Here is a 57,671-nt window from a genome sequence, read left to right as displayed (position 1 = left end):
ACCACCGGCGTTTCCGCCGCTGACCGCCTGACTACCGTTCGTGCAGCAATCGCCGACAACGCCAAGCCGTCAGACCTGAACCGTCCGGGCCACGTTTTCCCGCTGCGCGCGCAGCCGGGCGGCGTGCTCACCCGTGGCGGCCATACTGAAGCCACTATCGACCTGGTGAGCCTGGCTGGCTTTAAACCGGCAGGCGTCCTGTGTGAACTGACCAACGATGACGGCACCATGGCGCGCGCGCCTGAGTGCATCAAGTTTGCGAAGGAACACAATATGGCGCTGGTAACCATCGAAGATCTGGTGGCCTACCGTCGTGAGCACGAGCGCAAAGCAAGTTAATCGCGCTCCCTGACGAAAAAGCCCGGCTCACTGTGCCGGGCTTTTTTATGGCGGCTAACCAATCCCCATCGACTGTAACGCCACCAAACTTAATCCCATCACCGACATCCCACACAGCACGCCGTAGCTTGGGTTGTTGTTCGGATCGATCTCTTTGGCCAGCGGCATCAGTTCATCAACCGATAGCGCGACCATAATGCCGGCGACGGCTGCCATAATCGATGCCATCAATACCGGTGAGACCATACTACCGAGAATTGCCCATGCCAGCACGCCGCCGAGAATTTCCGCCATACCGGAGATCCCGGCCCAAAATACGGCTTTGCGTTTCGATCCCGTAGCCGCATACACCGGCCCGGCTACCGCCAGTCCTTCCGGAATATTGTGCAGCGCCACGGCAAGTGCGATCCCGAACCCCAGCTCCAGATTGTTGCTGGCGGTGACAAAGGTGGCGATGCCTTCCGGGAAGTTGTGCAGGCTGATCCCCAGGGTCAACAATACTGCGGTGCGGCGAATATTGCGCGGCAGCGGTTGAGTGGTTTCCTGCATCAGATCCTGCGGATGAGCATGTGGCAGCGCGCGATCCAGTGCGAAATAGCCGATGAGACCCACCACGAACATGCCGTAACCTAACACCGGCGACATACCTTCGGTGCCAAGCGCAGCGGGCAGCATCTCCATCAGTGAGATAAGTAGCATAATCCCGGCGGCAAAACCGAGGGAAAAGGCCAAAACCCGGTTTGATGGTTTTTGTCCAATCACGCCAAGAATGGCGCCGATAAACGTGGCAGCTCCTGCCAGTAATGTCAGAATTAGCGGGACCGACATCGCTTACTCCTTATGATAATGATTATCATTCATGATATTGAAATTTGTCACCCCTGGCGAGAGGCGAATAGATTCTTTACCTCATCCTTACATTCAAATTTTCTGAAGATCATCATCACGCTTATCTGAGTTTATCCTCACGGAAAACAGGTTAATGTGGTGTTATTCAAATATGCCTCTGGAAGGATAACATCATGTCTCGTAGCCGAATGCCAGCACTGTTTTTAGGTCACGGTAGCCCGATGAACGTACTGGAAGATAACCTGTATACCCGCACCTGGCAGCATCTCGGTGAGACATTGCCGCGGCCAAAAGCGATCGTTGTGGTCTCTGCGCACTGGTTTACTCGAGGTACGGGAGTGACGGCCATGGAAGCGCCTAAAACGATCCATGATTTTGGCGGCTTCCCGCAGGCATTGTACGACACGCATTACCCGGCTCCCGGCTCACCGGAGCTGGCACAGAAACTGGTTGAGCTACTGTCGCCGGTTCCCGTGGCGCTGGATACAGAAGCATGGGGTTTTGACCATGGTTCGTGGGGCGTGCTGATTAAAATGTACCCGGATGCGGATATCCCAATGGTGCAGTTGAGTATCGATAGCACCAAACCGGCAGCCTGGCATCTTGAGATGGGGCGTAAGCTGGCTAGCCTGCGCGATGAAGGCATTATGCTGGTGGCGAGCGGTAACGTGGTGCATAACCTGCGTACGGCAAAATGGCACGGTGATTCCGCGCCGTATCCATGGGCGTCTTCATTTAACGACTATGTTAAAGCGAATCTGCAATGGAAGGGGCCGGTTGAGCAGCATCCGCTGGTGAACTATCTGCAGCACGAAGGCGGCTCGCTCTCTAACCCGACGGCGGAGCACTTCCTGCCACTGCTGTATGTTTTAGGAGCCTGGGATGGAGAAGAACCCATCACGATCCCGGTAGACGGTATCGAAATGGGCTCCTTAAGCATGCTGTCGGTGCAGGTGGGCTAACGACTACTCAACAAAAATGTGAGGATAGAAACGTGACAAATCTTGCGTGATCAACGCTCTGTCCTCACGGATGCCAATCCCGGCTGGCTGATCGTTGATGAGCCAGCTACCAATCAGCATGTAGCTATCGCCATATTTCGGTAACGGATAGAATTGCTGCACGATCATTCCCTCTTCGCCGTAAGGACCTTCCACCTGTTCGATGGTTTTGCCGTTTTCGACGATCGAGATATTCGCGCCTTCGCGGGAGAAGATCGGTTTCACCACAAATTTATCCATCTCTGGGTGATCGTCTTCGGCAAAGTAGGCTGGCAGCAGATTCGGGTGATCCGGGAACATTTCCCACAGCATAGGCAGCAGCGCTTTATTGGAGATAATGCTCTTCCACGCAGGCTCCAGCCAGCGCACGCCGGCGTCTTCCAGCTTGGTAGAGAACATCTCACGCAGCATGTATTCCCATGGGTAGAGCTTAAACAGATTGCCGATCACCTGATCCTGCAGATCGGTAAACTGGCCTTTTTCGCCCAGACCAATTTCATCGATATACAGAAACTCGGTGGCCACTCCTGCTTCGGCTGCACAATCCTGTAGGTATTGCACCGTACCGCGATCTTCCACGGTATCCTGGCAGCAGGTGAGGTGCAGCAGCTGGAAGCCGTGCTGTTCGCGCAGTTCGGTAAAGCGCTCGATGATCTTTTCCTGCAAGCTGTTGAACTGATCGCTGCCTTCCGGCAGGTTACCTGCGTTCAACTGATCTTCCAGCCAAATCCATTGGAAGAATGCCGCTTCATACAGCGAAGTTGGCGTATCGGCGTTGTTTTCCAGCAGCTTCGGCTCGCCGGTACCGTCCCACGCCAGATCGAGGCGAGAATAGAGCGAGGGCTGATGGGTCTGCCATGATTGGCGTACGAAGCTCCAGGTATGTTTTGGAATGCGGAACTTAGCCATCAGCTCATCGCTGGCGATCACGCGCTCAACCACTTTCAGGCATAGCTGATGCAGTTCAGCGGTGACGTCTTCCAGCTTTTCTACCTGCGCAAGCGTCAGCTTGTAATAGGCCTCTTCGCTCCAGTACGGTTCGCCGTACATGGTGTGGAAGTTAAAACCATACTCAGTCGCTTTCTCACGCCAGTCCGGGCGTTCAACAATACTGACTCTTTCCATGATAATCAGCCGCCCATCGAACGGGAGGTACTGCCCGTTGCGCTACGCTGCATGGTGGACTGTTTCGCCACGGACTCGCCAAAGCCGCCGCGAGTGACGGTGCTGGTGGTCGCTGGTTTAGGTGCCATCGCGGTTTTCGGCACGTTCATTGAACGACCCGGTTGTGCTGCACCGTAGTTTTTGCCGCCTGCATCGGTGTATTTACCGTAGGCCGGGCTGGATGGGTTCTTCGAGGTGAAGACCGGTTGTTGCTGATAACCGCCCATGCCACCGCTCATCATACGACCCATCATGTAACCGGCCATCAGCGGCATCCAGAAGCTGCCGCTGCTTTGGTTTTGCGCCTGAGCCTGGCCTTCGCCAGTTGGCGCCATGCCTGCCTGCGCAGGGGCCTGTTGACACTGGCCTTCACCAAATTCTGCTACGCAGTCTTCACGGCTCGCGTATTTCGGTGCGGTGCGTTCAGCTTCTTTCAGCGCATTGTTGTAAGTTGTGGTGCATTCTGCACTTTTGCTTGGGTTCGCGGCGGAGCAGTCGTCCGCATTCTGATACAGCGTGACGGTTTCGTCGCTTTTCTCACAGCCAGCCAGCATGAATACCGCGGTAACGGCGAGCGCGACCGGCGTTAAGTGGCGCGCACCCCAGCTCTTACGAAAAGCGGCGTGCTGAATATTGTTTGTCCGTTTCATTTTAATCTTCCTGGACCCAGTAGAGTGGTATTGCAATAGCGCTCAGGATAGTGGATGAGTGGTTGAAAATGAAGCTAAGAAGGGGATAAAGCAGGGGATCTTTACGTTGCCTTACGTTGGAAGGGCTGAAAAAAAGGGTTCGCATGATGCGAACCCTTTTTACAGCAATGCAGATGTTAGCGAATACGTGCTTTGCTGGTCGCAGCAGAAGTGTAGCCGTCAGCGGCGGCGTCCTGCTGTGAGTTCTCCGGTGCGATGCTCGCGTTGGAGGTTGAAACCGGTTTGCCCAGCGTATTGTTCAGCGCCAGCAGATCCTGCTCGTTGAGCGTACCGAGAGCGGATTTGATGTTCAACTGGTTGATCAGGTAGTTATAACGTGCGCTGGAGAGCTGTTGTTTGGCGTTGTACAGCGTCGTGGTCGCATCTAATACGTCAACGATTGTACGCGTACCGACCGAGTAACCGGCTTCCATTGCATCCAAGGAACTCTGCGCAGAAACAACGGCCTGTTTGTAGGCGTTGATGCTGCTGATAGAGGCGTTCACGTTGTTAAAGGAAGAACGTACGGTCTGTACAACAGAACGGTGCGCGCTTTCTAGCTGCTCACTAGCGCCCACGAAGTTGTACTGCGCCTGCTTGACCTGGGAGTTCACCATCCCGCCCTGATACAGCGGCAGGGAGAAGCTCAGACCAATTTTGTTCTGGCCAGCGTCGTTGTCGTTGTAGTTGCCCGTGCCGTTAGTTTTAGAACCGCTGTAGGAGGTGTTAGATACCCCGGTAGACGCGGTTAAATCCAGCGTTGGCAAATGGCCATCCTGGGCAAGACGAATTTGCTCACGCGCCAGATCCTGGCTCAGACGAGCCTGCAGCAGCGAGAGGTTGCGGTTTTCGGCCTCTTTCAGCAGCGCATTCACGCCCTGTGGTTTATCCGTTTTAAAGCCGTCAACGTTCAGTGAAGCCAGCTCCGGATAGTAGTTACCGGTGACCTGACGCAGCGATTCAACCGCGTTGTCGAGGTTGTTACGCGCGGTGACTTCGTTCGCCAGTACGGTATCGTACTGTGAACGGGCGTTCTGCACGTCGGTAATTGCCACAAGGCCAACGTTAAAGCGTTGGGTTGTTTGATCCAACTGGCGGTAGATTGCCTGTTTCTGTGCTTCAGTGTAGGAAAGCGAGTCGATAGCGCTCAGCACGTTAAAATATGCCGTAGCGGTATTCAGGATCAGGGTTTGCTGATCGGTCTGATACGTCACGTCCTGGATGCCCGCAGATTTCTCCTGCAGGGTCAGAGCGCGCCACTTGGACATATCAAACAGGCTTTGCGTTAACTGCAGCGAGCCACTGGTGACATTCGAGTTCACGCCGTTGCTGTCGCGGAAGCCATTGGTATAGGTATAATCTGCACCCAAACCTAATTGCGGTAAAAGAGGGCTGCGTGCTTCGTTGATTTTCTCGAACGCAGCATCACGATCTGCGGCAGACTTGCGGAGATCTGGGTTACTGGTACGTGCCTGCTGATACACCTGTAACAGGTTCTCTGCCTGGCTCATTGTACTGAAACCCGTAAGGCTCAGACCAATAAGGATGGGGAGCAATTTCTTCATTTGCATTTGCATTCCTTGTTGTGAAGCTTAGCGCTGATCTAATTCACAGAAAAAATATTCACCGATTGTACCAGAGTCTGCCACGTTAAAAAGTTGTCGTAATGTGCCATCTGGCGTTAATTTGCACCAATCTACCATAGAGTTAGTGGATTCTTTGACCCACCAACTTTAAATCCATAATTTCAACACAATCACTGCATAGGTCGGTCCATGAAAAAAGCAGCCAATCCTGTGGCAACGCTCTCGAAAAATGATGTAGAAATTATTGCACGAGAAACGGTATATCGCGGTTTTTTTTCACTTGATTTGTATCGTTTTCGCCATCGTTTGTTCAATGGCGAGATGAGCGGTGAAGTCAGACGCGAAATTTTTGAGCGCGGTCACGCCGCAGTCTTGCTACCCTTTGACCCAGTGCGTGATGAAGTGGTGCTTATTGAGCAAGTTCGAATTGCCGCGTATGACACCAGTGAAACACCTTATCTGCTGGAGATGGTTGCTGGCATGATAGAAGAAGGGGAAACCGTCGAGGACGTTGCCCGCCGCGAAGCCCAGGAAGAAGCCGGGCTAAACGTCGGGCGTGTGAAAGAGTGCCTCAGCTATCTGGCTAGCCCGGGTGGCACCAGCGAGCGCCTCACCATCATGGTAGGTGAGGTCGATGCGACAACGGCCACAGGTATACATGGCCTGGCGGAAGAACACGAAGACATTCGGGTTCATGTGGTAAGCCGGGAGTTCGCTTATCAATGCGTAGAGGATGGAAAAATTGACAACGCGGCGTCTGTCATCGCTTTGCAATGGCTACAGCTGCATTATCAGGACTTACGAAAAGAGTGGAACAAATGAAGCGATATACACCTGACTTCCCAGAAATGATGCGCCTGTGCGAGACCAACTTCACACAATTGCGTCGCTTACTGCCGCGCGTCGATGAAGCCGGTGAAACGGTGAACTATCAGGTGGCCAATGCGCAATATCGCTTAACGATAGTCGAATCAACTCGTTACACTACGCTGGTCACGATTGAACAAACGCTACCCGCAGTGAGCTATTGGAGCCTGCCGTCGATGACGGTTCGACTGTATCATGATGCGATGGTGGCTGAAGTGTGTTCAAGTCAGCAGATCTTTCGCTTCAAAGCGCGGTATGATTATCCAAATAAAAAGTTGCATCAACGCGACGAAAAGCATCAAATTAATCAGTTTCTGGCCGATTGGCTGCGATTCTGTTTAGCACATGGAGCGATGGCGATTCCGGTTTGTACATAGCACCCTTCAGGTGGCATCAATGACGCTGCCAGCGAAAAGCCGCCTGAGAGGATGATGTGTATGTTTGCATCGTGAAACCTAAGGACACCATTTGGAAAGCCTTTTAAACCTTCCTCTGGCTGGTGGGGCCAGTGTCAGGGTACTGCAAATTACTGATACTCACCTGTTTGCCCAGAAGGATGAAACGCTGTTAGGGGTGAATACCTGGGAAAGCTATCATGCTGTCCTGCAGGCCATCCATGCCTCTGCGCGTGATGTAGACCTGGTGGTTGCAACCGGTGATTTAGCGCAGGATCACTCATCCGCGGCCTATCAGCACTTTGCTGATGGCATCGCGAGTTTTTCTGCACCCTGCGTTTGGTTACCGGGGAATCACGATTTTCAGCCTTCGATGTACAGCACGCTACAAGAGGCGGGGATCTCGCCGGCGAAGCGCGTGATGATCGGTGAACGCTGGCAGATTTTACTGTTGGACAGCCAGGTTTTCGGCGTGCCCCACGGTGAACTGAGTGACTTTCAGCTGGAATGGTTGGAGAAACGGCTGGCCGAAGCGCCAGAACGGCATACGCTGCTGTTGCTGCATCATCATCCGCTGCCTTCGGGCTGTAGCTGGCTCGATCAGCACAGCTTACGTAACGCCGGGGCGCTGGATGGCGTGCTGGCGCGTTACCCTCGAGTGAAAAATCTGCTCTGTGGTCATATCCATCAGGAGATGGACGTGGACTGGAACGGTCGCCGTATTATGGCGACGCCGTCGACCTGCGTGCAGTTTAAACCACACTGTTCGAACTTTACTCTGGATACTGTTTCACCCGGATGGCGCTGGCTGGAGCTGCATGATGATGGCTCACTGACGACCGAAGTCTGTCGTTTGGCCGGGGTGAAGTTCCATCCTGATACCGCATCTGAAGGCTATTGATGTCAACGCTTCTCTATCTGCATGGATTCAACAGCTCTCCGTGGTCAGCGAAAGCCACTGCGCTTAAGCAGTGGCTGGCAGAACACTATCCTGATGTGAATATGCTGATCCCGCAGCTACCCGCTTACCCAGCTCAGGCGGCCGAGCTGCTTGAGGCGTTGGTGTTGAAGAACGGCGGTGAACCGCTGGGGATTGTCGGGTCGTCGCTTGGCGGCTATTACGCCACCTGGCTATCGCAATGTTTCATGCTGCCTGCGGTGGTCGTGAACCCGGCAATGAGGCCGTTTGAGCTGTTGGCGAATTTTCTTGGCCCGAACGAGAATCCCTACACCGGGCAACAATATGTGCTAGAGTCTCGCCATATTTACGATCTCAAAGTGATGCAAATTGATCCCCTTGAGGCGCCGGATCTTATCTGGCTGCTTCAGCAAACCGGCGATGAAGTGCTTGATTATCGCCAGGCCGTGGACTATTTCGCCTCTTGCCGTCAAACGGTAGAGGAGGGCGGTAATCATGCATTTACCGGCTTCGAAGATCACTTCACACAGATTATCGATTTTCTGGGGTTGCATTAAGCAGCGCCAACTACCTACGAATAGATCATGACGCAATCTTCTTATAACGCTGATGCCATTGAGGTACTCACCGGGCTTGAGCCGGTTCGCCGCCGCCCGGGGATGTATACAGATACCACACGCCCTAACCATATGGGTCAGGAAGTTATTGATAACAGTGTGGATGAAGCGCTGGCCGGACACGCAAAACGCGTCGAGGTTATCCTTCATGCCGATCAGTCATTGGAAGTTATCGATGACGGCCGCGGCATGCCCGTCGACATCCATCCGGAAGAAGGGGTACCGGCTATTGAGCTGATCCTCTGTCGTTTGCATGCGGGCGGTAAATTTTCCAACAAAAACTACCAGTTCTCTGGCGGCTTGCATGGCGTGGGGATCTCGGTGGTTAACGCCTTGTCAAAGCGCGTTGAGGTGAACGTCCGTCGCGACGGACAGATTTACAGCATCGCCTTTGAACACGGTGAAAAAGTGGAAGATCTGCACGTTTCCGGCACCTGCGGTAAACGTAATACCGGGACCAGCGTGCACTTCTGGCCGGATGAAAGCTTCTTTGACAGCCCGCGCTTTTCCGCTTCCCGCTTAAGCCACCTGCTGAAAGCCAAAGCGGTACTTTGCCCCGGCGTCGAAATCGTCTTTAAAGACAAAGTTAACGATACAGAACAGACCTGGCGCTACGCCGACGGCCTGACCGATTACCTGAGCGAAGCGGTAAACGGCCTGCCGCTGCTGCCGGAAAAACCTTTTGTGGGTAATTTCTCCGGTGAAACCGAAGCGGTGGATTGGGCGCTGCTGTGGCTGCCGGAAGGCGGTGAACTGCTCACCGAAAGCTACGTTAACCTTATCCCTACCATGCAGGGCGGTACCCACGTCAATGGGCTGCGCCAGGGCCTGCTGGACGCTATGCGCGAATTCTGCGAGTACCGCAATATTCTGCCGCGCGGCGTGAAGCTGTCGGCGGAAGATATCTGGGATCGCTGCGCTTACGTGCTTTCCGTGAAGATGCAGGATCCGCAGTTTGCCGGTCAGACGAAAGAACGTCTTTCTTCACGCCAGTGCGCGGCGTTTGTTTCCGGCGTGGTAAAAGATGCCTTTAGCCTGTGGCTGAACCAGAACGTTCAGTCGGCAGAGCTGCTGGCTGAAATGGCCATTTCCAGCGCCCAGCGACGTCTGCGTGCGGCGAAAAAAGTGGTGCGTAAAAAGCTGACCAGCGGCCCTGCGCTGCCGGGTAAGCTGGCTGATTGCACCGCGCAGGATCTTAACCGTACCGAACTGTTCCTTGTCGAAGGTGATTCTGCGGGCGGTTCTGCGAAACAGGCTCGAGATCGTGAATATCAGGCGATCATGCCGCTGAAGGGGAAAATCCTTAACACCTGGGAAGTCTCTTCGGATGAGGTCCTGGCATCGCAGGAAGTGCACGACATTTCCGTGGCAATTGGTATCGATCCGGACAGCTCCGATCTTAGCCAGCTGCGCTATGGCAAGATCTGTATCCTTGCGGATGCGGACTCCGATGGTCTGCACATCGCGACGTTGCTGTGCGCACTGTTTGTGAAGCACTTCCGTGCGCTGGTGAAAGAAGGCCACGTCTACGTTGCACTGCCGCCGCTGTACCGTATCGATTTGGGCAAAGAGGTTTACTACGCCCTGACCGAAGAAGAGAAAGCGGGCGTGCTGGAACAGCTCAAGCGTAAAAAAGGCAAGCCTAACGTGCAGCGCTTTAAAGGTCTGGGCGAAATGAACCCAATGCAGCTGCGTGAAACCACGCTTGATCCCAATACCCGTCGTCTGGTGCAGCTTTTCATTACCGATGAAGATGAGCAGCAGACCGATGCCACCATGGATATGCTGTTGGCCAAGAAGCGTTCAGAAGATCGTCGTAACTGGCTGCAGGAAAAAGGTGATATGGCGGATATCGAAGCCTAATCCCTTGCAAAGTAAAGGCCATTACCTATAAGGAGACGCTTGCGTCTCCTTTTTTATTGCCGGAACGCGGCGACCACTTCTCATCATCGCCTTTTGCATAGGCAAATTAATCGATTCAATTCTAACTTCTGTGATTTATGAAATGCCATTTTAAAATTTGGTATGACAGGTCACACTTTAGTTGTATGACTTCTACCATATTCATCCGCTGGATATAAAACATACTTCTGAACATGGACGTCAATCTGTGCTGGCAATTGATTCGCATGGTGAAATTTATCTTTAATCAAAAGAGAATCGTCTATGTTAAGAAGAAAACTGGCAGTAAGCGTTTTATCTTTCTCGTTACTGATGGGCTCTGCGGTGGCAATGGCAAAAACGGTGTTCATCGCGTCTGATGTGCATCCGGCCGACTATCCGACCACCGCGGCGGTGATCCACATGGGGGAAAAGCTCAGCGCGCAAACCGATGGCCGGCTTTCCATCCGGATGTTCCCGAGTGGGCAGATGGGGGATGAAAGTACCACGTTGGAAAAAACGCGCGCTGGCGCTATCGATATTCTGCGTGTCTCTATGTCACCGGTGGGTGGCATCCTTCCTCAGGTGAGCGTCTTTAATATGCCGTTCGTTTTCCGCGATATGGACCATCAGCATAAGGTGCTGGATGGCGATGTGGGAACGAAGCTGGCGCAGGAGATTTCCGACAGTAATCTTGGGCTGGTTTTTCTCGGCTGGATGGATGCGGGCTCACGTAGCCTGATAACCAAAAAGCCGGTGACCACGCTGGATGACCTGAAAGGGGTAAAAATCCGCCTGCAAAATAACCCAATCGGTCTCGATACTTTCAAAGCTTTAGGTGCCAACCCGATCGTTTTGCCGGTGGGGGATGTTTTTGCCAGCCTGCAAACCGGGGTGATCGATGCGGCGGAAAACAACGAACCGACCTTTGATACTGAAAACTACGTGGTGGCAGGTACCAAGTATTTCGACCTCACCGAGCACTTTATGATCCCGGAAGTGCTGGCTTTCTCGAAGCGTAAATGGAGCAAACTCTCTCCGGAAGATCAGACGCTTATCATGAAGCTGGCGAAAGAAGCCCAGGCCGAAGAGCGCGTGCTGTGGGCGGACTATGTCGAGAAATCGAAGCAGCGACTGCAAAGCCAGGGGGTGAAATTCCTTCCGGTAGATAAAAAGCCGTTTATCGAGGCTACCGCGCCGGTGCGTGAGAAGTACGGTAAGCAGTTCAGCACGCTGATGCAGGAAATTCAGAACACCAAATAATGCACGTGGCGGCAGGCCGGCGAACGCCGGTCTGCCCGTTTTGATCTGGAGATAACAATGAAAAATATCTATGTCCTGGTCATGGATGGCGTGTATCGGATCTGTATTTGGCTGTCAGGGATCAGCCTCTTATTTATGACGTTTATCTATCTGGTGGGGATCTACGCGCGTTTTCGACCTGATTTTCCCGAATGGCTGGGCTTTTTACCGCATGCCTCAACCAGTTGGCCGGAGCCGCTTTCTCAGATCTGTATGATCACTTTCTCATTTGTGGGGGCTGCTGCGGCCTATCGCGCGGGCAGCCATATCGCCATCACGATGCTGGTCGATCATATTAATCCGGGGATGAAAAAAACGCTGTCGGTGTTTGTCGATCTGGCCATGCTGGCAACATGCCTGTTTATCATTCACTGGGGAATTATTGGTTGTATGGATGCCTGGCAGGATGTGGTGCCGTCGTTACCGTTCCTGACTTCCGGCATTACGCACCTGCCCATCCCGGTGGGATCGTTCTTTACGCTGCTGTTCGTGGTTGAAAAACTGCTGTGCGGCTCGCAATCGCACCGCGAACTGGTGCAGTACGGCTCGCCGAAAGTCGGCCACTAAGGAGCGCACCCATGGACTTAACGCTGATTATATTTGTGGTGACCTTCGTCGTGCTGATGGCGGTGGGAATGCCGGTGGCATATGCCGTTGGGTTGACTGCTGTCGTGGTCACGGCATTTGCTGATTTCTCACTGGATGGTCTGATTATCACCATTTTCCACAGCACCGATAACGTCAATCTCCTGACCATTCCCTTTTTCGTCTTTGCGGGGGCGATTATGGCCGAAGGGGGAATGGCGCGAAGGCTGGTGGATTTTGCCGGGCTGTTCGTCGGCTGGATCCGCGGCGGACTTTCGCTGGTGAATATTCTGGCCTCAACGCTGTTTGGTGCGATTTCAGGATCGTCAGTTGCCGATACGGCCTCGATAGGATCGGTACTGATCCCTGAGATGGAGCGTAAGGGCTATCCGCGCTCATTCGGCGCGGTGCTGACCGCCAGCGCGTCAGTGCAGGCGATTTTAGTTCCACCAAGCCATAACTCGGTGCTGTTTGCCATCGTCGCGAATACGGCGGCGGTGACCATCCCGGCGATGTTCCTGGCCGGCATCATCCCCACGCTGGTGCTCTGCTTTACGCTTATCATCATGTGTATGATTGCCGCACGCAGAAATAACTATCCGAAGGAAGAGAGCGTTGAGCTGAGACGAAAGTTGAAAATTGCCTCTGATGCTATCTGGGGGCTTATCACCATCGTCATTATTTCCGGCGGGATCCTTTCCGGCTTTTTCACGCCGACCGAATCCGGTGCCATCGCCTGTATCTGGGCCATGTTTGTGACGTTCTTTATCTACCGGGAATACAAGTTTAGAGACTTCCCGAAACTGATCCACCGTACGATCAAAACGGTGACCATGGTAATGGTGTTGATTGCCTTTGCCGCCGCCTTTGGTTCGGTGATGACGCTGGTGGGGTTGCCGCAGGAGATCTCCGCTGCGTTACTATCTCTGTCGGATAATAAGTACGTTATCTTGCTGATTATCAACATCATGCTACTGCTCTTAGGCTGCCTGATGGACATGGCACCGCTGATCCTGATCCTGACGCCGATCCTGCTACCGGTGGTGGTCCAATTGGGTATTGATCCGGTGCACTTCGGCATCATCATGATGATGAACCTGGGGATTGGGCTTATCACGCCGCCGGTGGGGTCAGTGCTGTTTGTCGCCAGCGCGGTAAGCGGGCAGAAAATTGAAACCGTCGTGAAGGCGATGATTCCGTTCTACTGCGTGCTGTTCCTGGTGCTGATTATTATCACCTATATCCCGATGATTTCGTTGTGGTTACCGGGGCATTTCCGTTAGTTAGAGCCTGAGTTGTCCGATAAATAAAAAGAGGGACTTGTCCCTCTTTTTATTTATTATGAAAATGATTTTATATTAATTAATATAAATTAATTATTTCAAACGCATTTTTTATTAATTTGAAATCCTTTTTCTTTTTGGTTATCTATCACAGAATCATTTCGTCTTTTTGCATAGTTTTACTGGCGAATATATGGGGTGCTGATTAATACAACCCATTTTTTATAAATATATTTGATAGGACAATTATGAAAAATAGAAATGTAATTTCAGGGATTATTTCGCTTGCTCTTTTAATGGCATCTTCAGTGTCGATGGCCAAAACGGTATTTATCGCTTCCGACGTGCATCCGGCCGATTATCCCACGACGGCGGCGGTGATTCATATGGGAGACAAGCTTAGCGCACAAACCGACGGACGCCTGTCGATAAAGATGTTCCCCAGCGGGCAAATGGGGGATGAAGGGGCTACGCTGGAGAAAGCGAGGGCCGGAGCCATTGATATTCTACGAGTCTCAATGGCGCCGGTTGGCGGCATTCTTCCCGAAGTCAGCGTCTTCAATATGCCATTCGTATTTCGCGATATGGATCATCTCCATCATGTACTGGACGGTGATGTTGGTACGCAGTTGGGACAAAAAATTACGGATAGCAACCTTGGGCTGATATTTCTGGGATGGATGGATGCCGGTTCGATAAGCCTGATTACCAAAAAGCCGGTGAAAACGCTGGCTGATTTGAAGGGGGTGAAAATTCGTCTGCAAAATAACCCGATTGGCCTTGATGCTTTCAAAGCCATGGGGGCTAACCCTGTCGTGCTGGCCGTCGGTGATGTTTTTGCGAGCCTGCAAACCGGTGTGATTGATGCTGCGGAGAATAACGAGCCGACCTTTGATACGGAAAACTATGTGGTTGCCGGCACCCAATATTTCGACAGAACCGAGCACTTTATGATTCCCGAAGTGTTGGTGTTTTCAAAAAAGAAATGGGCAAAGCTGTCGTCTGATGACCAGGCGTTAATTGCCAAACTGGCTAAAGAGGCCCAGGCCGAAGAGCGCGTCCTGTGGGCCCAGTATGTGGAAAAATCCACGAATAAACTGCAGCAGCAGGGCGTCCAGTTTATTGATGTCGATAAACAACCGTTTGTGGATGCCACCGCGCCGGTACGCGAAAAATATAGCCAGCAGTTCAGCTCGTTAATGCAGGCCATTCAGAATACCCGGTAGTTTTCTAAGGCAGGCCAGGGGCGTTGGTCTGCCTTTATTTATTTTTACGGAGAGACAATGAAGAATTTATACATTCTACTCATGGATGGGGTTTACCGCGTCTGCATTTGGCTGTCAGGAATGAGTCTGCTATTTATGACATTTATTTATCTGGTCGGTATTTATGCTCGCTTTCGGCCGGATTTTCCCGGTTGGCTCGATTTTTTACCGTATGCCTCTACCAGTTGGCCGGAACCGCTGTCGCAAATCTGCATGATCACTTTCTCCTTCGTCGGCGCGGCGGCGGCCTATCGCGCAGGCGGACATATTGCCATCACGATGTTGGTTGACCATATTCCCGATAGTGCCAAAAAAGGGCTGCGGCTTTTCGTCGACCTGGCCATGCTGGTGACTTGCCTGTTTATTATCCGATGGGGCATTTTAGGTTGTATCGATGCCTGGCAAGATATTGTGCCATCACTGCCGCTGCTGACGTCGGGCATTACGCATCTGCCAATTCCATTAGGGTCGTTTTTCACACTGCTATTCGTGATTGAAAAGTTACTCTGTGGGCCGCAAACGCGCCGAGAGCTGGTGCAGTACGGTTCACCAACGGTGGGTCATTAAGGAGCGTGCGTGATGGATATGACGTTGCTGGTGTTTGTTGGAACCTTTGTTGTGCTGATGGCGGTAGGGATGCCGGTGGCATATGCCGTTGGCCTGACGGCGGCGGTTGTGACGGTATTTGCCGATTTCTCTCTTGATGGCCTGATTATTACCATTTTTCACAGTACGGATAACGTAAATTTGCTGACCGTACCGTTCTTTGTTTTTGCGGGGGCGATTATGGCGGAAGGGGGAATGGCGCGAAGGCTGGTGGATTTTGCCGGGCTGTTTGTCGGTTGGATCCGCGGTGGCTTAGCGTTGGTCAATATTCTCGCTTCAACGCTGTTTGGCGCGATCTCTGGATCATCGGTTGCTGATACGGCATCGATCGGTTCGGTACTGATCCCTGAAATGGAACGTAAAGGCTATCCGCGGACTTTTGGTGCTGTGCTAACGGCAAGCGCCTCGGTACAGGCAATTCTGGTACCGCCTAGCCATAACTCGGTGCTGTTTGCCATTGTGGCTAACACCGCGGCAGTGACGATCCCCGCGATGTTCCTCGCCGGGATTATTCCGACGTTTGTACTTTGCGGTACCTTGATTGTGCTGTGCCTTTTTTCTGCCCGCAAGAATAACTACCCCAAAGAGCCAAAGGTGGAATGTCGCCGCAAAGTTAAAATTGCGTTAGATGCGATTTGGGGACTGATCACCATCGTCATCATTTCCGGCGGTATTCTCTCGGGCTTCTTTACGCCGACGGAATCGGGCGCAATCGCCTGTATTTGGGCCATGTTTGTCACCTTCTTTGTCTATCGTGAATACAAGTTCAGGGACTTTCCTAAGCTGATTCACCGTACGATTAAAACGGTGACGATGGTGATGGTGCTGATTGCCTTTGCTGCGGCCTTTGGTTCCGTAATGATGCTGGTGGATTTGCCGCAGCAAATATCCGCCGCGCTGCTGACGTTATCGGATAACAAATACATCATTCTGTTGATTATCAATGTCATGCTGCTGCTTTTAGGTTGCCTGATGGATATGGCGCCGCTGATCCTTATTCTGACGCCTATTTTGCTACCGGTGGTTGTTCAGTTGGGAATCAACCCGGTCCATTTTGGCATCATCATGATGACCAATTTGGGGATTGGCCTGATTACGCCACCGGTTGGATCGGTGCTGTTTGTTGCCAGCGCGGTGAGCGGGGTCAAAATTGAACAGGTGGTGAAATCGATGCTGCCATTCTATCTGGCGCTGTTTGCTGTGCTGGTGGCGATTACCTATATCCCGATTATCTCGCTATGGCTACCGTCGGTTTTTCGCTAACGAATTGATGTGGAGATGATTTTTTCGGTACTGCAAGGGGGTCTCGCCGATCCCCTTCTTAAAGGAACTGATAAAGTAGGTCACTTCGGAAAACCCCACCTGTAAGGCAATTTCGTTGACTGGTATCGCGCTGTGTAGCAGAAGTTCACAGGCGCGGCGCAGGCGTAGGGTATTGAGATAATCGTGAATATGCTCTCCGGTTTCGGCATGGAATCGGCGCGACAGATAGCTGCGTGATTTCCCTAACTCTGTCGCCAGCGCATCAAGGCTGAACTTCAGCCGATAATTCTCCTCAATCCAGAACATCACCGGTGTGGCGATACCCTGCTCGGGTTCGGCCATTTTTTCCTGCACCGGCGGTAGCATACTGAACAGCGTCATCAGCATCGTAGCTATCTGCTCGGTGCTCAACCCAGAAGTGTTGGCCGTGCGGGCATAAAGACTGAATAGATTATCGATATGAGAATGAACGTCGGCCAAATCAGCAACAAATGCCGGGCGTCCGCGTGCGGATAGCGCTTGCAGACGGTGGTGATTATTGGGGAAATGCTGAAGAAGTTTAGCAATTGCGTGCTGATCGACATGAATAATGGTGCGCCGATAGCAGTGCTGAGCCTTCTCATCGACCATAATTTTATGCAGCGTAAACGGCGGGAAGAAAAAGAGCCGGCCGGGGCGCATGGTGTACTGACGATTATCCACGATCACCACGCCAAACCCCTCTTCAACGTAGAGAATTTCCAGACATTGATGCCAGTGATGGTAGCGCACGGTATTAGCAAAAAGGCGACTGAATGACGCGACGGTGTCATTCAGTGTGATCAGCTCCAGATGCTCAGCATTCAAGGATGAAGTCATGTGCAATATTTTTAAACTTTTCCGACATTAATCTCACTACTAAACCACTGTTTTAAATTTTATCAAGCGGCGGTTCAGACATTACTATCAGTTGTGACCGGGTTAACATTTCTTCAACGCCTGGATTCTCTATGCTTGAGCCACTTTCGAGGATGGTTACATAGAGGGGCAGGACAGTGATGGAAATATCAAAAATATTGTCATCCAGAGAAGAGGTTACGCAGGCGCTGATGACGATGCTAAGCGCTCTCGATAAGCAATTTCCCGCAGGCGTCGCGCAGTTCTCACTGGGAAAAACCTGTGCGCATTACAGTACCGGGATTGCCGAAATGGAGGGCTTATCGAGAGCGCTTTGGGGGCTGTTTCCTCTCATGGCCGGTGGTGCTGATGTGCCGTTTAGCGAGAAATACATCAACGCGATTAAGCTGGGTACCGATCCACAAAGCCCCTCTTACTGGGGGGAGAGCGGGCCGTACGATCAGCGTCTGGTCGAAATGGCGGCTTATGGGCTGGGGCTGGCGCTGCTGCAGGATACACTCACCGATCGCTTTAGCGAAACCGAGCTGAAGAACCTGCACCGCTGGCTCAATCAAATTACCGATGCCCAGATGCCAGATAGCAACTGGAATTACTTTGCCATCATCGTTCAGCTCGGTTTTAAACGCGCCGGTATGCCGTATGACCAAGCGGCGATTGACCGCCGCTTTAACATGATGGAAGCCTACTACCTGGGGGGCGGCTGGTACTCCGACGGTCCTGGCCGACCAAAGGATTACTACATCTCCATGGCATTCCATTTCTATGGGCTGATCTACGCCACCCTGAATGCCCAGGATGATCCCGTTCGTGCGGCGACGCTGCGCGAACGCGCCGGCCTGTTCGCGAAAGATTTTATCTATCTCAGCGCCGCAGATGGCGCTTCGGTGCCGTTCGGTCGCAGCCTGACCTACCGTTTCGCTATGGTCGCGTTCTGGAGCGGCGTGGCTTTTGCCGGGCTGGACGTTTTCTCTCCGGGCGTGGTGAAAGGTCTTATTCTGCGTCACTTACGCTGGTGGCTGGAACAGCCGATTTTCGACCGTGATGGCATCTTAACGCTTGGTTTTGCCTACCCTAATCTGGCGATGTGCGAAGACTATAACTCGCCGGGATCGCCATACTGGGCGCTGAAGGTGTTTCTGATTATGGCATTGCCGGCGGACAGCGACTTCTGGCAGGCGCAAGAACTGCCGTTGCCAGAACTGGCACCGGTTCACGCAATTGTCCCCGCCCAGCAAATTCTGCAGCACCATGAAAATTCACAGCATGTGGTGATGCTGACTTCCGGTCAGTTGGAGCTGAACAACTACGTTAACACCGAGGCGAAATACACCAAATTTGCCTATTCCACCCGCTTTGGTTTCACCATTGAGCGGGGGCGCTACGGCATCAAGCATGCGGCCTGCGACTCAATGCTGCTGCTATCGGATAACGACAACTACTGGCGCGGTCGCCGGGAGTGCGACAGCGTGGAAATGCAGGATGGTGCCATCTACTCCCGCTGGCTGCCGTGGCACGATGTACAGATTGATACCTGGCTCATTCCGTGCGGCGACTGGCACGTACGCGTTCACCATGTGACCTCGGCACGGCGTCTGCAAACGGTAGAAGGTGGCTTTGCGGTGATAAAGGCTGATGCTGAAACCGGCGGGTAGTGGAGCCGAGTGCGCGCCGTCAACGGTATGAGCGTGATTGCGGATATTGCTCCGCAAGCGCCGTTCCGTCGGGGCGACAGCGTCGTCACCCCGCCGAACAGCAGCGTGATGTTCGCTGAGTGCGCGGTTATTCCGACCCTAACCGGTGAGATTGACGCGGGTGAACACTGGCTGTGCTGTGCTGTCAACGCCAGCGGCGATAGCGACGCGCGACAGCCGATATTACCAACGTTACGTATACAAAATAATACGCTGGAAGTTACGGATAACGCCTGCGGGAAAACCCTTTCTCTGCATATTTAAAAATAGTTTTAATAAAAAACCTCTGGCGCGCTCTGAAATAAATATTCAGAGCGTGCACCCTACAACGTTTTGTCGAGGGCTGTATGGAAAAAATATCATCTCAAAACAGGCTGGAATATTACAAAATAAGTTCTTTTATCTTTTTATACTTTTTTACCTGGTCAGCCAGTATTGGCCTGTTTGCCATTTGGTTGGGGCAGAAGGCAGAATTAAGCGGTGCAGTGATCGGTACCGTATTTGCTGTGAACGGTATATTTTCGGTGATCCTTAAACCGATTTATGGCTACATTCTCGATAAAATAGGCATGAGTAAATATCTGCTTTATTTTGTAGTGGTCATGTCGGCCTTAATGGCGCCGTTCTTTATTTATGTTTACCAGCCGCTGCTGCTCACCCATACCATGGTGGGGATCGTCGTCGGGGCCATTTATCTTAGCTTTGCATGGTATGCGGGCGTCGCTGCCTGTGAATCCTACGCCGATCGCTACAGTCGCCTTAACAGCATGGAGTTTGGTCAGATCCGTATGTGGGGTTCGCTCGGTTGGGCGGTCGCATCATCATTCTCCGGTCTGTTATTCAATATCTCACCAGCCTATAACTTCATTATGGGCAGCGTGACATCGCTAGTGATGCTGGCCGTGTTGATGAGTCTGAAGGTCGATACTCAGACCAGTAATGCTGACGCGGTGATCTCAAAAGATAAGATTGTCCTGAAGGACGTTTTTGACCTGCTGAAAAGCGGTAAATTCTGGGCTTTCTGTCTGTACGTTGCGGGCGTTGCGTGGATGATGTTTGTCGCTGAACAGCAGTTCTCACGCTACTTCGTGACCTTCTTCAGCGATGTTCACGAAGGCAATACCGTATTCGGCCTACTTGGAACGGTACAGTCTGGCACTGAATTCGTCATGTATATCTTTATGCCAATGTTTGTGAACTATATTGGCGCCAAACGCGGGCTACTGATAGTGGGAGCATTAGTAGGGGCACGTCTGATTATTTCAGGGATGTGCGATTCCCACCTGCTTATTTCTGTCATCAAACCGCTGTACGGTTTAGAAATTTGTTTGCTGCTGGTTTCGGTCTTTAAATATATCGCTGAACACTTCGATAAACGCGTCAATGCCACCATGTATTTACTGGGTTATCAGGCCATGTTGTATATCGGTAACGTGGTGGTCTCTTCACCTGCAGGTTTATTATACGACCGTATCGGGTTTGAGAAGACATATATGATTATGGGCGGCATTGCGCTGTTATTCACGCTGGTCTCTGCTTTTACCTTATCCGCTTGTAAACGCCAGAATCACCGCCGGCCGGCGCTGGATATGGCTGAAAACGGTATTTCTAAATAAGCACTACTGAATAAAGGAACCGAAAATGTTAAACCATATCGCTCTGGAAAAACTGCGTGAATATCCGGGGGCTCCCGTGAATCTTCAGGCGTTTAATGATGAACTGTGCTCGGCGCGCAGCCACGTCCTTAAGCTGATTAGCCGTCATTTAACGGATTTCGGTGATAAATTCCCGGCTGAAGCCTGTGTGAAGGGTTACTACCCATTAACGGAAAACGTGGAATGGACCACCAGTTTCTGGACCGGCCAGCTTTGGCTGGCGTGGGAAATGACCGGGGATGAGAAATACCGTGCGCTGGCCGAAAAACACGTCCGTTCATTTGGCCTGCGTATTGCCGGACGGCAGGACACCAATACTCACGATTTGGGCTTCCTGTATACGCTCTCCTGCGTTGCAGCGTGGCGTCTGACCGGTAATCGCGATGCGCGAGGATTTTCGCTTCAGGCGGCGGAAGCGCTGTTAGAACGCTTCCATCGTAAAGCGAAAATTATCCAGGCATGGGGCGTGCTGACTGATCCGGAGCAGGCGGGGCGCATGATTATCGACTGCACCATGAATCTGCCGCTGCTCTATTGGGCGAGCGAGCAGACCGGCGATCCACGATTTGCTGACGCTGCGCGGGCGCACGTTCGCCAGTCGGCAAAATACCTGGTACGCGACGATGCATCGACCTATCACACCTACTATATGGATGTGCAGACCGGTGCGCCGCGCTTTGGTAAAACTCAGCAGGGCTATGCGGACGACTCGTGCTGGTCGCGCGGGCAGGCGTGGGGCATTTATGGCTTTATGCTGAGCTTCCTCTACACCGGTGATAAGGAGTTGATTGAGCTGTCGAAAAAGCTGGCTAACTACTTCCTTAACCGCCTACCGGAAGATGCGATTTGCCATTGGGATCTGGCGCTGGTGGGAACCGACGCGCTGCGCGATTCGTCGTCGGCTGCAATTGCGGTCTGCGGTTTGCTGGAACTGGTGAAATACCTGCCGACGACCGATCCAGACCGCGAACGCTATCAGCAGTGGGCGATGGGCATGATGTCATCGCTGTCGAAACACTATCTGATGGGCGTGGACGAGCCGGGCACCGGCGTGCTCAAGCATTCGGTTTACCATTTCGCCAGCGATAAAGGGGTCGACGAGTGCTGTAGCTGGGGGGATTACTTCTATGTGGAGGCGTTGGTGCGCATGACGCAAAGCTGGAAGCCGTATTGGTAAGAGAAATATCCCTCTCCCTTAATGGGGAGAGGGAACTCTGCATAACATTAGTTGTGCGGAATACGCAGCGTTTGGCCTGGGTAAATTTTGTCCGGGCTCGATAGCATCGGGCGGTTAGCTTCGAAGATTTTGTTATACAGATTGGCGTTGCCGTAAACCGTTTTGGATATGGCGCTGAGGGTATCGCCTGATTTGACCGTGTAGTAGGTCGCTTCATCGTGACTATCGGTTGTCGTGATGTTGTTTTCAACTTCGCTGACGCCCGCGATATTGCCCACGGCAACCTGGATTTTCTCTTTCTGCTCCTGCGTTAATCCATCGCCGGTAACGCTAGCCTTGCCATCGGTAATGTTGACCTGCACTTTGTCAGCGCCGGGAATATTCAGCTTTTTAAGGTGTTCGGTGACTTTATCGCCTTGCCCACCATGGTCAGTCAGACTGTCCCACAGTTTTTCGCCGGCTTCTTTCACAAAGTTAAAAATGCCCATTCCATTCCTCCTGTTAAACATGAAGACAGAATAAGCATAGCAGGTGAGGGGTAATACGGTGATGTGCCCCTCTGCACCATGGCGAGGGGCCAGGAGGGCTTAAACGCCCGCTTCCAGGATACGAATGGTGGTATCCAGAACGTCGCCTTTCACCGCTTCGCTCCACGCTTTCATGTGCGGGGTCTGCAGGTGGGCTTCAAGATGCGCAACGCTTTCCCACACTTCTACCATTACGATAGAGTCCGGTGCGGAGGTCTGGAAGCTTACGCCAGCGGCATGATCAACCAGCGGTGCATAGCCGTGGCAGCCGTCTTCTTTGAGAACGGTTGGGATAATTTTCGTAAACTGTTCCAGTACCGCCTGGCGGTGGTGTTGGCCTGGACGAGTACGGATTTCAGCAATAACGGTCAACATGATTAACTCCTTCTAATTCCAGTCTCACAGTTAAGCAAAAATCTTCCCAAGATGCTCGCGGTATTCTGCAACATAACGTGGAACGTCCGGCATTTTGATGACGTCATTGGTGATAAAGGTCGGCAGCGCTTCCATTCCCAGGAACTGGTTCGCTTTGTGGAACGGCAGATAAACACCGTCAACGCCAACGCCGTGGAAGAACTGTTCTTTATCGGTAAACGCTTCCATTGGGGCATTCCAGGTCAGGGACAGCATATAGGTTTTGCCCTGAATCAGGCCGCCGGAGCCGTATTTTTTGCTGGCATCAGAACGGGTACGGCCATCGCTGGCGTACAGGGAACCGTGGCCTTCGGTGAAGACGTCATCGATGTATTTTTTCACGGTCCACGGCGCGCCCATCCACCAGCCCGGCATCTGCCAGATAACGGTATCGGCCCACAGGAAATTCTGTACTTCTGCTTTCACGTCATAGTCGCTGTCGGCGCGAACGACTTTAACATCATGCCCGAGGTCGCGCAGATAGGTTTCCGCGACTTCAGTCAGGGTGTCGTTAAGCTGGCCATTGGAGTGGCCGAATTTTTTAGCGCCGTTGACGATCAGGATATTGCTCATTATTTGTCCTCAAGAAAATGCGTTTGTCAGCAATGATACTCGGCTCAACAAAGCAGTTAAATGTACAAAATGTGCAAAGTCTTTTGCTTTAAACGCAATAATGGCGCTACCAGCGAATCTCAACCCGGAAACCACCGTCCGGCGCATTGCTAAAGTTGACCGACATCTGATGCAGTGCCGCAATGCGCTGCACAATTGATAATCCCAATCCACTGCCCGTTTCATCTTGCCCCGGGGGGCGATAGAAGCGTTCACCGATACGGTCCAGCGCCTCGGGGCTGATGCCAGGCCCATTGTCACGCACGCTGAAGCTGTCGCGCGCGAGCGCGACGTCTACCACGCTGCCGGTCGGGCTGTAGCGCACGGCGTTATCCAGCAGATTGCGAACCAGCAGACTCAGCAGTAGCGGCTGCGCGGTACGGTTGACCTGCTGGGCAGGTAAATGCAGGCGAATTTCAATATTGGCCTTTTGCGCCGAGTGGTAGATATCCATCACCGAAGATTGCAGCAGATCGCCGAGATTGACGGTCTGCACATCGGCGAGCTGTTCCAGCGAGTCGAGGCGGGAGAGGGTGAGCAACTGCTCTACCAATCGGGTGGCGCGGTCGATTCCCGTGTGCAGCTGATTCAGCGCTTTGCTTTGGCTTTCGGGATCGTCCTGCGACATTTGCGCCACCTCCGCCTGTACCCGCAGCGCGGTCAACGGGCTACGCAGTTCATGGGCGGCATCGGAGGTGAAGCGGCGCTCGCGGGTCATCATGTCGTGGGTGCGGCGGAAAAGCTGATTCAGGGCATCGAGCAGCGGCCGGACCTCACTTGGCACGCCGTGGGTATCGATCGGGTCAGCAGAATCCGGATCGCGCTGGCGTAAGGTTCGGGTCAGTTTTTTCAGCGGAGCCAGCTCGCGGCTCAACAGTAAAATCAGCAGTAAAAACATCACCGGCAGGGCGATAAGCCAGGGCGTGAGCTGGCCTGTAATGATGTCGAGCGCCATTTCCCGGCGGTAGTCCCACTCCTGGCCGACTACGATGCGGTATTTTTTATCGGCGGTGGTGAGCCACAGAAAACGCCAGCGATCGTCATCGTTGCTCAGCCGGCCGTCATCAAATCCTTCACGACGATAATGATATGGAATGTATGGCCCATTCTCGCCATCGTGCAGAACCATTTTTCCGTCCACGGTATAGATGGCAAAGGCCAGCGCATCGTCGTCCAGATGCCCGTGCTTGATCTTTTTCGGCGCGCGAACCCACTGCCGGGAGGTGGGCAGATCGGCGAAATCCATAGCGCTGATGCGTTTAGCAAACAGCATCTGCTGAGTGTCAAACAGCTTATCGAGCTTGTGGGTGGTCTGCTGCCAGGCGATGACGCTGGCAAAACACCATGCCACGGCGGCAAGCAGCATAAACAGGAGCGTCAGGCGGAAACGCAGGCTCAGGCGGCGAAGCAGGTTCATTGGTCACCCAGGGTGTAGCCGATACCGTGGACGGTACGGATAAAATGGCTGCCGAGTTTTCGGCGCAGATGGTGAACGTGGACTTCAATCGCGTTACTGGTGACCTCTTCGTCCCAGCTGTACAGCTTCTCTTCAATCAGCTTACGCGGCAGCACACGCCCGGCGTTGCGGAGCAGTAGCTCTAATAAGGCAAATTCCTTCGGCTTGAGCGTCAGCGGCTCACCGTCGAGGGTCGCGACCAGTTTTCCCGGATCGAGTTCGACGCCGCCGTGGCGCAGGACGCTGCTGGTTTGTCCGTGCGCCCGGCGGATCAGTGCCTCCAGCCGGGCCGCCACTTCAATCAGCGCGAATGGTTTACACAGGTAGTCGTCGGCGCTGAGGCGCAGCCCTTCCACGCGCTGGCTTAGGGCATCGCGGGCGGTCAAAATCAGCACCGGTTCGCGATGGGATTTCTCGCGCCACTCGCGCAAGATATCCAGCCCATCAATTCCGGGCAGCGTCAGGTCAAGGATCACGGCATCATACGGCGCGCTGTAGAGCGCAATTTTTCCCTCTTCGCCGCGGGTAAACCAGTCGACGCTAAAGCCCATTTTCCCCAGCCCGGTTTTGATACCGTCTCCAATGAGTTTGTCATCTTCCACTAATAAAATTCGCACTTGCCTCTCCTTGCCAACGGCCCGATAAGCCAAGTAAACCGCGCCGATACGGCTGCTGTACAGCAATAATAAATCTTTTTTTTCCTTAAGAAGTTGTTAAGAATTGGCAGGTGTAATAGGTGTCAGAAACCACAAAAGGGAGAGCTTATTATGAAAAAAATTGCTGCTGTAGCCATTATTCTGGCGCTGGCTTCCGCGCCGGCTTTTGCTGCGAATCAGGGCGGTTTTTCCGGCCCGACGAGCACCACGACTTCACAAACCGGCGGCTTCGTCGGTCCAAACGGTACCGTCACCACGGCGGCAAACGCCAAAACGATGCGTGACGATACCTGGGTCACTCTGCGCGGTAACATTATCGAACGCGTTTCCGACGATCTGTATATTTTTAAGGATTCTAGCGGCACCGTGAACGTCGACATCGACCATAAGCGCTGGAACGGCCAGACCATCACGCCGCAGGACGTGGTTGAAATTCAGGGTGAAGTGGATAAAGACTGGAACTCAGTCGAAATTGATGTGAAGCAGATCCGTAAAGTCAGTAATTAACGCCTGTCGCAGCGCCTCACTTTCGACTGCATTGCGCAAGATCGGTCAGGATTATACCTGGCCGAAAAGGCAAAGTAGGTCATCAGGAGGATGCAATGAACGATGCAATCACAACGGCGTATCGCGAGCGCTTCTCGATGGTGTGCGACTATATCGCCCGCCATCTGGATGAGCCGCTAACGCTGGAGAAACTCAGCGCCCTGGCGTGCTGTTCACCTTATCATTTTCATCGCCAGTTTTTGGCTTTCAGCGGCCAGCCACTGTATCGCTATATTCAGTGGCTACGCCTGCGTCGGGCTTCCTGGCGGCTGGCATTCAATCCGCAGGATAAGGTGATTGATATAGCGCTTGATGCCGGGTTTCAAAGTCCTGAATCGTTCAGCCGCGCCTTCAGAAGCGCATTGGGTAAAAGTCCCCGTCAGTTCCGCCAACGGCCGGATTGGCTGGACTGGCACCAGCGCGTCCCGAAAATGGCCTCACAGGAGCTGCAAACGATGGAAGTAAAAATAGTCGATTTCCCGCACACTCAGGTGGCGATGCTGCAACACCGCGGCAGCCCGGCGCTGGTCAACGACAGCGCCGCGACGTTTATCGCCTGGCGTAAAAGGACCGGTTTATCGCCGGTATCTGAGAGTCAAACCTTTGGTATCGCCTGGGATGACCCGGCGACCACCTCTGCCGAAGCCTTTCGTTTTGATATCTGCGGTAGCGTAACGACGGCTATCCCGGAAAATGATTTTGGCGTGATTAACGGTGAAATTGCCGGTGGCCGCTATGCCGTTGGGCGGCACAGTGGTTCGCTCGACAATCTCTCCCAGACCGTTTGGGCGATGTTCCGCGACTGGCTGCCGGGTAGCGGCGAGACGCTGCGCGATGCGCCCGTGTTTTTCCACTACCTTAATTTCATCAACGACGTACCGGAGCATCAGCTACAAACGGATATTTATTTGCCGCTACGTTAACCATCCTGCAACCTATCTCACGGCCTGTGACTCAGAACGTGAGATAGGGTATTATCTGCGGCAATATTGCCGTCCGTACGGTCAGCATGCAGATTGAGGATCCCCAGTTAATGAGCGATATGGCAGAGCGCCTTGCGCTACATGAATTCACGGAAAACGCCTACTTAAACTATTCCATGTACGTCATCATGGACAGGGCGTTGCCGTTTATCGGTGACGGCTTAAAGCCGGTACAGCGCCGCATCGTCTATGCGATGTCGGAGCTGGGGCTGAACGCCAGTGCTAAATTTAAAAAATCCGCCCGTACCGTCGGTGACGTGTTGGGTAAATATCATCCGCACGGCGACAGCGCCTGCTATGAAGCGATGGTACTGATGGCGCAGCCGTTCTCTTACCGCTACCCGCTGGTGGATGGTCAGGGGAACTGGGGGGCACCGGACGATCCGAAATCGTTCGCGGCGATGCGTTATACCGAATCTCGTCTGTCTAAATACGCCGAGCTGCTGTTAAGCGAGCTGGGCCAGGGCACGGCTGACTGGGCGCCTAACTTCGATGGGACGCTGCAGGAGCCGAAAATGCTGCCTGCTCGCATGCCGAACATTCTGCTGAACGGCACCACCGGTATCGCCGTTGGGATGGCGACGGATATTCCGCCGCACAACCTGCGTGAAGTTGCCAAAGCGGCCATCACCCTGATTGAAAAGCCGAATACCACACTGGATGAAGTGCTGGATACCGTGCAGGGGCCAGATTATCCGACGGAAGCGGAAATCATCACCCCGCGCGCGGAAATTCGTAAAATCTACCAAAACGGGCGTGGCTCCGTGCGCATGCGTGCGGTGTGGAAAAAAGAAGACGGTGCGATAGTGATTACCGCGCTGCCGCATCAGGTTTCCGGGGCCAAAGTGCTGGAGCAGATTGCGGCTCAGATGCGCAATAAAAAGCTGCCGATGGTTGACGATCTTCGCGATGAATCTGACCACGAGAACCCGACCCGTCTGGTGATTGTGCCACGCTCCAATCGTGTGGATATGGAACCGGTGATGAACCACCTGTTCGTGACCACCGATCTGGAAAAAAGCTACCGTATCAACCTGAACATGATTGGCCTCGATGGGCGCCCGGCGGTGAAAAACCTGTTGGAGATCCTCACCGAATGGCTAGCCTTCCGTCGTGATACCGTTCGCCGCCGTCTCAATTACCGTCTGGAAAAAGTGCTCAAACGCCTGCATATCCTCGAAGGTTTGCTGGTCGCGTTCCTCAACATTGATGAAGTGATTGAGATAATCCGTACGGAAGATGAGCCGAAACCGGCGCTGATGTCGCGCTTCGGTATCAGCGAAACCCAGGCGGAGGCGATTCTTGAGCTGAAACTGCGTCATCTCGCCAAGCTGGAAGAGGTGAAGATTCGCGGTGAGCAGGATGATTTAGCGAAAGAGCGCGATCAGCTGCAGGCAATTTTGGCCTCCGAACGCAAGATGAGCAATCTGCTGAAGAAAGAGCTGCAGGCCGACTCTGATGCCTTCGGCGATGATCGCCGTTCTCCGCTGCGCGAGCGCGAAGAAGCGAAAGCGATGAGCGACCATGACATGCTGCCGTCTGAGCCGGTCACGATCGTGCTGTCGCAGATGGGCTGGGTGCGTAGCGCCAAAGGACACGATATTGATGCGCAGGGGCTGAGCTATAAATCCGGCGATAGCTGGAAAGCCTCGGTGAAAGGCAAGAGCAATCAGCCGGTTGTCTTTGTCGATACTACCGGCCGCAGCTATGCCATCGACCCGATTACGCTGCCGTCCGCGCGCGGACAGGGTGAGCCGTTAACCGGCAAACTGACGCTGCCGCCGGGGGCGACGGTCGAACATATGTTGATGGAAAACGACGATCGGAAACTGCTGATGGCTTCCGATGCGGGCTACGGCTTCCTGTGTACCTTCAACGATTTGGTTGCTCGTAATCGCGCCGGTAAGGCGCTGATTTCACTGCCGGAAAATGCTCAGGTGATGCCGCCGCTGGTGGTGGAAGATGAGTCGGATATGCTGCTGGCTATCACCAGCGCGGGGCGCATGCTGATGTTCCCATTAAGCGATCTGCCGCAGTTGTCGAAAGGCAAAGGTAACAAGATTATCAACATCCCGTCAGCGGAAGCGGCGAGCGGCGTTGATAGCCTGGCGCACCTGTATATTCTGCCGCCGCAAAGTACGCTGACCTTCCACGTGGGCAAACGTAAGATCAAACTGCGTCCGGAAGAGCTACAGAAGGTGACCGGTGAGCGTGGGCGTCGTGGCACGCTGATGCGCGGCCTGCAGAAAATCGATCGCGTCGATATTGATTCGCCGCAGCGTGTTTCGGCAGGCGACAGCGAAGAGTAATCCCTTTCCCCCGTCGTCAGGCGGGGGAAATATTGGGAAAACACAAAATCGTTGTTAATTCAGTCATTGCGATTAACAATACCCTTTTGCAGGGGTCTGCAAGTAACAAAGCCTTGTCCGGTCTATACACATCATCATTCAAGCGAGATCACAAAACGCAGCGGCGTTTTGCGGCAGCGAGTCGATTGAAGGACGATGTGTTTATATGCCCCGTGAATCGTCTGTGGTGGCTGTGCGTATTGCGCGCGCTATCATTCGGTATGACGGGTATAATTCTAAGCGGTTCAGGGTTCAGAGGACGCTATGCTATTAATTTTACGTGTCATTATTGTTGTCATTTATTGCATTTTGGTCTGTATCTTTGGCTGTATCTATTGCTTGTTCAGCCCGCGCAATCCAAAGCATGTTTCCACTTTTGGTCGCATGTTTGGTCGTATGGCGCCTATTTTTGGTTTAAAGGTCGAGACCCGCAAACCGGCCGATGCTGAGAGCTACGGCAATGCTATCTATATTGCTAACCACCAGAACAACTACGATATGGTGACGGCTGCGAATATTGTGCAGCCGCCAACCGTGACCGTCGGTAAAAAGAGCCTGGTGTGGATCCCGTTCTTTGGCCAGATTTACTGGCTGACGGGGAACCTGCTTATCGACCGTAATAACCGCGCTGCCGCGCACAGTACCATTGCGGAAGTGGTCAATTCGTTTAATAAACGCAAAATCTCTTTCTGGATGTTCCCGGAAGGGACCCGCAGTCGCGGCCGTGGCCTGCTGCCGTTTAAAACCGGCGCGTTCCACGCGGCCATTGCGGCGGGCGTGCCGATTATTCCGGTCTGCGTTTCAAATACGTCGAACAAGATTAAACTCAACCGCTGGAATAACGGTCTGGTGATTGTGGAAATGCTCCCACCAATTGATACCAGCGCGTGGAGTAAAGACCAGGTGCGTGATTTGGCGAAGCATTGCCGTGAAGTGATGAAAGCCAAAATTGACGAGCTGGATCGCGAAGTTGCCGAGCGTGAGTCCGCCGGTAAAGTGTAATATTGCATTGCCACGCGGGTTCGCGCCCGCGCGTTTTGCTGTTGGGAAAATGATTTCCCATTTTTGATTTGTCAGTTTTGATGGAGCTTATATGTCACTCAGTCGGCGTCAGTTTATTCAGGCTTCGGGCGTTGCGCTTTGTGCGGGAGCCGTGCCGCTGAGAGCGCAGGCCGCAGGAAAGCAACTCCCTCTGCCGGTTCCGCCGTTGCTGGAGTCCCGCCGCGGGCAGCCGCTTTTCTTAACGATGCAGCGCACGCACTGGTCCTTTTCTCTGGGCACCCGCGCCAACGTCTGGGGGATCAATGGCCGTTATCTCGGGCCAACGATTCGCGTCTGGAAAGGCGATGACGTTAAGCTTATTTACAGCAACCGACTGACTGAAAATGTCGCCATGACCGTTCGCGGTTTGCAGGTTCCAGGACCGCTCATCGGCGGCGCTGCGCGCATGATGACGCCGAACGCCGACTGGGCGCCGGTGCTGCCGATTCGCCAGAGTGCGGCTACTCTGTGGTATCAGGCCAATACGCCGAACCATATGGCGCAGCAGGTTTACAACGGCCTGGCGGGGATGTGGTTAATCGAGGATGAAGTTAGTAAGTCCTTACCATTCCCCAACCACTACGGTGTCGACGATTTTCCGGTGATCATTCAGGACAAGCGCCTGGACAACTTCGGTACCCCGGTATACGACGAACCGGGCAGCGGTGGCTTTGTTGGCGATACGCTGCTGGTGAACGGTGTACAAGGGCCCTACGTGGAAGTCTCGCGCGGCTGGGTGCGTCTGCGCCTGCTCAATGCTTCTAACTCCCGTCGCTATCTGCTGCAGATGAGCGATGGCCGCCCGCTACACGTTATCTCCAGCGATCAGGGGTTCCTGCCAGCGCCGGTGTCGGCCAAGCAAATTTCGCTGGCACCGGGTGAGCGTCGGGAAGTGTTGGTAGACATGACCAACGGTGATGAAGTGTCGATCACCTGCGGTGAATCAGCCAGCATCATGGAGCGTATTCGCGGCTTCTTTGAACCGTCGAGCATTCTGATCTCCACGCTGGTACTGACTCTGCGTCCGACGGGGCTTCTGCCGTTAGTGACCGATAACTTACCGATGCGCATACTGCCAACCGAATTCCTGAGCGGCACGCCCATTCGCAGCCGCGATATTCTGTTGGGCGACGACCCGGGTATTAACGGTCAGCGCTGGGATCCGCAGCGTATTGATATCACTGCCCAGCAGGGCACCTGGGAGCGTTGGACGGTACGCGCCGACGCGCCGCAATCGTTCCATATTGAAGGGGTGATGTTCCAGGTTCGCAATGTCAACGGTGCGACGCCGATGCCGGAAGACCGGGGCTGGAAAGATACCGTGTGGATTGATGGTCAGGTGGAACTGCTGGTGTATTACGCACAGCCGTCCTGGCCACACTTCCCGTTCCAGTACGCCAGCCAAACGCTGGAGCTGGCCGACCGTGGCTCGATTGGTCAGATTTTGGTTAACCCCGCGCCGTAACGATAAAAATCCTGGCGGCGGTGCTATCGGCTTACTGGTAAACCGCCCGCTGTAAAGAAGCCCGTCCGCGCCTTGCGTTACCGGGCGGATAACTTCATCAATAATCCCACTTCATTCATAGGCCATTCGGGCTTATAATCCCCGGCCTTTGATTATTTTTTTACCATTTTTTTGGAAGCATAATGAGCGCTATCTCCCTGATCCAACCGGATCGCGACCTTTTCTCCTGGCCGCAGTACTGGGCCGCCTGTTTTGGGCCGGCACCATTTTTGCCGATGTCACGTGAAGAGATGGATCAACTTGGCTGGGATAGCTGCGACATCATTCTGGTAACCGGCGATGCCTACGTTGACCATCCAAGCTTTGGGATGGCGATTTGTGGACGTATGCTGGAAGCGCAGGGCTTCCGCGTGGGGATCATCTCCCAGCCTGACTGGAACAGCAAAGACGATTTTATGCGTCTGGGTAAACCAAACCTGTTCTTTGGCGTCACTGCCGGCAACATGGACTCGATGATTAACCGCTATACCGCAGACCGCAAGCTGCGCCATGACGATGCCTACACCGCAGGCAACGTGGCCGGTAAGCGTCCGGACCGCGCAACGCTGGTGTACACCCAGCGCTGTAAAGAAGCGTGGAAAGATGTGCCGGTTATCCTTGGCGGCATCGAAGCAAGCCTGCGCCGTACCGCACACTACGATTACTGGTCTGATACCGTTCGCCGATCCGTGCTGGTCGACTCGAAAGCCGATATGTTGATGTTCGGCAACGGCGAGCGTCCGCTGGTGGAGGTGGCGCACCGACTGGCCGCCGGCGAGCCTATCGCACAGATCCGCGACGTGCGTAACACCGCTATTATGGTAAAAGAAGCGCTGCCGGGCTGGAGCGGCGTGGATTCCACGCGGCTGGATACCCCGGGAAAAATCGACCCGATTCCGCATCCGTACGGTGAAGACCTGCCGTGCGCCGATAATAAAACCGTCGCTCCGCCAAAGCAGGAAGCGAAGCGCGTTACCGTACAGCCGCCGCGTCCAAAACCGTGGGAAAAAACCTACGTTTTGCTGCCGTCCTTCGAGAAGGTGAAAGGCGACAAAGTTCTCTATGCTCACGCATCGCGTATTCTGCACCATGAAACCAACCCGGGCTGCGCCCGTGCGCTGATGCAAAAACACGGCGAGCGCTATATTTGGGTTAACCCGCCGGCGATCCCGCTGTCGACCGAAGAGATGGACAGCGTGTTTGCGCTGCCGTATCAGCGTATTCCGCATCCGTCATATGGCGATGCCCGCATCCCGGCATACGAGATGATTCGCTTCTCGATTAACATCATGCGCGGCTGTTTCGGCGGCTGCTCATTCTGTTCTATCACCGAGCACGAAGGGCGCATTATTCAGAGCCGATCAGAAGATTCGATCGTCAATGAGATCGAAGCCATTCGCGATACGGTTCCGGGCTTTACCGGGATTATCTCCGATCTTGGCGGCCCAACGGCCAACATGTATATGCTGCGCTGTAAATCTCCGCGCGCCGAGCAAACCTGTCGCCGCCTGTCGTGCGTCTACCCGGATATTTGCCCGCATATGGACACCAATCATGAGCCGACGATTAATCTCTATCGCCGCGCCCGTGAGCTGAAAGGTATTAAGAAAATCCTCATCGCCTCCGGCGTTCGTTATGATATTGCCGTTGAAGATCCACGCTATATCAAAGAACTGGCGACTCACCACGTGGGCGGTTATCTGAAGATTGCGCCTGAGCATACCGAAGAAGGGCCGCTGTCGAAGATGATGAAGCCGGGCATGGGCAGCTATGACCGCTTTAAAGAACTGTTTGATACCTATTCAAAGCAGGCGGGTAAAGAGCAGTACCTGATCCCATACTTTATCTCCGCGCATCCGGGCACGCGTGATGAAGATATGGTGAATCTGGCGCTGTGGCTGAAGCAGCGTCGTTTCCGCCTCGATCAGGTGCAGAACTTCTACCCGTCACCGCTGGCAAACTCGACCACCATGTATTACACCGGCAAGAACCCGCTGGGTAAGATTAGCTATAAGAGTGAAGATGTGGTGATTCCGAAGGGGGATAAACAGCGTCGTCTGCACAAAGCGCTGCTGCGCTATCACGATCCGGCGAACTGGCCGCTGATTCGTCAGGCGCTGGAAACGATGGGGAAAAAGCACCTGATTGGTAGCCGCCGCGAGTGCCTGGTTCCCGCACCGACGATCGACGAAATGCGCGAAGCGCGTCGTCTGAATCGCAATACGCGCCCAGCGCTGACCAAGCATACGCCGGTCGCGCATCAGCGTCAGACTCCTGCGGATAACAAAGGTAAAAAACGCTCGAAACCGGCATCGCGCTAAGCTGTTGGCCCCGGCGTTGGCATTTGGCCGCTCCGGGGCAATAAGAAATGCTCCGTCAGAAGCTGACGGAGCAGGAAGGTTTACCCGCCAAATTGATCCGGGTCTGGGCCCAGACGCTTATTCTGGTCCAGCCGGGTGATTTCACTCAACTCCTCTTTATCCAGACGGAAATCCCAGACATTGAAGTTCTCCGCGATACGCGATGGCGTGACGGATTTCGGGATCACCACCAGGCCACTGTCCAGGTGCCAGCGAATAACGATCTGCGCCGGCGTCTTGCCGTATTTATCCGCCAGAGAATGAATGATTTTCTGATCGAATACGCCTGCACCGCCCTGAGCCAGCGGGCTCCAGGACTCGGTCTGGATTTTATGCATTGCATTCCAGGTATTAAGCTGACGCTGTTGCAGCAAAGGGTGCAGCTCAATCTGGTTAATCACCGGCGCAACGCCGGTTTCATCGATAAGCCGCTGCAGGTGCGGAACCTGGAAGTTACAGACGCCAATGCTCTTCACCAGCCCCTGTTTTTGCAATTCAATCAGTCCTTTCCATGCTTCGACATAATGGTCAATCGCCGGAACGGGCCAGTGGATAAGATACAGATCGAGGTAGTCGAGCTGAAGGTGTTCGAGACTTTCCTGTAGCGCTTCGGCAGGGCGCTGATGGGCGTCATTCCAAAGCTTAGAGGTGATGAACAGGTCTTCGCGAGGCACGCCTGCGCTGATGATAGCTTTACCGACTCCCGACTCGTTTTTGTACGCGGCGGCGGTATCAATAGACCGGTAGCCGACCTCGATGGCCTTATGGATCGCGGCGACCACTTCTTCGTTGCTAGCCTGCCATACCCCCAGGCCCAACTGCGGCATTACATTGCCATCGTGCAGTTTAATCACGGTTGGATGTGTCATGCATTTCTCCTTCTTAGCAGCTTATCGGGGACATGCCCCGGTAAGGTTTGTAGGATCAAGTCTGGTCTATAAACGCAAAAACGACAGCTAAACTTGTCGTCTTTCAAACGGCAGATGCGTTATCTGCGTTGGAATTTCCCCGCCACGTTCTTGCGTCGGCGGCGGGGAAAAGCGGCGTAGACGCCGCTATTTATGGGGCAAATATTAGCGTGCTGCTTCGTAAATACGGCGGCTGACGTCCAGAGTAATATCCTGGTTTTCGCCCAGTTTGGTCATACCGTGTTCTTCGAGTTTTTTCAGCAGCGCTGGGATGGAGCTACCGTCCAGACCGTAGTCGGAGAAGCGGGTCGGTACACCCATCTTTTCGAAGAAGCTGCGGGTAGCGGCGATGGCGGCATCGATACGCGCATCGTCAGAACCTTCGGTAATATTCCACACGCGTTCAGCGTACTGCAGCAGTTTGGCGCGTTTAGTGTCGCGTTTTTCATTCCACAGAGACGGCAGAACGATAGCCAGGGTCTGCGCGTGATCCAGACCGTGCATCGCCGTCAGTTCGTGGCCGAGCATATGGGTGGCCCAGTCCTGCGGAACGCCGGCGCCAATCAGGCCGTTCAATGCCTGAGTTGCTGCCCACATGATGTTTGCACGCACAGCGTAGTTTTCTGGCTCTTTCAGCGCTTTCGGGCCGTCTTCGATGAGCGTCAGCAGAATGCCTTCCGCGAAGCGATCCTGAATTTTGCCGTCAACCGGGTAGGTGACGTACTGCTCTACGGTATGCACGAAGGCATCAACGACGCCGTTAGCGACCTGGCGCGGTGGCAGAGTATAGGTGTAAACCGGGTCAAGAATAGCGAATACCGGCTGTACGTGTGGCGACATAAAGGCGCGCTTATCACCGGTGGTTTTGCGCGAAACAACGGCGCCTTTGTTGGATTCAGAACCGGTTGCTGGCAGCGTCAGCACGGAGCCCATCGGGATCGCGCTGGTCACTTTGCTGCCGTAGGTTTCCAGAATTTCCCAAGGATCGACGTTGATATCGTAATGCGCTGCTGCGGCGATAAATTTGGTGCCATCCAGCACGGAACCGCCGCCGACGGCCAGCAGGAAGGTGACTTTCTGCTCGCGGGCAATTTTCACCGCATTCATCAGCGTTTCGTAAGATGGGTTTGGCTCAATACCGCCGAATTCCAGCACGTCCAGGCCTTTCAGCGCATCCAGTACCTGATCCAGCACGCCGGTTTTTTTCACGCTGCCGCCGCCGTAGGTCACCAGAACGCGGGCGTCCGCTGGGATCTGAGCGCGCAGATTTTCAATTGCGCCTTTACCGAACAGAATGCGGGTCGGGGTGTGAAGATCGAAATTAAACATTGCTCGTTCCCTTCTTAATGGGTGGAAAAACAAGGCGGCGAAGGTCGCTGCCGAATGACATCATTGTGGTCTTCGCCGCCAGCGCGCTCAATGCACATTTCTGCGATTGTCTTGCCCATTTCTCCATAAGGCTGGAGAAATGCATCAATCATGGCCACAATGATTGCGTTGGAAAAGATATCTGGAGCGTGGGTTGATGAACCGTGAAGAGATCTGTGCGCTGCTAACAGAGAAAACTAAGCAGCTGAAAAATAAAGAACAAAGCCTACGTGCCGTGCTGCCTGATATACAGCTGATCTACGGCACGCAGCCTAACGGACGCACGCCGGTGATGTACCGGCCGGGCATCGTGTTTCTCTTTTCCGGGTATAAAATCGGTTACATCAACGAGCGCACCTTCCGCTACGATGCCAACGAATATCTGTTGCTCACCGTACCTTTACCCTTCGAATGTGAAACTTTTGCGACCGAAGAGTCACCGCTGGCTGGATTTCGTCTGGACGTCGATGTTTTACAGCTACAAGAGCTACTGATGGATATCGGCGAGGATGCGCTGTTTCGCCCGGCGATGGCGGAAAGCGGAATTAACTCCGCCGTCTTGTCTGACGAGATCCTGTGCGCCGCTGAACGGCTACTGGATGTGATGGAACGGCCGATGGACGCGCGTATTCTGGGAAAACAGATCATCCGTGAAATGCTTTACCATGTACTGCTGGGGCCACGCGGCGGAGCGCTGATGGCGCTGGTCAGCCGCCAGACGCACTTCAGCCAGATTAGCCGCGTACTCAAACGCATTGAGGGCCAGTACACCGAAGCACTGAGCGTGGACCAACTGGCGGCGGAGGCAAATATGAGTCTGTCAGCGTTTCACCATAATTTTAAATCGGTCACCAGCACCTCGCCGCTTCAGTATTTGAAAGCCTATCGCCTCCATAAAGCCAGAATGATGATGGTGCATGACGGGTTAAAGGCCAGTGCGGCGGCGATGCAGGTTGGCTATGAGAGTGCCTCCCAGTTTAGCCGGGAGTTTAAACGCTACTTCGGTATCACGCCGGGAGAGGATGCGGCACGTTTGCGTGGGATGTAAAAACAGAAAACCCGGCGGTCGCCCCGGGTATCTCAATCTTAAACTAACGATGTTAGGTATTTGTCGGGCTTCAGATAATTCACAAGATGCGCGGGGTAAAGCGCCCAAGTGAATACGCTAATCAGGCGTCGCAGTACTTTTTCTTAATCACCACGATAACCGTACCCAGAAGGCCGGCAACCAGCAGGAATATCGGCAGAATCATCAGGAAGGTCATTACCTGGTCTTCATGGCGTTTGACGAAGGGGATCATGCTCAGGGCATAGCCGAGGCTGGTCACCACGCCCACCCACAGCAACGCGCTTAACCAGTTAAACAGCTGGAAGCGGCGATTTGGCAGCCCGGAAATACCCGCCATCGTCGGCAGCAGGGTACGCACAAACGCCAGGAAGCGGCCCGCCAGTAGGGCCAGCAGACCATGGCGGTCAAACATGCAGGTTGCACGCTGATGATATTTATCCGGCAGTTGCGACAGCCAGCCTTTCACCACGCGGGTGTTGCCCAGCCATCGCCCTTGGATATAGCTCAGCCAGCAGCCGAGGCTTGCGGCGGTGGTCAGGATCACAAGAGTCGGGACGTAGCCCATCACGCCCTTGGCAATGAGCGCTCCCGCCAATAGCAGCAGGCTATCACCGGGTAAGAATGAAGCGGGAAGCAGGCCATTTTCCAGAAACAGTGTGGCAAACATGACCAGATAAACGATCCCCACGACGTGCGGATTCGCCAGAGCAGCAAAATCGTGCTGCCAAAGCGCGGCGACAATCTCTTGAATAACGACCATGAACATTCCTGTGGAACAGCGTTTTCGCTTATTGTACGCCCGAATGATGAAGAACACCTTGATCGTGTACGCAACAAATGAAGCCACGTTGTTCTGTTTTGCTGACAACAACGCGCAATTTGTTTACGCCTGGCGGCGGTGTATCCGTTCGGGAGACGACTGCTCTCAACATCGTTGAAGCGCCACTGGGTGCGCCTAAAATAAATTTACCTGCCCGACACCGCACGGCACCGGGCTGGGGTTATGTTACACGATGCGGGAAAATCCTGCCGCTAAATCCTCAATCAGATCGTCAATGTTTTCTAAACCGATATGGACGCGAATTAAGGTGCCGCTGAAATCGATTTTGCCATCCGGGCGAATAGCGGCCAATTCCTCCGGTTGGTTGGCCAGAATCAATGACTCAAAACCGCCCCACGAATACGCCATGCTGAATAGCGAGAAGTTGTCGAGATAGTTTGCCAGTTCATCCGGGGTCAGATGCTTTTTCAATACGAAGGAGAACAGGCCGCTGCTGCCGGTAAAATCACGCTTCCAGAACTCATGGCCTTTGCTGCCCGGGAGGGCGGGATGGTTAACGCGCTCGACCTGGGGATGCTGCGCCAGCCATTCGGCGATTTTCAGGCTACTTTCATGGTGCTGACGCAAACGTACGCCCAGCGTGCGCAGGCCACGGCTGGTCATGTAGGCGGTATCGGCGTCGAGCATTTGGCCCATCAGATAGGCGTTCTCGCGCAGCTGTGGCCAGCAGCGCTCATTCGACACCGCCGTGCCGACCATCGCGTCAGAGTGGCCAATCAGGTATTTGGTGCCCGCCTGAATCGAAATATCAATGCCAAAATCCAGCGCTTTAAACAAAATGCCGGCCGCCCAGGTGTTATCGATCATGATGATGGCGTCCGGCGCGACGCGACGGACGGCGGCAACGATTGCCGGAACGTCGTGGACTTCCATCGTTATCGATCCGGGAGACTCAAGAAATACCACTTTGGTATTGGGCTGGATCCGCGCGGCAATTTCTTCACCAATTAGCGGATCGAACCAACTGGTGGTGACGCCGAGTTTGGCCAGGATTTTGGTGCAGAAGTCCTGACTTGGCTCGTAGGCGGTGTTGGTCATCAGCACGTGATCGCCTTGTTCAACGAATGCCAGAATGGTATTGGCGACAGCCGCCGCGCCGCAGGGGAAAAGGGCGCAGCCGGCGCCACCTTCCAGTTCGCACATCGCTTCCTGCAGCGAGAAATGGGTTAGCGTGCCGCGACGCCCGTAAAACAATTCGCCGTTGGCGCGGTTATGGGTTGCGTGCTTTTTTGCCGCGACCGTCTCAAAAACCAGCGACGAAGCACGCTGAATCACGCTGTTGACCGAACCCTGGGTATATTTTTTACTGCGTCCGGCGTTAACCAGCGCGGTATCGAGGTGCTTATCTGCCATGTCTGTCATACCTGTTTTTATACGTCTGGACGTCTAAACTATCACGATTGTCAGCAGGGTGTAGCGTTTCCTGCGCATACAGCAGAAAATTTTGCCGTATTGGGCGGAGAAAACTTTTTTACTGCGTAAGCGCAAGGAAAATAAGTGTGATTTAGGTCAATATGCAAATACTAATGAGAACTACTATCAATTCGACGTTTTTTTGATATTATTGTGCTCAGATTTTGTGATTTATGTCCTGGAGATACACAGTGGGTAATAATTTGATGCAGGCGGATCTCTCCGTTTGGGGTATGTATCATCATGCCGACATCGTGGTTAAAGTGGTCATGATCGGGCTTATTCTGGCCTCCGTCGTCACCTGGGCTATTTTCTTCAGCAAGGGTGCAGAGCTTCTCGCCCATAAGCGCCGCCTCAAGCGCGAACAGAAGCTGTTAGGGGACGTTCGTTCTCTTAACCAGGCGAGTGAAGTGGCCGCCGCCTTTGATGCTCGTAGCCTGAGCAGCCAGTTAATTAATGAAGCGCAGAACGAGCTGGAGCTCTCTGCGGGTTCGGAAGATAACGAAGGCATTAAAGAACGTACCGGTTTTCGTCTTGAGCGTCGCGTGGCGGCGGTTGGACGTCACATGGGACGCGGTAATGGCTTCCTCGCGACCATCGGTGCTATCTCCCCGTTCGTGGGTCTGTTTGGTACCGTTTGGGGTATCATGAACAGCTTCATCGGTATTGCCCAGACGCAAACCACTAACCTGGCCGTTGTGGCGCCGGGTATTGCTGAAGCGCTGCTGGCGACCGCGATTGGTCTGTTTGCCGCAATTCCAGCGGTGGTTATCTATAACGTCTTCGCGCGCCTGATTGGCGGCTTTAAAGCGAATCTCAGCGATGTTGCCGCGCAGGTGCTGCTGCTGCAGAGCCGCGATCTGGATCTTAGCGCCAGCGGCGTGCATCCGGTTCGTACCGCCCAGAAATTACGAGTAGGTTAATGCCCCATGGCAATGCGTCTTAATGAAAATCTGGACGACACCGGCGAAATGCATGACATCAACGTAACGCCGTTTATCGACGTTATGTTGGTTTTGCTGATTATCTTTATGGTGGCGGCACCGCTGGCGACCGTTGATGTCAAAGTCAACCTGCCGGCTTCCTCAAGCCAGCCACAGCCGCGTCCGGAAAAACCGGTCTATCTGTCGGTGAAAGCCGACAAATCCATGTTCCTTGGTAACGATCCGATTACCGAAGACAACATGGTCAGCGCCCTGGAAACGCTGACGGAAGGGAAGAAAGACACCACCGTCTTCTTCCGTGCTGACAAGACGGTTGATTACGAAACGATGATGAAGGTGATGGACACCCTCCATCAGGCAGGCTATCTGAAGATTGGCCTGGTCGGCGAAGAAACCGTCGCCAAGAAATAATGATCCCGAATGGCGCACTTTGCGCCATTCTTTTTATCCTCCACGCGCCATCCGATATTTACCTTAAGTCTTATTATCCCCTCCAAAATAGAATTTAAATGAAATGTCATTTAGTGCTGCTTAATTCGTGGAATATATTTTTAACATTGTAGTGGCTAGCCTGAAATAACCTTCCTACGCTTAATTCTGAACGCTAACAATAATATAAGAAGAAATATCTTCACCTGCGGCGGGCGGAAAATATGATGACTATTACGGCTTTGCGGGATGCAGATGGGCTGCATCGCGATCTGTTTTCATTATCCTCCATTCGAAAAAGAGCTGACCGGCTGTTGCTGGTGCTGGCATGGGTCATGTGGGGCATATCATTGGGCGTGGGCTGGATGAATGAGGGCCTGCATATCGCGCTGATTGTGGCGACCGCGCTATCTGCGCTGGGCACCATGATGACCTTTTTGTTTGCCGGCACGCTGGCCACTCGGCTGGTGTACGCTTTTATTTTGATGGCCTATTCTGCACTGCTTATTCAACTGGGGCATGGCGAAACCGAATACCATTTTTCAGTTTTCGTTTTACTCTCCGCGCTGCTGGCATGGCGTGATTGGCGGCCATTAATTATGGGGGCCGGCGTCATTGCGGTTCATCATCTGGTGTTTAATTATTTGCAGGAATATGGCCTGTTTCATATTACCGTATTTATGCATACCGGCCTGCATATGGTCATTATGCATGGACTATATGTGGTAGCGCAGACCGTTTTTCTGGTGTTTCTGGCGGTGCGTATGGAGCAGGACGCGCGTTCTGCCAGTGAGGTGGCGAAGCTGGCGGCGGTGATCAATCGGGAGTCCGGCTATTTGACGCTGGCCCGCGATGCGAAAACCAGCCGCTCGCCGTTCGCGCGGACCTTTAGCCTGACGCTGGACGCGATGCGCAATACGCTGGAACAGGTGAGCGGTAACGTATCACAGCTGTTGGAAGCGTCGCAGACGCTGTTGCAGCGTAATACCGCGCTGTCCGAGCGTACCGACAATCAGGCGCGTTCGCTGGCGGTAACCGCCAGCGCAATGGAACAGTTGGCCGCCGCGGCCTCACTGACCAGCGAAAAAGCCGGCGAAGCCCGCCAACTGGCGGTGCAGGCCAGTGATGTCGCTCAGCAGGGGGGCGAAAACATCCGTCTGGCTATGGCATCAATGACCCATATCCGCGACGAGTCTTTGAAGATCAACGGGATCCTTGAGCTCATCGACGGTATTGCCTTCCAGACCAATATCCTGTCGCTCAACGCGTCGGTAGAAGCGGCGCGAGCCGGGGCGCACGGCAAGGGCTTTGCCGTGGTCGCTGCCGAGGTTCGTACCCTCGCACTGCGCTGCGAAGGGGCTGCGCGGGATATTCGACAACTGATTGCGACATCGGTTGAACGTACCCATCAGGGCGCAGAGCAGGTGGAGCGCGCAGGGGAGACGATGGCGGCGATTATCGATAACATCGACAGCCTACAGGCCTGTGTGGATGTGCTGTCGTCAATGAGCGACCAGCAGCGCGCCAGCGTGATGCAGATGAAAGGGAGCATTGCGCATATTGATGCCAGCGTACAGGAGAACGTGCAGCACGTGGCGCAGACGATTCAGGTCGCGCACGAGCAACAGCAGCATACCGGCGAGCTGAAATCGGCTATTTCCGTTTTCCGTTTGGTGTGAGGTCACAAAAATCAAAGCTGTATGATAAATGATCAAGATGTGTGACACCTTCCGCAGTTGCTATAAAACGTAACGCCAGTACGAAAAAAGACAATAGGATTGTTTTTTTCATCCTCCTACATTGAAACCTCTTCAATTAGGGGGGATTACCTCGTGGCAAACGATACAAAATTGTCGATTTCAGAAAAGCTGGGATACGGCATGGGCGATGCCGCTTGCGGCATTGTCTACTCTTCGGTAACGATGTTTTTGACCTGGTTTTACACGGATATTTACGGACTCTCGGCGGCGGCTGTGGGAGTTATGTTCCTGGTCACTCGCGTACTTGATGCGATAACTGACCCGCTCACCGGCATCGTTGCCGACCGGGTGAAAACTCGCTGGGGGCACTTCCGCCCTTGGCTTATCTGGTTTGCTGTTCCTTATGCTGTACTGGCGGTTATGACCTTTACGACACCGGCGTTTAGTGAGTCTGGCAAACTGGTATATGCCTACCTGACATACACCTTACTAATGTTGTGTTACACCTTTATCAATATCCCCTACTGTGCGCTGGGCGGCGTTATTACGCGTGATGAAAAAGATCGCCTTTCGGCACAGTCCTACCGTTTTACTATTTCTTCCATCGCCGGGCTGATGGTGTCCGTGGCGACCCTATTTCTTGTCGATTACCTGGGGAAAGATAACAGGCAGTTTGGCTTCCAGGCCACCATGGGGATCATGGGGGCCATTGCTATTGTGATGCTCCTGTTCTGCTTCTTCTCGACGAAAGAACGCGTAGCGCCCGCGGTTGAACAGCAAAACAGTATTCGTGAAGATCTGCGCTCATTGCTGGCAAACGATCAGTGGCGAATTGTGGCAATTATCACCTTTTTCTCCAGCATGGCCGGGGTCATGCGCGGCGCGGCGACCCTGTACTATGCCACCTATCTGATGATGGGCGGCGTTGAGTCTGCCGCCGGGACCGCGATGAAGTCGGCGTTTATATCAACCAGTGTGGTCGGAACCATTATCGGCAGTATGGCCGCAGGTTGGCTGGCAAAACGCTATCGCGCAGTGTCGCTGTTTAAAAGTATTAACCTGCTGTTGGTTGTGGTAGGTGTGGTGATGTTCTTCGTGCCGCCAACCTGGCTGCCGGTGGTGTTCCCGCTGTATTTCCTTGTTGGTTTCTTCCACCAGATGTACCAACCGTTTAAATGGAACATGATGGCTAATGCCGCTGACTACGGTGAGTGGAAATTTGGTCGTCGTATTACCGGTTTGTCTTACTCTGGCAATCTGTTTGCGCTGAAAATGGGGATGGCGGTTGCCGGTGCGGTCGTGGGCTTCTCGCTGGGATTGTTTGGCTATCAGGCGGGGGTTTCTGTACAAACGCCACTGGCGACGATGGGGATTGTCGGGCTGTTGACGCTGGGGCCATCGCTCTCCTATCTGGTGCTGTGGTGGTTGTCGCGCTTTTATAAACTTGATGATCAAGCCATGGCCACCATTCAACGCGATCTGTCTGCTCGGCAGCAGACAAACAGCGTGGCGGTAGACGTGGAGCCCGACGCCGTACCCGGCGAATGGCGTAAGGCTTAAGGAGGATATGATGACAGCGAATGACTATCAGAATCCGATCCTCTGCGCTGACTATTCGGATCCGGATATCGTGCGGGTAGGGGATGATTTCTTTATGGTTTCCTCCAGCTTTAACCACATGCCAGCGTTGCCGATTCTCCATTCGACTGACCTGGTGAGCTGGAAAATCATCAATCATGTTTTTAACGCGTTACCGCTGGCCGGTTTTCATGAATATCAGCCAGGCAAAGGCGTCTGGGCGCCATCAATACGTTGGCATGATAATAAGCTGTGGGTGTTTTTCAGTACCCCGGATGAAGGGATTTTCATGTGTCACACCGACGATCCTTGGGGAGCGTGGAGCGAACCTCATTGTTTACAAGTGGCCAAGGGCTGGATCGATCCCTGTCCATTCTGGGACGACAACGGTGAAGCATGGTTGGTACACGCTTTTGCTCACAGCCGCAGTGGGATTAAGCACAAACTGCAGCTATTTTCCATGTCGCCTGACGGTAAGCAGCTTCAGGGCGAAGGGCGGATTATTTACGACGGCAGCTGCGATCAGCCAACGCTGGAGGGGCCGAAAGTCTACAAACGCGGCGGCTGGTACTACATTTTTGCTCCGGCAGGCGGGGTGGAAACCGGTTGGGAAACCGTCCTGCGTGCCAAAAGTATGCAGGGGCCCTGGGAGGTGAAAAACGTTCTCTTCCAGGGAAATACCCCGGTTAATGGCCCGCATCAGGGCGGTTGGGTTGAACTCGACGATGGCGAATGCTGGTTTGTTCATTTCCAGGATGCACATTTGTACGGTCGTATTGTGCACCTACAACCGATGTGTTGGGGAGACGATGGCTGGCCGCGCATTGGCGAACCGTTAGGGGAAAATGGCGAAGGTCAGCCTGTCATGCGCGGGCCGCGCCCGGTTAGCCTGCCAGCATCGCCACGTGAAAAGCCGCAAACGAGTGATGATTTTGCCAACGGCAAACCCGGTTTGCAGTGGCAATGGCAGGCCAACCCCAATCCTGAGTGGCTGCTACCCGGGAAGCAGCAGCTGAATCTTCACTGTTGCGGGCTTCCTTCCTTGCAAGAAAAGAATAACGTCTACTGGGTACCGAATCTGTTGCTGCAGAAGTTTCCGGCATGGCAGTTCTCGGCCCAGACTTCGTTGACGCTCAATGCGGAGAAATCCGGTGATGCGGGCGGGGTGATTGTCTACGGCGAACGCTATGCCTCGCTGTTACTGGAAAATAGTCATGGCAGATATCGGATACTATGGGTAACCGGCTGGATGAGCGACGCGGGTATCGTCAGTGAGAATCGTCAGGCGATAGCGGTTATTGATGATGCGAGCTGCGAAATGAAGATCGAGGTTTCATTGGGCGGGATTTGTCGCTTCGCATGGCGGCAGAATGACAGCGACTGGTATCCAATCGCACAGCCCTTTGCTGCCGGTAAAGGAAAGTGGGTTGGGGCAAAAATAGGGCTGCTGGCGCTGTCGCTCGAATCAACCAAGTCGGATGGTTTCTGCGCGTTCGATCATTTTGCTCTGGAGATAACCGGCTGATCCGGGCGCTTTTCTTCGTCTTTTTCCACTTTCAGAATGACGTTTGAAGTCCGGTAATCACCATCGGCAAGGCCGCGGCTGATCTCTAGGGTCGCGGTCTCCCGACTCAGCACGTGCTGATAGCAGGCCTCGGTATGTGCGAGAATTTTGTCTCTCAGGTGAGGATAACGCGCCATTACTTCACATAGCGCAGAGCCAAAGATCTCTTCTTTGACCTGGTAGGCATAGATTTCGCGACGGTTCTGCCACTTCATTTTGACCAACGCGGCGGGAATCGGTGCAGAAGGGCTGGAAATGCGGCGCCCCTCGGCGTTTTTTTCATCACGTAGCGCCTGAAGGTTCCGCTGGAGAAGAGTTTCATCACTTATCTGTGGGCTTAACGTTATATTAGCCTCAGTAACATCGACAAGTTTCATACTACTTTTCCGTCAGATTATAAAACAGTGGGGCAGTTCTTTCCTGGGTCATTAAATTAAGCCAGATTTTATTACCATCTTCATTAATGTCCTGGGTTTTTAACTCAATAATTTGACTTAACTCCAGCGCGGAGATCTCTCCCTGAACCACTAAATTATTTAGCATAAGGGCAAAGGCTTCAATTTTAGCCACGCGATATAATCTATCTTTAATATGACGATCGCGCTCCTCGAGCAATGGGTTACGGGACTGGCCGCCGCTGATCAATATCTCATCCTGCCAATCGGCGAGCGAGGCTTTCTCCGGCTCGACGAGCTGAAGCGGCTTCACATCAGTGCTCTCAGCGTCTACGGCGGAGATGCAAAAGCGGGCTGGGATAAGGGTTTCAGCTATCATATAGGCGTCATCATTCGATTGGCTGGAGCGTGTTTTTTATTATAGTGAGGTTCGTTGACATTATCATGGTGCACTTTTAAAATCAAAAAAAGTGGAGAAAACCATGAGCGGTATTATTTATTTCGTGATGGTGTTGCTGTTACTCACCGTCATTATTTTATTTTTCATGTATGGCCAAAATAACGAAACTGCTGATACTGAGAATGAAACTGTTACCTCAACAGTCGCCACGCCGCTGAACAAAGATGAAGGGGAAAACCATTTCGCCGGGCTGATGAGCACCATTACGCCGCCATGGTATTGGCGTATTAATCATGAGTATATCGATTTTCTCCAGTCCACGATTAAGCGCATGTCGATAGATGAATTAAAAGAAACGCCTGGCCTATTTGAGGCGCAGGAGCGTTGTCGCGATCTCAACGGCGCCGTCTACGAGTATTACGATGAAATTAAACGCCGCTGCCTCAAGGGTGAACAGGTCACGCTGGGCGATCCGGTGGTGACAAGCCTTCAGCAGTGTTACCAGGAGTTCGCGCAGGAAGCCTATCCAGAGCTGGTTGCCCTGGTGTGGCCAGACTACCAACGGCCATTCATTCGTCCTCATGATGTGTAATTATTACTGTTGAAGTTATGTTGCGTAGTTGCGATATACTCTCAGCCGAATTTGACTGATCAACGGGACACTATGGAACGCTTTTTTGAGAATATGATGTATGCATCGCGCTGGATTCTGGCCCCGGTTTATTTTGGCCTTTCACTGGGGCTGCTGGCATTAGCCATCAAGTTCTTTCAGGAGATTTTTCACGTTCTGCCGAATATCTTCAGTTTGGCAGAAGCCGATCTGATTTTGACTCTGTTGTCGCTGGTGGACATGACGTTAGTCGGTGGGCTGCTGGTGATGGTCATGTTCTCAGGATATGAAAATTTCGTCTCGCAGTTGGATATCAGCACCCATAAAGAGAAGCTGAACTGGTTGGGTAAGATGGATGCCACCTCGCTGAAAAATAAAGTGGCGGCGTCGATTGTGGCGATCTCGTCCATTCACCTGCTGCGGGTGTTTATGGATGCTAAAAACGTCCCAGATAACAAGCTGATGTGGTACGTCATTATCCACCTGACCTTCGTGCTGTCCGCGTTTGTGATGGGCTACCTTGATAGCGTAACCCGCGCGAAAAAAGGCTAACCTCAGCCTATACCCCAAAATACAGCAGGCCGGATAACGCCTTGTCCGGCCTGCTTAAACGCTGATGATCTATTTATCAGACGACGCCTGCCAGAGATTTAGCTGCCCATCCGCCACGTGTTTATCTATCTGCGCCAGCTCTTCAGGCGAGAAATGCAGATTATCTAACGCTTTCACGTTCTCCTCTATCTGCTCCGGACGGCTAGCGCCAATCAGAACCGACGTGACGCGTGGATCTTTAAGCAGCCAGCTCAGCGCCATTTGCGCCATCGACTGCCCGCGCTGCTGCGCCATCTCATTGAGCAAGCGCAGGCTGCTTAAGTTGCTTTCACTCAGCATGTTCTCGGTCAAGCCGCGCGCTTTTTTGCCCTCTGTCTGCATGCGTGAACCGTCGGGAATACCGTTAAGGTATTTGCCGGTCAGCAACCCCTGCGCCAGTGGCGTAAAAGCAATACAGCCGACGCCGTTGTGTTCAAGGGTATCGAGCAGGCCGCTCTTATCTACCCAGCGGTTTAGCAGGTTATAAGAAGGCTGGTGGATCAGCAGCGGGATCTTCCATTCGCGCAGCAGTTCAACCATTGCCTGAGTACGTTCGGTTGAATACGAAGAGATTCCCACGTACAGGGCTTTACCGCTTTGTACCGCCTGCGCCAGCGCGGCGGCGGTCTCTTCCATGGGCGTTTTCTCATCGACCCGGTGCGAATAGAAGATATCGACATAGTCTAGCCCCATACGCTTGAGGCTTTGGTCGAGGCTGGCCAGCAGATATTTGCGTGAGCCGCCGGAGCCGTAGGGCCCTGCCCACATGTCGTAGCCCGCTTTGGTCGAGATAATCAGTTCGTCGCGATAGCCGGCAAAATCGTCACGTAGCAGGCGGCCGAAGTTCTCTTCAGCGCTACCCGGTGGAGGACCGTAGTTATTGGCGAGATCGAAGTGGGTGACTCCGCAGTCAAAGGCTTTTCGCAGCAGCGCACGCTGTTCGTCGAGTGCGTGGATGTGACCAAAACTGTGCCACAGGCCGAGAGACAGCGCGGGAAGCTGGAGGCCGCTGCGACCGCAGTAGCGATACTGCATACTTTCATAACGGGCTGGGTTTGCTTGCCAGGCCATAACTTCTCCTTTCATTTTTGAAACGCTGTTTCCACGATACGTTGTTTCGACATAAATGCCCGTTGGCTCGATCACATGCATGGAAAAAGCCCGCGTGGTGCCTCTTTATGGGTAGCTGGCAAATAGCGCTAGCCATCGCTCAAAATATCGCTATATAATTTTATATATAACGATTGGGGGAGGGGGAACGATGGATAACCATTTTGGTAAGGGGCTGATTGCGGGAATGAAGGCGCCTTATGCCGATAGTGCGCAGAAAGTGGTCGGATTTTGCGCGGACTACAAGCGCGGCTTCGTACTGGGTTTTTCGCATCGCATGTTTGAGAAAACCGGCGATCGTCAGCTCAGCGCCTGGGAAGCGGGGATATTGACGCGCCGCTACGGGTTGGATAAAGAAATGGTGATGGATTTCTTTAAGGAGCACGATTCCAGCACCACCGTGCGCTACTTTATGGCGGGGTACCGACTGGAAGGGCAGTAAAACCGGGTGCCAGGCACCCGGCTATAATGGCTTACTTCTGACGTTTATCTTCGGTATTGGTGTCAAAATCGCGGGCGTCATGACGCTCATGCAGCTGCTCATCTAACGGGCCATTGGTGCGGTTGACGATACGACCGCGCTTCACGCCTGGACGGCTGGCAATATCCTGCGCCCAGCGCATGACATTTTTGTAGCTCTGCGCATCAAGGAACTCATCCGCGCCGTAGACGTTGCCCAGCACCACGTTACCGTACCACGGCCAGATAGCCATATCGGCGATGGTGTACTCCTCTCCGGCGACATAACGACCGCGCGCCAGCTGTTTGTCCAGCACGTCGAGCTGGCGCTTGGCTTCCATGGTAAAGCGGTTGATCGCGTACTCAATTTTGACCGGCGCGTAGTTATAGAAATGGCCGAAGCCGCCGCCGAGGAACGGGGCTGAGCCCTGCAGCCAGAATAGCCAGTTCAGCGTTTCGGTACGTCCCGCCGGGTCTTTTGGCAGGAAGTGACCAAATTTTTCCGCCAGATAAAGCAGAATGTTGCCGGACTCAAACACGCGGGTTGGCGGGGTGGTTGAGTGATCGCGCAAGGCAGGGATTTTTGAGTTCGGGTTCACTTCGACAAAACCGCTGGAGAACTGATCCCCTTCGCCAATGCGGATTAACCATGCATCGTACTCAGCCTCAGTGACGCCCACCGCCAACAGTTCTTCCAGCATGATGGTGACTTTCTGGCCGTTAGGTGTGCCCAGAGAATAGAGCTGGAGCGGGTGATGACCCACCGGCAACGCTTGCTCATGGGTGGCACCGGAAATCGGGCGGTTAATATTGGCGAATGCGCCGCCGCTGCTTTGCGTCCACTCCCAGACTTTGGGTGGCTGATAGGTGTTCTCTGACATAATCGCTCGCCTTTTCTTGATGATGTGTTGAGGGTGAAAGTGTAGCAGTCTCAGGCAAAAAGCCGCGCTGCCCAGACGCTAACGTCATCGCCGCTGCCTAAATCCGGCTGAATCAGCCCGTTAACCATAAAGGTTGGGGAGACGTGAACGCCGTTCTGTCGGGCATAGCGGGCGTGCCATTTGATCTCTTTTTGCAGCTCGGGGTGGCCAAACGCCTCGGCCAGCGGTACGCCGCTGTAGCGCTCCAGGCGTTCGATGATCTCCTGCGGCGTGGCCTGCATGTTGGGGCCGCTGCAGTGATCGGTAAATTCAAACTCTTCGCGATGGTCAGCGACCGCTTGCATCACCTTATGTGCGGCGGCTTTGCCGTCCGTCAGGGTGGAGGCGGCGAGAATGCAGCGAACAATCACGCCGGAAAACAGATGCCACGGCTGCGACTGCAAACGAATTTTTACGCTGATTTTATCTTCACCGGCCAGCGCCAGCAGCGCGTCCAGCTTATTGAAAGTCTTTACGGAAAATGGGCAGGTGGGCTCCAGAAACACCTCGAACGTGCGCGCTCCATGGCCCCAAACCAGCGGCTGTGCCTGTAAACTCATGCGGACTCCTGATGTCATTGATGGCGATTTTTCGGAGGATTATTTTTCCCTGTAATGGGTCATCCTCGCATACTCGGGTGTATGATTAATCCACTTTTGTCGGATAAATTTCAACGTTCAGGCGATTAAATCGCACGGTATGTTTGAGGAAGGTTCATGAATACGGGAAGTACCAATAGTGACGCCCCATTTGGCACGTTGTTGGGGTATGCGCCGGGCGGCGTAGCCATTTACTCTTCGAATTACAGCAGTTTAAAGCCAGGCGACATGCCTGACGACGCATCGTTTCGCAGCTACATCGACAACGAATACATGGGCTACAAGTGGCAATGCGTCGAGTTTGCCCGCCGCTTCCTGTTTATCACCTACGGATTTGTCTTCACCGACGTTGGCATGGCCTACGAGATCTTTTCTTTGCGCTATCTGCGCCAGGTGGTGAATGACGCCATTTTGCCGTTGCAGGCTTTCGCCAACGGTTCACGCCGCCCGCCGCTCGTCGGCTCACTACTTATCTGGCAGAAGGGGGGGGAATTTAATGAAACCGGGCACGTAGCGGTGATCACCCAACTGCTTGGCAACAAGGTGCGAATCGCCGAGCAGAACGTGCTGCACTCGCCGCTGCCGGCAGGGCAACAGTGGACCCGTGAACTGATGCTTGAAGTCAAAGACGGCCACTACATTCTGCATGACACCTTTGACGACACCACGATTCTCGGCTGGATGATCCAGACCGACGACGCCCGTTTTAGCCTGCCTCAGCCCGCCATTGCTGGTGAAGCGCTGAAGCTTGGCGGAGCACGTCTCGATAATCACGGTCAGTTCGACGGCGATTGGCTGGATGAGCGCGACTCGCTGCAAAAAGCGTACGTTGCGGCGAACGGCCACGTGATTAACCGCGATCCGTATCAGTACTTCACCATGACGGAAAGTGCGGAGCAGGAGCTGATTAAAGCGACCAACGAGATGCACCTGATGTATCTCCACGCCACCGATAAAGTGATGCGCGATGACAATCTGCTGGCGCTGTTTGATATCCCGAAAATCCTCTGGCCGCGTCTGCGCCTGTCGTGGCAGCGTCGTCGCCATGACATGATCACCGGGCGGATGGATTTCTGTATGGATGAGCGTGGGCTGAAGGTCTATGAATACAACGCCGACTCCGCATCCTGCCATACGGAAGGTGGTCTGATCCTCGAACAGTGGCTGAAAACCGGCTATCAGGGCAGTGGCCATAACCCGGCGGAAGAGCTGCTGAGCGAGCTGGTGGGCGCGTGGAAACACAGCCTGGCGCGACCGTTTGTCCACATCATGCAGGACAAAGATCTCGAAGAAAACTATCACGCTCAGTTTATGCAGCGTGCGCTGACCCAGGCAGGGTTTGAGTGCAAAATTCTCTACGGCCTTGACGAGCTGCGCTGGGATGCTGCAGGCCAGCTGATTGATGGCGATGGGCGTCTGGTGAACTGCGTGTGGAAAACCTGGGCGTGGGAAACCGCCATTGAGCAGGTGCGTGAAGTCAGTGAAAGCGAGTACGCGGCGGTGCCGATCCGTACCGGCCATCCGGATAACGAAGTGCGCCTGATTGATGTGCTGCTGCGTCCGGAAGTGATGGTCTTTGAGCCGCTTTGGACGGTGATCCCCGGCAACAAAGCCATTTTGCCAGTACTGTGGTCGCTGTTCCCGAACCACCCGTATCTGCTGGATACCGATTTTGAAGTCAGTGAGCATCTGGCGAAAACCGGCTATGCCGTGAAGCCGATTTCCGGCCGCTGCGGCAGCAATATCGATTTAGTCAGCGGCCACGACCAGTTGCTGGATCAGACCAGCGGGAAATTTGTCGACCGAAAAAATATTTACCAGCAACTTTGGTGCTTGCCAAACGTGGCGGGAAAATATATTCAGGTATGTACCTTTACCGTTGGCGGTAACTATGGCGGCACCTGCCTGCGGGGCGATGACTCTCTGGTGATTAAAAAAGAGAGCGATATCGAACCGCTGGTCGTCATTAAAGATAACGAATAAAGGCGGATAAGTAGCCCGACGTCGCTGCGTTTGACCGGGCTACTTTTAAAAATCCGCTGGCAATAAACACAACTACAAGACAGAAAAGGAAAAGACTATGCACGATCGGCGCCTCGCCGTCCGCGCGGGTGAACTCAAACCCTCCGCCGTCCGCGAACTCTTAAAGCACAGTAAATTACCCGGCGTGATTTCTCTCGGTGGCGGTATTCCGGCCCCGGAGCTTTTTGATACCGAAGGGCTGGAGCTGGCGGTGCAGAAGGTGATGAGCGAACGTTTCAACGATGCGTTCCAGTATGGTTTGACTGAGGGCTATCCGCCGCTACGTCAGGCGGTCAGCGAACTGTGCCAGGCGCGCGGCGTGGCCTGTCAGGCCAGCCACGTGTACATCACTTCTGGTTCACAGCAGTCGCTGGATATCGTGGCGCGCACGTTGCTCGACCCGGGCGACGCGATTGTCGTTGAGCGCCCGACCTATCTGGCGGCGCTGCAGGTTTTCCAACTGGCGCAGGCTAATATTCTCAGCGTCGATACCGATGACCACGGCATGCTGGTGGAACAGCTCGCCGAGCTGCTGACCACCACCACCGTCAAAGCAGTCTATCTGGTTCCCACCTTCGGTAACCCTGGCGGCAAAACCCTGAGCGACGATCGTCGCCGTCGGCTGGTCGAGCTGGCAAAACAGCATGACTTTGTGATCATCGAAGACGATCCGTACGGCGAAATCAGCTTTACCGATGAAGTGCAGCGCCCGCTGTATCAGCACGCCGTTGAATTGGGCTGTGAAGATCAGGTGGTGTACACCTCAACCTTCTCGAAGATCCTCGCGCCGGGGATGCGTATCGGTTGGATCGTCATGCCCGACTGGCTGGCGCAACAGACGGTGATCGTCAAACAGGCCGCCGACCTGCACACCAACATGCTGTCGCAGGTGATCACCGCTGAATACCTCAGCATGAACCGTCTGGAAAGCCAGATTGCGCTGATTCGTGAAGACTATCGCAAGAAGTGCGATGCGCTGGCTAACGCGTTGGAAAGCCGTCTGGGCGAGCATCTGGAGTTCAGCCGTCCGAAAGGCGGGATGTTCCTGTGGGCTCGCTTCCGCTATCCGTTTGATACCATGAAGTGGCTGGAGAAGACGCTGGAAAATGGGGTGGTGTACGTGCCAGGTGAAGCGTTCTATAACGATAATCCGGATACCCGCACCCTGCGTTTATCCTACTCGACCGTCTCTGAAGAAGGGCTGGTGACCGCCGTAGAACGCCTGGCGAAGTCGCTGTAATACGTCATGTTCCGCGCCATGCTGCGGCGCGGAACATGCTCCGTCTTTACTCTGGATCGGCAATTCTATCGTCAAGCCAAACCAGCATCAGCGTAGCCAGAATGGCGACGGCGGTGGTGCCAATAAATAACCACATAACAAATTCCTCAGCTTATTCTTCTTCTTATTCCGCTGTTCACTACCGCGTGCGCTTTACTCATCGTCGACATCGTAGGACCCAGGTAAAAAAAACAGCGATGAAAATAAGAGGTTGTTCGTATCAGATCAACCCCATTTTTATTGTGGGACAGTGCATTTACGCTGACCGCGGGTGAGCGGATATGCCACCTGCAGGGAGCGCTGGCCTAACCCGTACAGCGTAGAACGTGCGTACTCCGTGAAGAGGAAATCTTTAGCCCAACGAAATTGCTACCGTATTCACCATTGAAATAGCCTACAGAATAAGCGGTAAAAATGAGTCAGGGTGTTCAGGGTGTAAACGGCTATCAGGGGCCGGCAGGTGGATGGGGCGCGGTCAGAGCAGTGACGACGTCGGTATTTTCACAGAAGGCCGTTGCGCGCGATATTATCGCCATGTTCAGGATGAACCAGGTAAAAGGTTTTGACTGCCCAGGCTGCGCATGGCCTGACCCCGAGCATCGTTCACCGATGGAACTGTGTGAAAACGGGGTTAAAGCGGTTTCCTGGGAGACAACCAGTAAGAAAGCATCGCCAGCGTTTTTCCGCCAGCATTCGGTGGCCGAACTCTGGAACTACAGTGACTATGAGCTGGAAAATATCGGCCGCCTGACGCATCCGCTGAAGTATGACCGCGCCACCGATCGCTGGCAGGCCGTTGACTGGCAGGTGGCATTTGCCGAGATCGGCGAACGGCTACGCAGCTATGATTCCCCGGAACAGGTAGAGTTTTATACCTCCGGACGTACCTCTAATGAAGCGGCATTCCTCTATCAACTGTTTGCCCGCGAATACGGCAGCAGCAACTTCCCCGACTGCTCCAATATGTGTCATGGCCCGACCAGCGCCGGGCTGACCCAGTCTATTGGGATGGGGAAAGGCACCGTTGAGCTCGAGGATTTTGAGCACTGCGATCTGGTGATTTGTATCGGTCATAATCCGGGAACGAATCATCCGCGTATGCTCACGACGCTTCGGGAAGTGGCGCAGCGCGGCGCGCGTATTATTTCTATCAATCCACTGGCAGAACGGGGGCTTGAGCGCTTTAGCTTCCCACAAAGCCCAACTGACATGCTTAAAGGGCAGTCCACCGTTCTGAGCAACGATTACTACCAGGTCAAAATGGGTGGCGATAGTTCGCTGCTTAAAGGCGTGATGAAAGCGCTGATTGAGATGGATGAAGCCAGAATTTTGCTTGGCCAGGAACCGTGCCTCGACCGCGCGTTTCTGGCTAAGCATACCCAGGGCTATCAGGCCTTGTATGATGACCTGCACCAATGCCGCTGGGCGGATCTGGAGCAGGATTCAGGTCTGACGCGCAGCCAGATGGAAGATCTGGCGTATCGTTATGATAAATCGAACGCCACTATCATTTGCTACGGTTTGGGGATCACTCAACACAAAAACGGCACCGAGAACGTTCAGCAATTGGTTAACCTGCTGCTGCTGAAAGGGAATATGGGGAAACGTGGAGCGGGTATTTGTCCGCTGCGCGGCCATTCCAACGTGCAGGGCGACCGCTCGGTGGGGATCAACGAAGCCGCTTCGGAAGCGTTTCTGCTGCGTCTCGAAGCTCGCTTTACTATCCGCGTATCGCGTAAGCATGGCCGTTCCAGCGTGGAGAGCATTCGCGCTATCGAGCGGGGAGAGGCGAAAGCGCTTATCTGTATGGGTGGCAATCTGGCGGTAGCAATGCCGCAGCCGCAGCGCACCTTTGAAGCCATGAAAAAGCTGGATTTACAGGTTCATGTGGCCACCAAGCTCAATCGTTCGCATTTGTTGCTGGCGAAACATAACTATCTGCTACCGGCGCTGGGGCGCACCGAACGCGACGTGCAGGTAGGTGGGATCCAGTCGGTCACCGTTGAAGATTCGATGTCGATGGTGCACGCCTCCTGCGGGACGCTGAAACCGGCATCACCGTGGCTGAAGTCGGAGCCGGCCATCGTAGCGGCAATGGCGCGCGCCACCTTGCCGAATTCTCCCGTGAATTGGGAGGCGATGAGTGGCCACTATCATCTGATTCGCGAGGCGATTGCCGACGTGATCCCCGCGTTCGCTGACTATAATGCGCGGATTGAAAAGCCGGGCGGTTTTCGGATGGATACGCCGGCTTCACGCCGGGAGTGGCACACCGCGAGCGGCAAAGCCAACTTTGTTGTCAGCCGCCAGCGCGCCGTTGAGCGCGATAAGCAACCCGCCGATGCATTGGTGCTGGCTACGCTGCGCAGCCACGATCAGTACAACACCACCATCTACGGGATGAACGATCGCTATCGTGGGATCACCGGTCGCCGCGACGTGGTGTTTCTCAGTCAGGCGGAAACCGATGCACGCGGCCTGGTTGAAGGGGATATCGTCCATCTCCAGGCGCTGGATGATAACGGCCAGCCTGATGCTAAGCGCGCCATGTTTGGGCTAACGGTGGTGGTCTATAGCATGGCGGCGGGCTCTATCGGAGCCTATCTCCCGGAGGCTAACGTACTTTTGTCACTGGATGCGGTGGATAGCCAAAGCCTGACCCCGGCCTATAAGAGCGTACCGGTTATCATCAGTAAGGCCTGATTCGCGCAGACTTCTGCGGGCCCTGTTAACACAATATGGCCTGCAGGACGTCTTTTTCCTCTGATTTGACTGCCATCATACGGGCCTCTGCGGGCAACATACGCGCAGGCCCGCTTTCCTCTGCACCATTCTCATCCGCTCGTGCTATCGGCGTGAAACCCTATTTCTACCCCTTATAGGTGTGGGCGTCAGCGGGAATTTTACCCATTAATGATAATTTTATTACCTGTTGTTGCTTTGAAATCAATTTAGCTATTTTGTCGGTTAGGCATGTAAATTGATTCAAATCAA

51 protein-coding genes and 2 pseudogenes (1 of these 53 running past the window's edge) are annotated in these 57,671 nt (G+C 53.7%); 34 read left to right on the top strand and 19 right to left on the bottom strand.

What is annotated here, in order from left to right; genetic code table 11:
• Positions 1-339, top strand: the 3' portion of a protein-coding gene (gene ribB / locus KCR01S_RS17500) for a 3,4-dihydroxy-2-butanone-4-phosphate synthase (RefSeq protein ID WP_061284379.1). Its footprint begins 315 nt before the window's first position; only the last 339 of its 654 coding nucleotides appear in the window; its start codon lies beyond the left edge, outside the window; the stop codon is at positions 337-339.
• A 54-nt stretch (positions 340-393) separates the two neighbouring features.
• On the opposite strand, the gene zupT is transcribed toward ribB, so the two are convergent.
• Positions 394-1,167 carry a zinc transporter ZupT gene (gene zupT / locus KCR01S_RS17495; RefSeq protein WP_061284378.1) on the bottom strand — a complete coding sequence of 258 codons (774 nt, stop codon included), beginning with the start codon at positions 1,165-1,167 and terminating at the stop codon, positions 394-396.
• A gap of 194 nt (positions 1,168-1,361) precedes the next feature.
• Here zupT and ygiD point away from each other — a divergent pair, with 194 nt between their 5' ends.
• Complete coding sequence (gene ygiD / locus KCR01S_RS17490; RefSeq protein ID WP_061284377.1) at positions 1,362-2,150, top strand: 4,5-DOPA-extradiol-dioxygenase; 789 nt, start codon at positions 1,362-1,364, stop codon at positions 2,148-2,150.
• Between the two features lie 3 nt (positions 2,151-2,153).
• Here ygiD and KCR01S_RS17485 read toward each other — a convergent pair whose 3' ends face one another.
• From KCR01S_RS17485 to tolC, 3 genes are all read right to left on the bottom strand, one after another.
• The gene (locus KCR01S_RS17485) at positions 2,154-3,314 is read right to left on the bottom strand and encodes a glutathionylspermidine synthase family protein (RefSeq protein ID WP_061284376.1); all 1,161 of its coding nucleotides are present in this window, start codon (positions 3,312-3,314) and stop codon (positions 2,154-2,156) included.
• Positions 3,315-3,319: 5 nt separating this feature from the next.
• On the bottom strand, positions 3,320-4,003 hold the full coding sequence (locus KCR01S_RS17480; protein ID WP_061284375.1) for a DUF1190 family protein: 684 nt from the start codon (positions 4,001-4,003) through the stop codon (positions 3,320-3,322).
• 176 nt (positions 4,004-4,179) lie between these two features.
• The gene (gene tolC, locus KCR01S_RS17475; RefSeq protein ID WP_061284391.1) at positions 4,180-5,607 is read right to left on the bottom strand and encodes an outer membrane channel protein TolC; all 1,428 of its coding nucleotides are present in this window, start codon (positions 5,605-5,607) and stop codon (positions 4,180-4,182) included.
• A 210-nt stretch (positions 5,608-5,817) separates the two neighbouring features.
• Here tolC and nudF point away from each other — a divergent pair, with 210 nt between their 5' ends.
• The 11 genes from nudF to KCR01S_RS17420 all read left to right on the top strand — a co-directional run bounded on the left by nudF (position 5,818) and on the right by KCR01S_RS17420 (position 16,611).
• Positions 5,818-6,450 carry an ADP-ribose diphosphatase gene (nudF, locus tag KCR01S_RS17470; RefSeq protein ID WP_061284374.1) on the top strand — a complete coding sequence of 211 codons (633 nt, stop codon included), beginning with the start codon at positions 5,818-5,820 and terminating at the stop codon, positions 6,448-6,450.
• A complete protein-coding gene (locus KCR01S_RS17465) occupies positions 6,447-6,872 on the top strand; it encodes a DUF1249 family protein (protein ID WP_061284373.1) in 426 nt (141 codons plus the stop codon). Before nudF ends, KCR01S_RS17465 begins: the two co-directional genes overlap by 4 nt.
• A gap of 91 nt (positions 6,873-6,963) precedes the next feature.
• Positions 6,964-7,791: a 3',5'-cyclic-AMP phosphodiesterase gene (gene cpdA / locus KCR01S_RS17460; RefSeq protein ID WP_061284372.1), complete on the top strand. Its 828-nt coding sequence runs from the start codon at positions 6,964-6,966 to the stop codon at positions 7,789-7,791.
• Positions 7,791-8,366 carry an esterase YqiA gene (yqiA, locus tag KCR01S_RS17455; protein ID WP_061284371.1) on the top strand — a complete coding sequence of 192 codons (576 nt, stop codon included), beginning with the start codon at positions 7,791-7,793 and terminating at the stop codon, positions 8,364-8,366. Before cpdA ends, yqiA begins: the two co-directional genes overlap by 1 nt.
• A 27-nt stretch (positions 8,367-8,393) precedes the next feature.
• Positions 8,394-10,289 carry a DNA topoisomerase IV subunit B gene (gene parE, locus KCR01S_RS17450; RefSeq protein WP_061284370.1) on the top strand — a complete coding sequence of 632 codons (1,896 nt, stop codon included), beginning with the start codon at positions 8,394-8,396 and terminating at the stop codon, positions 10,287-10,289.
• A gap of 303 nt (positions 10,290-10,592) precedes the next feature.
• On the top strand, positions 10,593-11,570 hold the full coding sequence (locus KCR01S_RS17445; protein ID WP_061284369.1) for a TRAP transporter substrate-binding protein: 978 nt from the start codon (positions 10,593-10,595) through the stop codon (positions 11,568-11,570).
• Positions 11,571-11,627: 57 nt separating this feature from the next.
• Entirely contained in the window at positions 11,628-12,176 is a 549-nt protein-coding gene (locus tag KCR01S_RS17440; protein ID WP_061284368.1) for a TRAP transporter small permease, read from the top strand.
• Between the two features lie 11 nt (positions 12,177-12,187).
• A complete protein-coding gene (locus KCR01S_RS17435) occupies positions 12,188-13,477 on the top strand; it encodes a TRAP transporter large permease (protein ID WP_061284367.1) in 1,290 nt (429 codons plus the stop codon).
• Between the two features lie 248 nt (positions 13,478-13,725).
• Positions 13,726-14,703 (top strand): TRAP transporter substrate-binding protein, encoded by a 978-nt coding sequence (locus KCR01S_RS17430; protein WP_061284366.1) that lies wholly within the window; start codon positions 13,726-13,728, stop codon positions 14,701-14,703.
• A 57-nt stretch (positions 14,704-14,760) separates the two neighbouring features.
• Complete coding sequence (locus KCR01S_RS17425) at positions 14,761-15,309, top strand: TRAP transporter small permease (protein ID WP_072277177.1); 549 nt, start codon at positions 14,761-14,763, stop codon at positions 15,307-15,309.
• Between the two features lie 12 nt (positions 15,310-15,321).
• Positions 15,322-16,611, top strand: a complete 1,290-nt coding sequence (locus KCR01S_RS17420) for a TRAP transporter large permease (RefSeq protein WP_061284364.1) — start codon at positions 15,322-15,324, stop codon at positions 16,609-16,611.
• On the opposite strand, the gene KCR01S_RS17415 is transcribed toward KCR01S_RS17420, so the two are convergent.
• Entirely contained in the window at positions 16,591-17,469 is an 879-nt protein-coding gene (locus KCR01S_RS17415; protein ID WP_061284363.1) for a helix-turn-helix transcriptional regulator, read from the bottom strand. The genes KCR01S_RS17420 and KCR01S_RS17415 overlap by 21 nt on opposite strands.
• 179 nt (positions 17,470-17,648) lie before the next feature.
• Here KCR01S_RS17415 and KCR01S_RS17410 point away from each other — a divergent pair.
• The 3 genes and pseudogenes from KCR01S_RS17410 (at position 17,649) to KCR01S_RS17400 (ending at position 22,031) form a co-directional block, all read left to right on the top strand.
• Positions 17,649-19,463 (top strand): annotated as a pseudogene (locus KCR01S_RS17410) (DUF2264 domain-containing protein).
• Positions 19,464-19,546: 83 nt separating this feature from the next.
• The gene (locus tag KCR01S_RS17405; protein ID WP_061284360.1) at positions 19,547-20,815 is read left to right on the top strand and encodes an oligosaccharide MFS transporter; all 1,269 of its coding nucleotides are present in this window, start codon (positions 19,547-19,549) and stop codon (positions 20,813-20,815) included.
• A 25-nt stretch (positions 20,816-20,840) separates the two neighbouring features.
• Positions 20,841-22,031 (top strand): glycoside hydrolase family 88 protein, encoded by a 1,191-nt coding sequence (locus KCR01S_RS17400; RefSeq protein ID WP_061284358.1) that lies wholly within the window; start codon positions 20,841-20,843, stop codon positions 22,029-22,031.
• Between the two features lie 47 nt (positions 22,032-22,078).
• Here KCR01S_RS17400 and lysM read toward each other — a convergent pair whose 3' ends face one another.
• The 5 genes from lysM to qseB all read right to left on the bottom strand — a co-directional run bounded on the left by lysM (position 22,079) and on the right by qseB (position 25,657).
• Complete coding sequence (gene lysM, locus KCR01S_RS17395) at positions 22,079-22,519, bottom strand: peptidoglycan-binding protein LysM (RefSeq protein ID WP_061284356.1); 441 nt, start codon at positions 22,517-22,519, stop codon at positions 22,079-22,081.
• Positions 22,520-22,618: 99 nt separating this feature from the next.
• On the bottom strand, positions 22,619-22,933 hold the full coding sequence (locus KCR01S_RS17390) for a putative quinol monooxygenase (RefSeq protein WP_061284354.1): 315 nt from the start codon (positions 22,931-22,933) through the stop codon (positions 22,619-22,621).
• Between the two features lie 30 nt (positions 22,934-22,963).
• Entirely contained in the window at positions 22,964-23,545 is a 582-nt protein-coding gene (locus tag KCR01S_RS17385) for an NAD(P)H-dependent oxidoreductase (RefSeq protein WP_061284352.1), read from the bottom strand.
• A gap of 106 nt (positions 23,546-23,651) precedes the next feature.
• Complete coding sequence (qseC, locus tag KCR01S_RS17380) at positions 23,652-25,001, bottom strand: quorum sensing histidine kinase QseC (protein ID WP_061284350.1); 1,350 nt, start codon at positions 24,999-25,001, stop codon at positions 23,652-23,654.
• Positions 24,998-25,657 carry a quorum sensing response regulator transcription factor QseB gene (gene qseB, locus KCR01S_RS17375; protein ID WP_061284348.1) on the bottom strand — a complete coding sequence of 220 codons (660 nt, stop codon included), beginning with the start codon at positions 25,655-25,657 and terminating at the stop codon, positions 24,998-25,000. Before qseB ends, qseC begins: the two co-directional genes overlap by 4 nt.
• Positions 25,658-25,807: 150 nt before the next feature.
• Here qseB and KCR01S_RS17370 point away from each other — a divergent pair, with 150 nt between their 5' ends.
• From KCR01S_RS17370 to KCR01S_RS17345, 6 genes and pseudogenes are all read left to right on the top strand, one after another.
• The gene (locus KCR01S_RS17370) at positions 25,808-26,203 is read left to right on the top strand and encodes a YgiW/YdeI family stress tolerance OB fold protein (RefSeq protein ID WP_061284346.1); all 396 of its coding nucleotides are present in this window, start codon (positions 25,808-25,810) and stop codon (positions 26,201-26,203) included.
• A 95-nt stretch (positions 26,204-26,298) separates the two neighbouring features.
• Positions 26,299-27,165 (top strand): AraC family transcriptional regulator, encoded by an 867-nt coding sequence (locus tag KCR01S_RS17365; protein WP_061284344.1) that lies wholly within the window; start codon positions 26,299-26,301, stop codon positions 27,163-27,165.
• A 110-nt stretch (positions 27,166-27,275) separates the two neighbouring features.
• On the top strand, positions 27,276-29,534 hold the full coding sequence (gene parC / locus KCR01S_RS17360; RefSeq protein WP_061284342.1) for a DNA topoisomerase IV subunit A: 2,259 nt from the start codon (positions 27,276-27,278) through the stop codon (positions 29,532-29,534).
• A gap of 303 nt (positions 29,535-29,837) precedes the next feature.
• Entirely contained in the window at positions 29,838-30,575 is a 738-nt protein-coding gene (plsC, locus tag KCR01S_RS17355) for a 1-acylglycerol-3-phosphate O-acyltransferase (RefSeq protein ID WP_061284341.1), read from the top strand.
• Between the two features lie 91 nt (positions 30,576-30,666).
• Positions 30,667-32,079 carry a cell division protein FtsP gene (gene ftsP, locus KCR01S_RS17350; protein WP_061284339.1) on the top strand — a complete coding sequence of 471 codons (1,413 nt, stop codon included), beginning with the start codon at positions 30,667-30,669 and terminating at the stop codon, positions 32,077-32,079.
• A gap of 124 nt (positions 32,080-32,203) precedes the next feature.
• Positions 32,204-34,397 (top strand): annotated as a pseudogene (locus tag KCR01S_RS17345) (YgiQ family radical SAM protein); the annotation flags it as partial.
• A gap of 122 nt (positions 34,398-34,519) precedes the next feature.
• On the opposite strand, the gene dkgA reads toward KCR01S_RS17345, so the two are convergent.
• Positions 34,520-35,347: a 2,5-didehydrogluconate reductase DkgA gene (gene dkgA, locus KCR01S_RS17340; protein ID WP_061284336.1), complete on the bottom strand. Its 828-nt coding sequence runs from the start codon at positions 35,345-35,347 to the stop codon at positions 34,520-34,522.
• 204 nt (positions 35,348-35,551) lie between these two features.
• Positions 35,552-36,715, bottom strand: a complete 1,164-nt coding sequence (gene yqhD / locus KCR01S_RS17335) for an alcohol dehydrogenase (RefSeq protein WP_061284334.1) — start codon at positions 36,713-36,715, stop codon at positions 35,552-35,554.
• Positions 36,716-36,911: 196 nt separating this feature from the next.
• On the opposite strand from yqhD, the gene KCR01S_RS17330 reads away from it, so the two are divergent.
• Entirely contained in the window at positions 36,912-37,802 is an 891-nt protein-coding gene (locus KCR01S_RS17330; RefSeq protein WP_061284332.1) for an AraC family transcriptional regulator, read from the top strand.
• Between the two features lie 121 nt (positions 37,803-37,923).
• Here KCR01S_RS17330 and yghB read toward each other — a convergent pair whose 3' ends face one another.
• Positions 37,924-38,583: a DedA family general envelope maintenance protein YghB gene (gene yghB, locus KCR01S_RS17325; RefSeq protein ID WP_052281891.1), complete on the bottom strand. Its 660-nt coding sequence runs from the start codon at positions 38,581-38,583 to the stop codon at positions 37,924-37,926.
• Positions 38,584-38,829: 246 nt separating this feature from the next.
• Positions 38,830-40,017: a cystathionine beta-lyase gene (gene metC / locus KCR01S_RS17320; RefSeq protein ID WP_061284330.1), complete on the bottom strand. Its 1,188-nt coding sequence runs from the start codon at positions 40,015-40,017 to the stop codon at positions 38,830-38,832.
• Between the two features lie 251 nt (positions 40,018-40,268).
• On the opposite strand from metC, the gene exbB reads away from it, so the two are divergent.
• The 5 genes from exbB (at position 40,269) to KCR01S_RS17295 (ending at position 46,253) form a co-directional block, all read left to right on the top strand.
• Entirely contained in the window at positions 40,269-41,000 is a 732-nt protein-coding gene (gene exbB / locus KCR01S_RS17315; protein WP_061284329.1) for a tol-pal system-associated acyl-CoA thioesterase, read from the top strand.
• A 6-nt stretch (positions 41,001-41,006) separates the two neighbouring features.
• Positions 41,007-41,432 (top strand): TonB system transport protein ExbD, encoded by a 426-nt coding sequence (gene exbD, locus KCR01S_RS17310; protein ID WP_052281894.1) that lies wholly within the window; start codon positions 41,007-41,009, stop codon positions 41,430-41,432.
• Positions 41,433-41,674: 242 nt separating this feature from the next.
• Entirely contained in the window at positions 41,675-43,129 is a 1,455-nt protein-coding gene (locus tag KCR01S_RS17305; protein ID WP_061284327.1) for a methyl-accepting chemotaxis protein, read from the top strand.
• Between the two features lie 153 nt (positions 43,130-43,282).
• Positions 43,283-44,710, top strand: a complete 1,428-nt coding sequence (locus KCR01S_RS17300; protein WP_061284325.1) for a glycoside-pentoside-hexuronide (GPH):cation symporter — start codon at positions 43,283-43,285, stop codon at positions 44,708-44,710.
• Positions 44,711-44,720: 10 nt separating this feature from the next.
• A complete protein-coding gene (locus KCR01S_RS17295) occupies positions 44,721-46,253 on the top strand; it encodes a glycoside hydrolase family 43 protein (RefSeq protein ID WP_061284324.1) in 1,533 nt (510 codons plus the stop codon).
• Here the strand turns inward: KCR01S_RS17295 and KCR01S_RS17290 are convergent.
• On the bottom strand, positions 46,226-46,669 hold the full coding sequence (locus KCR01S_RS17290) for a hypothetical protein (protein WP_061284319.1): 444 nt from the start codon (positions 46,667-46,669) through the stop codon (positions 46,226-46,228). The genes KCR01S_RS17295 and KCR01S_RS17290 overlap by 28 nt on opposite strands.
• 1 nt (position 46,670) lies before the next feature.
• Positions 46,671-47,066 carry a hypothetical protein gene (locus KCR01S_RS17285; RefSeq protein WP_061284317.1) on the bottom strand — a complete coding sequence of 132 codons (396 nt, stop codon included), beginning with the start codon at positions 47,064-47,066 and terminating at the stop codon, positions 46,671-46,673.
• 103 nt (positions 47,067-47,169) lie between these two features.
• Between KCR01S_RS17285 and KCR01S_RS17280 the strand changes: the two genes are divergently transcribed.
• Together KCR01S_RS17280 and KCR01S_RS17275 are read left to right on the top strand one after the other, a co-directional pair.
• A complete protein-coding gene (locus tag KCR01S_RS17280) occupies positions 47,170-47,679 on the top strand; it encodes an ESA_00282 family adhesion-associated protein (RefSeq protein WP_061284315.1) in 510 nt (169 codons plus the stop codon).
• A 72-nt stretch (positions 47,680-47,751) separates the two neighbouring features.
• Entirely contained in the window at positions 47,752-48,249 is a 498-nt protein-coding gene (locus KCR01S_RS17275; protein WP_052281899.1) for a TIGR00645 family protein, read from the top strand.
• Between the two features lie 69 nt (positions 48,250-48,318).
• Here KCR01S_RS17275 and KCR01S_RS17270 read toward each other — a convergent pair whose 3' ends face one another.
• Positions 48,319-49,359, bottom strand: a complete 1,041-nt coding sequence (locus tag KCR01S_RS17270) for an aldo/keto reductase (protein ID WP_061284313.1) — start codon at positions 49,357-49,359, stop codon at positions 48,319-48,321.
• A gap of 190 nt (positions 49,360-49,549) precedes the next feature.
• Between KCR01S_RS17270 and KCR01S_RS17265 the strand changes: the two genes are divergently transcribed.
• Positions 49,550-49,840 carry a DUF2623 family protein gene (locus KCR01S_RS17265; RefSeq protein ID WP_061284311.1) on the top strand — a complete coding sequence of 97 codons (291 nt, stop codon included), beginning with the start codon at positions 49,550-49,552 and terminating at the stop codon, positions 49,838-49,840.
• Positions 49,841-49,871: 31 nt separating this feature from the next.
• On the opposite strand, the gene yghU is transcribed toward KCR01S_RS17265, so the two are convergent.
• Together yghU and KCR01S_RS17255 are read right to left on the bottom strand one after the other, a co-directional pair.
• The gene (gene yghU, locus KCR01S_RS17260) at positions 49,872-50,738 is read right to left on the bottom strand and encodes a glutathione-dependent disulfide-bond oxidoreductase (RefSeq protein ID WP_061284309.1); all 867 of its coding nucleotides are present in this window, start codon (positions 50,736-50,738) and stop codon (positions 49,872-49,874) included.
• 50 nt (positions 50,739-50,788) lie between these two features.
• Positions 50,789-51,337: a DsbA family protein gene (locus tag KCR01S_RS17255; protein ID WP_061284307.1), complete on the bottom strand. Its 549-nt coding sequence runs from the start codon at positions 51,335-51,337 to the stop codon at positions 50,789-50,791.
• A gap of 156 nt (positions 51,338-51,493) precedes the next feature.
• On the opposite strand from KCR01S_RS17255, the gene gss reads away from it, so the two are divergent.
• The 3 genes from gss to KCR01S_RS17240 all read left to right on the top strand — a co-directional run bounded on the left by gss (position 51,494) and on the right by KCR01S_RS17240 (position 57,380).
• Positions 51,494-53,359: a bifunctional glutathionylspermidine amidase/synthase gene (gene gss / locus KCR01S_RS17250; RefSeq protein WP_061284305.1), complete on the top strand. Its 1,866-nt coding sequence runs from the start codon at positions 51,494-51,496 to the stop codon at positions 53,357-53,359.
• Between the two features lie 97 nt (positions 53,360-53,456).
• Complete coding sequence (locus KCR01S_RS17245; protein WP_061284303.1) at positions 53,457-54,638, top strand: aminotransferase-like domain-containing protein; 1,182 nt, start codon at positions 53,457-53,459, stop codon at positions 54,636-54,638.
• A 453-nt stretch (positions 54,639-55,091) separates the two neighbouring features.
• Positions 55,092-57,380: an FdhF/YdeP family oxidoreductase gene (locus KCR01S_RS17240; RefSeq protein ID WP_061284301.1), complete on the top strand. Its 2,289-nt coding sequence runs from the start codon at positions 55,092-55,094 to the stop codon at positions 57,378-57,380.
• Positions 57,381-57,671: the final 291 nt, after the last annotated feature.

Source organism: Kluyvera cryocrescens NBRC 102467 (assembly GCF_001571285.1).
Taxonomy (GTDB): Bacteria; Pseudomonadota; Gammaproteobacteria; order Enterobacterales; family Enterobacteriaceae; genus Kluyvera; species Kluyvera cryocrescens.
Note: the sequence above shows the minus strand (reverse complement) of the source record. Positions and strands in the feature narration are given on the sequence as shown.

Coding starts and splice junctions, on each gene's coding strand:
- zupT (WP_061284378.1), bottom strand. CDS start 1,167: ATGTCGGTCCCGCTAATTCTGACATTACTGGCAGGAGCTGCCACGTTT.
- ygiD (WP_061284377.1), top strand. CDS start 1,362: ATGTCTCGTAGCCGAATGCCAGCACTGTTTTTAGGTCACGGTAGCCCG.
- KCR01S_RS17485 (WP_061284376.1), bottom strand. CDS start 3,314: ATGGAAAGAGTCAGTATTGTTGAACGCCCGGACTGGCGTGAGAAAGCG.
- KCR01S_RS17480 (WP_061284375.1), bottom strand. CDS start 4,003: ATGAAACGGACAAACAATATTCAGCACGCCGCTTTTCGTAAGAGCTGG.
- tolC (WP_061284391.1), bottom strand. CDS start 5,607: ATGAAGAAATTGCTCCCCATCCTTATTGGTCTGAGCCTTACGGGTTTC.
- nudF (WP_061284374.1), top strand. CDS start 5,818: ATGAAAAAAGCAGCCAATCCTGTGGCAACGCTCTCGAAAAATGATGTA.
- KCR01S_RS17465 (WP_061284373.1), top strand. CDS start 6,447: ATGAAGCGATATACACCTGACTTCCCAGAAATGATGCGCCTGTGCGAG.
- yqiA (WP_061284371.1), top strand. CDS start 7,791: ATGTCAACGCTTCTCTATCTGCATGGATTCAACAGCTCTCCGTGGTCA.
- parE (WP_061284370.1), top strand. CDS start 8,394: ATGACGCAATCTTCTTATAACGCTGATGCCATTGAGGTACTCACCGGG.
- KCR01S_RS17445 (WP_061284369.1), top strand. CDS start 10,593: ATGTTAAGAAGAAAACTGGCAGTAAGCGTTTTATCTTTCTCGTTACTG.
- KCR01S_RS17440 (WP_061284368.1), top strand. CDS start 11,628: ATGAAAAATATCTATGTCCTGGTCATGGATGGCGTGTATCGGATCTGT.
- KCR01S_RS17435 (WP_061284367.1), top strand. CDS start 12,188: ATGGACTTAACGCTGATTATATTTGTGGTGACCTTCGTCGTGCTGATG.
- KCR01S_RS17430 (WP_061284366.1), top strand. CDS start 13,726: ATGAAAAATAGAAATGTAATTTCAGGGATTATTTCGCTTGCTCTTTTA.
- KCR01S_RS17425 (WP_072277177.1), top strand. CDS start 14,761: ATGAAGAATTTATACATTCTACTCATGGATGGGGTTTACCGCGTCTGC.
- KCR01S_RS17420 (WP_061284364.1), top strand. CDS start 15,322: ATGGATATGACGTTGCTGGTGTTTGTTGGAACCTTTGTTGTGCTGATG.
- KCR01S_RS17415 (WP_061284363.1), bottom strand. CDS start 17,469: ATGACTTCATCCTTGAATGCTGAGCATCTGGAGCTGATCACACTGAAT.
- KCR01S_RS17405 (WP_061284360.1), top strand. CDS start 19,547: ATGGAAAAAATATCATCTCAAAACAGGCTGGAATATTACAAAATAAGT.
- KCR01S_RS17400 (WP_061284358.1), top strand. CDS start 20,841: ATGTTAAACCATATCGCTCTGGAAAAACTGCGTGAATATCCGGGGGCT.
- lysM (WP_061284356.1), bottom strand. CDS start 22,519: ATGGGCATTTTTAACTTTGTGAAAGAAGCCGGCGAAAAACTGTGGGAC.
- KCR01S_RS17390 (WP_061284354.1), bottom strand. CDS start 22,933: ATGTTGACCGTTATTGCTGAAATCCGTACTCGTCCAGGCCAACACCAC.
- KCR01S_RS17385 (WP_061284352.1), bottom strand. CDS start 23,545: ATGAGCAATATCCTGATCGTCAACGGCGCTAAAAAATTCGGCCACTCC.
- qseC (WP_061284350.1), bottom strand. CDS start 25,001: ATGAACCTGCTTCGCCGCCTGAGCCTGCGTTTCCGCCTGACGCTCCTG.
- KCR01S_RS17370 (WP_061284346.1), top strand. CDS start 25,808: ATGAAAAAAATTGCTGCTGTAGCCATTATTCTGGCGCTGGCTTCCGCG.
- KCR01S_RS17365 (WP_061284344.1), top strand. CDS start 26,299: ATGAACGATGCAATCACAACGGCGTATCGCGAGCGCTTCTCGATGGTG.
- parC (WP_061284342.1), top strand. CDS start 27,276: ATGAGCGATATGGCAGAGCGCCTTGCGCTACATGAATTCACGGAAAAC.
- plsC (WP_061284341.1), top strand. CDS start 29,838: ATGCTATTAATTTTACGTGTCATTATTGTTGTCATTTATTGCATTTTG.
- ftsP (WP_061284339.1), top strand. CDS start 30,667: ATGTCACTCAGTCGGCGTCAGTTTATTCAGGCTTCGGGCGTTGCGCTT.
- dkgA (WP_061284336.1), bottom strand. CDS start 35,347: ATGACACATCCAACCGTGATTAAACTGCACGATGGCAATGTAATGCCG.
- yqhD (WP_061284334.1), bottom strand. CDS start 36,715: ATGTTTAATTTCGATCTTCACACCCCGACCCGCATTCTGTTCGGTAAA.
- KCR01S_RS17330 (WP_061284332.1), top strand. CDS start 36,912: ATGAACCGTGAAGAGATCTGTGCGCTGCTAACAGAGAAAACTAAGCAG.
- yghB (WP_052281891.1), bottom strand. CDS start 38,583: ATGGTCGTTATTCAAGAGATTGTCGCCGCGCTTTGGCAGCACGATTTT.
- metC (WP_061284330.1), bottom strand. CDS start 40,017: ATGGCAGATAAGCACCTCGATACCGCGCTGGTTAACGCCGGACGCAGT.
- exbD (WP_052281894.1), top strand. CDS start 41,007: ATGGCAATGCGTCTTAATGAAAATCTGGACGACACCGGCGAAATGCAT.
- KCR01S_RS17305 (WP_061284327.1), top strand. CDS start 41,675: ATGATGACTATTACGGCTTTGCGGGATGCAGATGGGCTGCATCGCGAT.
- KCR01S_RS17295 (WP_061284324.1), top strand. CDS start 44,721: ATGACAGCGAATGACTATCAGAATCCGATCCTCTGCGCTGACTATTCG.
- KCR01S_RS17290 (WP_061284319.1), bottom strand. CDS start 46,669: ATGAAACTTGTCGATGTTACTGAGGCTAATATAACGTTAAGCCCACAG.
- KCR01S_RS17285 (WP_061284317.1), bottom strand. CDS start 47,066: ATGATAGCTGAAACCCTTATCCCAGCCCGCTTTTGCATCTCCGCCGTA.
- KCR01S_RS17280 (WP_061284315.1), top strand. CDS start 47,170: ATGAGCGGTATTATTTATTTCGTGATGGTGTTGCTGTTACTCACCGTC.
- KCR01S_RS17275 (WP_052281899.1), top strand. CDS start 47,752: ATGGAACGCTTTTTTGAGAATATGATGTATGCATCGCGCTGGATTCTG.
- KCR01S_RS17270 (WP_061284313.1), bottom strand. CDS start 49,359: ATGGCCTGGCAAGCAAACCCAGCCCGTTATGAAAGTATGCAGTATCGC.
- KCR01S_RS17265 (WP_061284311.1), top strand. CDS start 49,550: ATGGATAACCATTTTGGTAAGGGGCTGATTGCGGGAATGAAGGCGCCT.
- yghU (WP_061284309.1), bottom strand. CDS start 50,738: ATGTCAGAGAACACCTATCAGCCACCCAAAGTCTGGGAGTGGACGCAA.
- KCR01S_RS17255 (WP_061284307.1), bottom strand. CDS start 51,337: ATGAGTTTACAGGCACAGCCGCTGGTTTGGGGCCATGGAGCGCGCACG.
- gss (WP_061284305.1), top strand. CDS start 51,494: ATGAATACGGGAAGTACCAATAGTGACGCCCCATTTGGCACGTTGTTG.
- KCR01S_RS17245 (WP_061284303.1), top strand. CDS start 53,457: ATGCACGATCGGCGCCTCGCCGTCCGCGCGGGTGAACTCAAACCCTCC.
- KCR01S_RS17240 (WP_061284301.1), top strand. CDS start 55,092: ATGAGTCAGGGTGTTCAGGGTGTAAACGGCTATCAGGGGCCGGCAGGT.